This window comes from Paracoccus beibuensis (assembly GCF_026162625.1).
Classification (GTDB): domain Bacteria; phylum Pseudomonadota; class Alphaproteobacteria; order Rhodobacterales; family Rhodobacteraceae; genus Paracoccus; species Paracoccus beibuensis.
This window is the reverse complement of sequence record NZ_JAOTBD010000023.1, coordinates 1-54,436: the sequence shown is the minus strand read 5'-3', so window position 1 is coordinate 54,436 and position 54,436 is coordinate 1. Positions and strand designations below refer to the sequence as shown.

The 54,436-nt window shown below is 68.6% G+C and carries 56 protein-coding genes (1 of these 56 cut by a window edge); 26 read left to right on the top strand and 30 right to left on the bottom strand.

The genetic code is table 11. From position 1 onward, the window contains the following. The 5 genes in view from mbfA to OC159_RS13765 are tightly spaced (at most 15 nt apart) and all read right to left on the bottom strand, a layout consistent with a single transcriptional unit that may run on beyond the window. Positions 1-86: the 5' end (the start) of an iron exporter MbfA gene (gene mbfA, locus OC159_RS13785; protein ID WP_265501765.1), read on the bottom strand. 889 nt of this gene lie to the left of the window's left edge; 86 of the gene's 975 nt are visible here — the first part of the coding sequence; the start codon lies at positions 84-86; its stop codon lies off the left edge, out of view. A gap of 15 nt (positions 87-101) precedes the next feature. Beyond that, on the bottom strand, positions 102-377 hold the full coding sequence (locus OC159_RS13780) for a sulfurtransferase TusA family protein (protein ID WP_265501759.1): 276 nt from the start codon (positions 375-377) through the stop codon (positions 102-104). Further along, positions 374-886, bottom strand: coding sequence for a DUF2478 domain-containing protein (locus OC159_RS13775; protein ID WP_265501758.1), 513 nt, complete (start codon positions 884-886; stop codon positions 374-376). The genes OC159_RS13780 and OC159_RS13775 overlap by 4 nt, the downstream gene beginning before the upstream one ends. Positions 887-895: 9 nt before the next feature. Then, complete coding sequence (locus OC159_RS13770) at positions 896-1,522, bottom strand: response regulator (protein WP_265501757.1); 627 nt, start codon at positions 1,520-1,522, stop codon at positions 896-898. Then, entirely contained in the window at positions 1,519-2,850 is a 1,332-nt protein-coding gene (locus OC159_RS13765) for a histidine kinase (RefSeq protein ID WP_265501756.1), read from the bottom strand. Before OC159_RS13765 ends, OC159_RS13770 begins: the two co-directional genes overlap by 4 nt. Positions 2,851-2,983: 133 nt before the next feature. Between OC159_RS13765 and OC159_RS13760 the strand changes: the two genes are divergently transcribed. The 4 genes from OC159_RS13760 to OC159_RS13745 are packed head-to-tail and all read left to right on the top strand — an operon-like array spanning position 2,984 to position 5,085. Further along, positions 2,984-3,436, top strand: coding sequence for a GAF domain-containing protein (locus OC159_RS13760; protein WP_265501755.1), 453 nt, complete (start codon positions 2,984-2,986; stop codon positions 3,434-3,436). After that, entirely contained in the window at positions 3,426-3,815 is a 390-nt protein-coding gene (locus OC159_RS13755; RefSeq protein WP_265501754.1) for a GFA family protein, read from the top strand. Before OC159_RS13760 ends, OC159_RS13755 begins: the two co-directional genes overlap by 11 nt. Continuing rightward, complete coding sequence (locus OC159_RS13750) at positions 3,812-4,438, top strand: LysE family translocator (protein ID WP_265501753.1); 627 nt, start codon at positions 3,812-3,814, stop codon at positions 4,436-4,438. The genes OC159_RS13755 and OC159_RS13750 overlap by 4 nt, the downstream gene beginning before the upstream one ends. Beyond that, positions 4,435-5,085 (top strand): pseudouridine synthase, encoded by a 651-nt coding sequence (locus OC159_RS13745; RefSeq protein ID WP_265501752.1) that lies wholly within the window; start codon positions 4,435-4,437, stop codon positions 5,083-5,085. The genes OC159_RS13750 and OC159_RS13745 overlap by 4 nt, the downstream gene beginning before the upstream one ends. On the opposite strand, the gene OC159_RS13740 is transcribed toward OC159_RS13745, so the two are convergent. Further along, complete coding sequence (locus tag OC159_RS13740) at positions 5,082-5,786, bottom strand: TVP38/TMEM64 family protein (RefSeq protein ID WP_265501751.1); 705 nt, start codon at positions 5,784-5,786, stop codon at positions 5,082-5,084. The genes OC159_RS13745 and OC159_RS13740 overlap by 4 nt on opposite strands. A 6-nt stretch (positions 5,787-5,792) precedes the next feature. Further along, a complete protein-coding gene (locus OC159_RS13735; protein WP_265501750.1) occupies positions 5,793-6,560 on the bottom strand; it encodes an MBL fold metallo-hydrolase in 768 nt (255 codons plus the stop codon). A gap of 124 nt (positions 6,561-6,684) precedes the next feature. Between OC159_RS13735 and OC159_RS13730 the strand changes: the two genes are divergently transcribed. From OC159_RS13730 to OC159_RS13720, 3 genes are all read left to right on the top strand, one after another. Beyond that, positions 6,685-7,740, top strand: coding sequence for a saccharopine dehydrogenase (locus tag OC159_RS13730; RefSeq protein ID WP_265501749.1), 1,056 nt, complete (start codon positions 6,685-6,687; stop codon positions 7,738-7,740). Position 7,741: 1 nt separating this feature from the next. Beyond that, a complete protein-coding gene (locus tag OC159_RS13725; protein ID WP_265501748.1) occupies positions 7,742-8,878 on the top strand; it encodes a saccharopine dehydrogenase family protein in 1,137 nt (378 codons plus the stop codon). Between the two features lie 111 nt (positions 8,879-8,989). Then, positions 8,990-10,198, top strand: a complete 1,209-nt coding sequence (locus OC159_RS13720) for a PQQ-dependent sugar dehydrogenase (protein WP_265501747.1) — start codon at positions 8,990-8,992, stop codon at positions 10,196-10,198. A 207-nt stretch (positions 10,199-10,405) separates the two neighbouring features. Here OC159_RS13720 and mutL read toward each other — a convergent pair whose 3' ends face one another. The 7 genes from mutL to OC159_RS13685 form a co-directional block, all read right to left on the bottom strand. Then, positions 10,406-12,226 carry a DNA mismatch repair endonuclease MutL gene (mutL, locus tag OC159_RS13715; protein WP_265501746.1) on the bottom strand — a complete coding sequence of 607 codons (1,821 nt, stop codon included), beginning with the start codon at positions 12,224-12,226 and terminating at the stop codon, positions 10,406-10,408. A gap of 120 nt (positions 12,227-12,346) precedes the next feature. Further along, the gene (locus tag OC159_RS13710; protein WP_265501745.1) at positions 12,347-13,672 is read right to left on the bottom strand and encodes a M16 family metallopeptidase; all 1,326 of its coding nucleotides are present in this window, start codon (positions 13,670-13,672) and stop codon (positions 12,347-12,349) included. Continuing rightward, positions 13,669-15,090 carry a M16 family metallopeptidase gene (locus tag OC159_RS13705; RefSeq protein WP_265501744.1) on the bottom strand — a complete coding sequence of 474 codons (1,422 nt, stop codon included), beginning with the start codon at positions 15,088-15,090 and terminating at the stop codon, positions 13,669-13,671. Before OC159_RS13705 ends, OC159_RS13710 begins: the two co-directional genes overlap by 4 nt. 117 nt (positions 15,091-15,207) lie before the next feature. After that, positions 15,208-15,729, bottom strand: a complete 522-nt coding sequence (locus tag OC159_RS13700; RefSeq protein ID WP_265501743.1) for a DUF3035 domain-containing protein — start codon at positions 15,727-15,729, stop codon at positions 15,208-15,210. 32 nt (positions 15,730-15,761) lie between these two features. Further along, on the bottom strand, positions 15,762-16,367 hold the full coding sequence (gene lspA, locus OC159_RS13695; protein ID WP_265501764.1) for a signal peptidase II: 606 nt from the start codon (positions 16,365-16,367) through the stop codon (positions 15,762-15,764). An 80-nt stretch (positions 16,368-16,447) separates the two neighbouring features. Then, on the bottom strand, positions 16,448-18,049 hold the full coding sequence (gene purH, locus OC159_RS13690; RefSeq protein WP_265501742.1) for a bifunctional phosphoribosylaminoimidazolecarboxamide formyltransferase/IMP cyclohydrolase: 1,602 nt from the start codon (positions 18,047-18,049) through the stop codon (positions 16,448-16,450). A gap of 192 nt (positions 18,050-18,241) precedes the next feature. Then, on the bottom strand, positions 18,242-19,519 hold the full coding sequence (locus OC159_RS13685) for an RsmB/NOP family class I SAM-dependent RNA methyltransferase (protein WP_265501741.1): 1,278 nt from the start codon (positions 19,517-19,519) through the stop codon (positions 18,242-18,244). A 70-nt stretch (positions 19,520-19,589) separates the two neighbouring features. On the opposite strand from OC159_RS13685, the gene OC159_RS13680 reads away from it, so the two are divergent. From OC159_RS13680 to OC159_RS13660, 5 genes are all read left to right on the top strand, one after another. Then, positions 19,590-19,766 carry a DUF1674 domain-containing protein gene (locus OC159_RS13680; protein WP_265501740.1) on the top strand — a complete coding sequence of 59 codons (177 nt, stop codon included), beginning with the start codon at positions 19,590-19,592 and terminating at the stop codon, positions 19,764-19,766. Positions 19,767-19,783: 17 nt separating this feature from the next. After that, positions 19,784-21,115 (top strand): amidase, encoded by a 1,332-nt coding sequence (locus OC159_RS13675; RefSeq protein WP_265501739.1) that lies wholly within the window; start codon positions 19,784-19,786, stop codon positions 21,113-21,115. A gap of 88 nt (positions 21,116-21,203) precedes the next feature. Further along, entirely contained in the window at positions 21,204-22,406 is a 1,203-nt protein-coding gene (locus OC159_RS13670; protein WP_265501738.1) for an aminotransferase class I/II-fold pyridoxal phosphate-dependent enzyme, read from the top strand. 4 nt (positions 22,407-22,410) lie between these two features. Next, positions 22,411-24,981: a DNA translocase FtsK gene (locus tag OC159_RS13665; protein WP_265501737.1), complete on the top strand. Its 2,571-nt coding sequence runs from the start codon at positions 22,411-22,413 to the stop codon at positions 24,979-24,981. A 42-nt stretch (positions 24,982-25,023) separates the two neighbouring features. Further along, on the top strand, positions 25,024-25,752 hold the full coding sequence (locus OC159_RS13660) for a DUF2268 domain-containing putative Zn-dependent protease (RefSeq protein ID WP_265501736.1): 729 nt from the start codon (positions 25,024-25,026) through the stop codon (positions 25,750-25,752). 14 nt (positions 25,753-25,766) lie between these two features. Here the strand turns inward: OC159_RS13660 and OC159_RS13655 are convergent, their stop codons facing one another. The 5 genes from OC159_RS13655 to OC159_RS13635 all read right to left on the bottom strand — a co-directional run bounded on the left by OC159_RS13655 (position 25,767) and on the right by OC159_RS13635 (position 29,072). After that, positions 25,767-26,432, bottom strand: a complete 666-nt coding sequence (locus OC159_RS13655; protein WP_265501735.1) for a rhomboid family intramembrane serine protease — start codon at positions 26,430-26,432, stop codon at positions 25,767-25,769. Further along, complete coding sequence (locus tag OC159_RS13650; protein ID WP_265501734.1) at positions 26,425-26,619, bottom strand: Trm112 family protein; 195 nt, start codon at positions 26,617-26,619, stop codon at positions 26,425-26,427. Before OC159_RS13650 ends, OC159_RS13655 begins: the two co-directional genes overlap by 8 nt. Continuing rightward, positions 26,616-27,242, bottom strand: coding sequence for an LON peptidase substrate-binding domain-containing protein (locus OC159_RS13645; protein ID WP_265501733.1), 627 nt, complete (start codon positions 27,240-27,242; stop codon positions 26,616-26,618). The genes OC159_RS13650 and OC159_RS13645 overlap by 4 nt, the downstream gene beginning before the upstream one ends. 3 nt (positions 27,243-27,245) lie before the next feature. Continuing rightward, entirely contained in the window at positions 27,246-28,151 is a 906-nt protein-coding gene (trxA, locus tag OC159_RS13640) for a thioredoxin (protein ID WP_407674132.1), read from the bottom strand. A 135-nt stretch (positions 28,152-28,286) separates the two neighbouring features. Next, on the bottom strand, positions 28,287-29,072 hold the full coding sequence (locus OC159_RS13635) for an exodeoxyribonuclease III (RefSeq protein WP_265501731.1): 786 nt from the start codon (positions 29,070-29,072) through the stop codon (positions 28,287-28,289). A 112-nt stretch (positions 29,073-29,184) separates the two neighbouring features. Here OC159_RS13635 and OC159_RS13630 point away from each other — a divergent pair, with 112 nt between their 5' ends. Both OC159_RS13630 and OC159_RS13625 read left to right on the top strand, forming a co-directional pair. Beyond that, positions 29,185-30,501: an MFS transporter gene (locus OC159_RS13630; RefSeq protein WP_265501730.1), complete on the top strand. Its 1,317-nt coding sequence runs from the start codon at positions 29,185-29,187 to the stop codon at positions 30,499-30,501. 60 nt (positions 30,502-30,561) lie between these two features. Further along, positions 30,562-31,536 carry a glutathione S-transferase family protein gene (locus OC159_RS13625; RefSeq protein WP_265501729.1) on the top strand — a complete coding sequence of 325 codons (975 nt, stop codon included), beginning with the start codon at positions 30,562-30,564 and terminating at the stop codon, positions 31,534-31,536. 595 nt (positions 31,537-32,131) lie between these two features. On the opposite strand, the gene OC159_RS13620 is transcribed toward OC159_RS13625, so the two are convergent. Further along, positions 32,132-32,818, bottom strand: a complete 687-nt coding sequence (locus OC159_RS13620) for a response regulator transcription factor (protein ID WP_265501728.1) — start codon at positions 32,816-32,818, stop codon at positions 32,132-32,134. A 134-nt stretch (positions 32,819-32,952) separates the two neighbouring features. On the opposite strand from OC159_RS13620, the gene ribA reads away from it, so the two are divergent. Beyond that, entirely contained in the window at positions 32,953-34,011 is a 1,059-nt protein-coding gene (ribA, locus tag OC159_RS13615; RefSeq protein ID WP_265501727.1) for a GTP cyclohydrolase II, read from the top strand. Beyond that, entirely contained in the window at positions 34,008-34,535 is a 528-nt protein-coding gene (locus OC159_RS13610; protein WP_265501726.1) for a L,D-transpeptidase family protein, read from the top strand. The genes ribA and OC159_RS13610 overlap by 4 nt, the downstream gene beginning before the upstream one ends. Here OC159_RS13610 and OC159_RS13605 read toward each other — a convergent pair. After that, on the bottom strand, positions 34,517-35,179 hold the full coding sequence (locus tag OC159_RS13605) for a YggS family pyridoxal phosphate-dependent enzyme (RefSeq protein WP_265501725.1): 663 nt from the start codon (positions 35,177-35,179) through the stop codon (positions 34,517-34,519). The two genes, OC159_RS13610 and OC159_RS13605, sit on opposite strands and share 19 nt — an antisense overlap. A 69-nt stretch (positions 35,180-35,248) precedes the next feature. Beyond that, positions 35,249-36,250, bottom strand: a complete 1,002-nt coding sequence (locus OC159_RS13600; protein ID WP_265501724.1) for a porin — start codon at positions 36,248-36,250, stop codon at positions 35,249-35,251. A gap of 288 nt (positions 36,251-36,538) precedes the next feature. Here OC159_RS13600 and OC159_RS13595 point away from each other — a divergent pair, with 288 nt between their 5' ends. The 5 genes from OC159_RS13595 (at position 36,539) to OC159_RS13575 (ending at position 42,350) form a co-directional block, all read left to right on the top strand. After that, a complete protein-coding gene (locus OC159_RS13595) occupies positions 36,539-37,003 on the top strand; it encodes a DUF3576 domain-containing protein (protein ID WP_265501723.1) in 465 nt (154 codons plus the stop codon). A gap of 102 nt (positions 37,004-37,105) precedes the next feature. Next, positions 37,106-39,643: a leucine--tRNA ligase gene (leuS, locus tag OC159_RS13590; protein ID WP_265501722.1), complete on the top strand. Its 2,538-nt coding sequence runs from the start codon at positions 37,106-37,108 to the stop codon at positions 39,641-39,643. Next, a complete protein-coding gene (gene lptE, locus OC159_RS13585; RefSeq protein ID WP_265501721.1) occupies positions 39,630-40,115 on the top strand; it encodes an LPS assembly lipoprotein LptE in 486 nt (161 codons plus the stop codon). The genes leuS and lptE overlap by 14 nt, the downstream gene beginning before the upstream one ends. Positions 40,116-40,122: 7 nt before the next feature. Further along, positions 40,123-41,151 carry a DNA polymerase III subunit delta gene (gene holA, locus OC159_RS13580; RefSeq protein ID WP_265501720.1) on the top strand — a complete coding sequence of 343 codons (1,029 nt, stop codon included), beginning with the start codon at positions 40,123-40,125 and terminating at the stop codon, positions 41,149-41,151. Beyond that, positions 41,148-42,350, top strand: coding sequence for a BaiN/RdsA family NAD(P)/FAD-dependent oxidoreductase (locus OC159_RS13575; protein ID WP_265501719.1), 1,203 nt, complete (start codon positions 41,148-41,150; stop codon positions 42,348-42,350). Before holA ends, OC159_RS13575 begins: the two co-directional genes overlap by 4 nt. Here the strand turns inward: OC159_RS13575 and OC159_RS13570 are convergent. From OC159_RS13570 to OC159_RS13560, 3 genes are all read right to left on the bottom strand, one after another. Further along, entirely contained in the window at positions 42,347-42,934 is a 588-nt protein-coding gene (locus OC159_RS13570) for a glutathione S-transferase family protein (protein ID WP_265501718.1), read from the bottom strand. The two genes, OC159_RS13575 and OC159_RS13570, sit on opposite strands and share 4 nt — an antisense overlap. Positions 42,935-42,989: 55 nt before the next feature. Beyond that, positions 42,990-43,571 carry a transglycosylase SLT domain-containing protein gene (locus tag OC159_RS13565; protein ID WP_265501717.1) on the bottom strand — a complete coding sequence of 194 codons (582 nt, stop codon included), beginning with the start codon at positions 43,569-43,571 and terminating at the stop codon, positions 42,990-42,992. Between the two features lie 99 nt (positions 43,572-43,670). Then, the gene (locus tag OC159_RS13560; protein WP_265501715.1) at positions 43,671-44,045 is read right to left on the bottom strand and encodes a winged helix-turn-helix domain-containing protein; all 375 of its coding nucleotides are present in this window, start codon (positions 44,043-44,045) and stop codon (positions 43,671-43,673) included. A gap of 139 nt (positions 44,046-44,184) precedes the next feature. Here OC159_RS13560 and OC159_RS13555 point away from each other — a divergent pair, with 139 nt between their 5' ends. Further along, positions 44,185-45,366: an acetyl-CoA C-acyltransferase family protein gene (locus OC159_RS13555; RefSeq protein ID WP_265501714.1), complete on the top strand. Its 1,182-nt coding sequence runs from the start codon at positions 44,185-44,187 to the stop codon at positions 45,364-45,366. Between the two features lie 318 nt (positions 45,367-45,684). Here the strand turns inward: OC159_RS13555 and OC159_RS13550 are convergent, their stop codons facing one another. The 5 genes from OC159_RS13550 to OC159_RS13530 form a co-directional block, all read right to left on the bottom strand. Beyond that, positions 45,685-46,287 (bottom strand): queuosine precursor transporter, encoded by a 603-nt coding sequence (locus tag OC159_RS13550; protein ID WP_265501713.1) that lies wholly within the window; start codon positions 46,285-46,287, stop codon positions 45,685-45,687. Positions 46,288-46,372: 85 nt separating this feature from the next. Continuing rightward, complete coding sequence (locus tag OC159_RS13545) at positions 46,373-47,290, bottom strand: esterase-like activity of phytase family protein (protein WP_265501712.1); 918 nt, start codon at positions 47,288-47,290, stop codon at positions 46,373-46,375. After that, positions 47,263-48,126: a penicillin-insensitive murein endopeptidase gene (gene mepA / locus OC159_RS13540; protein WP_265501711.1), complete on the bottom strand. Its 864-nt coding sequence runs from the start codon at positions 48,124-48,126 to the stop codon at positions 47,263-47,265. Before mepA ends, OC159_RS13545 begins: the two co-directional genes overlap by 28 nt. After that, complete coding sequence (locus OC159_RS13535) at positions 48,123-49,505, bottom strand: MFS transporter (protein WP_265501710.1); 1,383 nt, start codon at positions 49,503-49,505, stop codon at positions 48,123-48,125. Before OC159_RS13535 ends, mepA begins: the two co-directional genes overlap by 4 nt. Positions 49,506-49,554: 49 nt before the next feature. Beyond that, the gene (locus OC159_RS13530) at positions 49,555-50,115 is read right to left on the bottom strand and encodes an acyl-CoA thioesterase (RefSeq protein ID WP_265501709.1); all 561 of its coding nucleotides are present in this window, start codon (positions 50,113-50,115) and stop codon (positions 49,555-49,557) included. Between the two features lie 159 nt (positions 50,116-50,274). Here OC159_RS13530 and OC159_RS13525 point away from each other — a divergent pair, with 159 nt between their 5' ends. The 4 genes from OC159_RS13525 (at position 50,275) to OC159_RS13510 (ending at position 54,246) form a co-directional block, all read left to right on the top strand. Further along, positions 50,275-50,568, top strand: a complete 294-nt coding sequence (locus tag OC159_RS13525; RefSeq protein ID WP_265501708.1) for a YggT family protein — start codon at positions 50,275-50,277, stop codon at positions 50,566-50,568. After that, the gene (gene recQ / locus OC159_RS13520) at positions 50,562-52,604 is read left to right on the top strand and encodes a DNA helicase RecQ (RefSeq protein ID WP_265501763.1); all 2,043 of its coding nucleotides are present in this window, start codon (positions 50,562-50,564) and stop codon (positions 52,602-52,604) included. Before OC159_RS13525 ends, recQ begins: the two co-directional genes overlap by 7 nt. A gap of 110 nt (positions 52,605-52,714) precedes the next feature. Continuing rightward, positions 52,715-53,626 (top strand): protein-methionine-sulfoxide reductase catalytic subunit MsrP, encoded by a 912-nt coding sequence (gene msrP, locus OC159_RS13515; protein WP_265501707.1) that lies wholly within the window; start codon positions 52,715-52,717, stop codon positions 53,624-53,626. Then, positions 53,626-54,246 carry a protein-methionine-sulfoxide reductase heme-binding subunit MsrQ gene (locus OC159_RS13510; protein ID WP_265501706.1) on the top strand — a complete coding sequence of 207 codons (621 nt, stop codon included), beginning with the start codon at positions 53,626-53,628 and terminating at the stop codon, positions 54,244-54,246. Before msrP ends, OC159_RS13510 begins: the two co-directional genes overlap by 1 nt. The last annotated feature ends 190 nt before the right edge of the window (positions 54,247-54,436 follow it).

Here is a 54,436-nt window from a genome sequence, read left to right as displayed (position 1 = left end):
TCATCCTCCTCGGATGCGATGGCCAGGGCCACGATCTCGCGCTCGGACAGCTCCGACAGGCGCTTGCGGGCAGACAGGAACGGCATGGTCATCTTCTGTGCTCAAATATCCCCGGGGGTGAGGCCGCCTTCGGCCAGGGGGACGGACGGCCCCCGCTTCACCGTGAATTCAATCGCACCATCGTCCAGATCGCGCCGGTCCATCATGACATGGCCCGACTGCCGGCAGAAATGCGGCACATCGACCGCGGCCATCCTGTCGGTCGCGACCATCCGAAGCACCGCCCCTTCCGGCAGCGCCAGAAGGGCCTTGCGCAGGCGCAGCACGGGCAGGGGGCAGAGCAGCCCCCGCGCGTCGATCGTGTCCGGATCGCTCAAGACGCCCCCGCGAATCGGTCCAGGCACCACCGGGTCAGATCACCGGGCTGCAGCCGCTCGTCCATGCCTGCCGCGAAGTCCTGAAACGCCGCCTGCTGCTGGCGCGGCACGTAGAGGATGACCGGAAGCCCGCCGGCGACCGCCTTGCCGATCAGGTCGCGAAAGCCGCGTCCCATCGCCTCCTGCCGCCCGAATTTGGGGATCACCACGATCTGCGCATCGGCCAGGTGCGGCGCAGTCCGGGCCACCGCCTCCTCCAGCGCGGAGGTATCCAGCCGGCACCCCTCGGCCCCCGGCCCCAGCGACTGCGAGATCCGGATCGGCGCGCCCGGATCGCCCAGCACGATCATGTCCATGTCGCAGGCGACGTCAGGCCCGAGGTCGTGGTTCACCTGCACGGCCCCGGCCACGGCCAGCCCCCGCGCCTGCAGGTCGCGGGCCAGGTCCGCCAGCAGGCGGTCGGCCGCACCCGGTGGCGCATCCGCGGCCGTCGTGAACCATCCCAGCATCCCGCCCCCTTACACGCCGCTGTCCAGCGCGAACTTCATCAACCCGTTGATCCCGTCGACGCCCAGCTTCTTCTTCAGCGCCGAGGACGTGTTCGCGGCCGTCTTGTAGCTGACCCCAAGCCGATCCGCGATGGCCTGCAGCCCGTGGCCCCGGCCGATCAGCGCCAGCACCTGGCGTTCTCGGTCGGACAGGGCACCCAAGGGGTCGCCGCTGGCGCCGGCGCGCAGCGTGGCCAGGGCCATGGCCTGCTTGGGCGCCAGGTAGAACTCTCCCGCCTCCAGCATGCGGACGGCGTTGCGGAAATCGGCGGGCGGCGCGTTCTTCGACAGGAAGCCCTGCGCCCCGGCCTGCAGCGCACGGGCGGCAAAGCCCGTCTGGTCGTTCATCGAGAAGACGAGGATCCGTGCCCCCGGCGCCGCCTCGCGCAGCGGCGCGACCAGGTCGAGGCCCCCCGCGCCCGGCAGGCTGATGTCCAGCACGATCAGGTCGGGCGCGGGACCGGCTGCGAGCTGGTCCAGCGCCTCTTCGCCCGACATGGCCTGGCCTACGGGATCATAGCCCAGGTCGCGCAGCAGGCGACTGGCGCCCAGGTGGGTGATCGGGTGGTCGTCGATGACCAGGGCATGTTTCGTCACGTCGTCGTCCTGTTTCTCTGCGCCGCCTGCCGGGGCAGCCGGGCCGTAAGCCGCGTCCCCTCGGCATCCGACTCCAGCCGCAGGTCGCCCCCCAGCAGGGTGATGCGCTCTCTCATCCCGGTCAGCCCGGTGCCTTCGCGCCGACCATCGGCGATGCCCGCGCCGTCATCGGCCAGGATCATGCGCCAATGCGCCGGATCGGTCCAGAGCCGGATGGTCACGCGCCCCGCCCGCGCATGCCGCAGCGCGTTGGTCGTGCCCTCCTGCAGGATGCGGAACAGGGTCAGCGCGGTCGGCTCGTCGGGCTCGGGCAGGCCCGCGGCGATGTCCAGGTCGATGCGGGTTTCGGGAAAGCGGCGGTTCAGATCCTCGACATAGTCGGCCAGCACCGTCGCCAGCGGCAGTTGCCCCACCGCCATCGGCCGCAGGTCGTTCAGCAGCGCCCGGTTCACGCTGGCGATCTGGTCGGCGATGGTGCCGATCTGGTCGGCTGCCTGCCGGGTGGCGGCATCGGGCGCCGTTTCGCGCAGGGCATCGGCCTCGACCCGCAGGCCGAAGAGGCAGGGGCCCATCTCGTCATGCAGGTCGCGGGCGATGGCCTTTCGTTCCGCATCGGCGCGCGCGACGATCTGGTGCTGCAGCCGGCGCCGGTCGGCATGGGCCTGCTCCAGCGCCTCGGCCAGGTTGTCGGCATGGCGCGCCAGCGGCGCAAGCTCGGGCTGCGGCAGGTGTCCGATACGCGATTCAAGGTCGCCGCGCGTCAGGTCCGACAGACGCGTGGCTATCCTCTCCAGCGGTCGCAGGCCCCGCGACAGCGCCTGCGCGATCAGCATCGCCTGCAGCGCGGCCAGCGCCAGGGTCAGCGCCATAAGGTCGCGCATGTCGCGCCAGGCGCGGGCGATCTCCTCGGCCGGGTCGCCGGTGATCAGCACATAGCCGCGGGGTCGGCCCGCGACGACGACCGGCAGGCGTGTTTCCTGCGGATATGGCGCCACGAGGGCCGCGAACCAGCGCGGGGCCTGCAGAAGCGGGTCAGCAGGCCCCGGCGGCTGGCGCAGCGTGCCGTCCAGCGCATCCATCACGCCGATGCGGGCGTGGCGCGGTTCCGTCAGGCGTTCGGGCAGCAGGGCCATCACGCGGTCCGGCGGCACCGCGTCCTGCATCGTGCCGATGGTGGCCAGCACCAGGTTGCGGGCGGTCTGCGCGCCGGTCCGTGTTTCGGTCGCGATGTCGCGGCGCAGCCGGTCGAGGCTGCCTGCCGCCAGAATGCCCGCAAGGACCAGTTGCGTGGCAAGGATGACCAGAAGGATGCGGCTCTGCAGCGTCATGGCGGGCAGATTGGGGGCAAGTGCGGGCGGGGGCAATGAGAATGCCGCCGACCTGCGGTCCTGGCGGGTATATTCGACGAGAGAAGATGCGGCGGGCTTTCCTGCGCCTCCGCGCGGGCGTATTGATGAGGACATGAGCGATTATGACGATCTGGCGGCCCGCATCAGGGCCCTGTGCGAAGGCGAGACCGACCAGGTCGCGCTGATGGCGACCGTTGCCTGCGAGCTGCATCATTCGGACAACCGGTTCGACTGGACCGGCTTCTATCGCGTCGTTGCGACCGAGCTTCTGAAGATCGGACCCTACCAGGGCGGGCATGGCTGCCTGGTGATCCCGTTTTCCCGCGGCGTCTGCGGCGCTGCGGCGCGGACGGGGCAGGTTCAGATCGTTCCCGATGTCGAGGCGTTTCCCGGCCATATCGCCTGCTCCAGCAGCACGCGGTCAGAGATTGTCCTGCCGGTCTTCGGGGCGGGCGAGCGGCTGATCGGGGTCCTGGACATCGACAGCGACCGGCCCGATGCCTTCGACGAAGGCGATGCCACGGCGCTTGCCGCCATTCTCGAGGAGGTTTTCGGTGCAACATGATCTGACGGGTCACTGCCTGTGCGGGGCGGTGCGGTTTCGCGCGCAACACTCGGCCGACGTCCTGCGGGCCTGCCATTGCGGGCAATGCCGGCGCTGGTCGGGCCATGTCTGGGCCGCGGTCGGCGTGAAGGGGCTGGAGGTCGAGGGGCCGGTACGCTGGTTCGCCTCGTCCGAAAAGGCCGAGCGGGGCTTTTGCACCGAATGCGGCAGCGCGCTGTTCTGGAAGCAGACGGGCGGGTCCGAGGTCGACGTGGCGCCGGGCGCGCTGGACCAGCCGACGGGGATGCGCCTGCAGGGGCACATCTTCGTGGCCGACAAGGGCGACTATTACGACATCGCCGATGGCCTGCCGCAGTTCCCGCAAGAGGCGCCCGAATGATCTGGGAAACGCTGGCGAACATCCCCCTGGCGCAGATGATGGCCTTCATCGCCGGGGGGCTGGTGCTGAACTTCGCGCCGGGGCAGGACGTCTTCTTTGCCAGCGCCTGCGGCATCCAGGGCGGCCCACGCGCCGGGGCCTGGGCCGGTGTCGGGGTGGGCCTGGGCGTGCTGATGCATGTGACGCTGGCCACCATCGGGCTGGGCGCGGTCGTCGCCGCCCACCCCGAGGCGCTGCGTGCCATCAAATACGCCGGCGCGGCCTACCTGCTGTGGCTGGCGTGGAAAAGCTGGCGGTCGGGGGACATCGATCCGTCGGCGCGCGGCAGCGTCCGGGTCTGGAACATCGTCCGCCGGGGGTTTCTGTCGAACGCGCTGAACCCCAAGCCGGTGCTGTTCATGCTGGCTTTCCTGCCGCAGTTCACCAACATTGCCTGGGGTCCCATCTGGCAGCAGATCCTGGGCCTGGGCCTGATCTTCGCCTTCACCGGGACGCTGGTGACCATCGGTTACGGCGTCGTCGGCGGGATCGCCGGCAACGTGATCGGCAAGCGCCTGGCACTGGTCAACAAGATCGCCGCCGTTATGTTCGCGGGGCTTGCGGTGCGCCTCGTCGCGAAATGAGCGGGTTCGTCTACGCGCCGCCGCCCGATGCGCCCGTCGTCATCCATGCCGATGACGACGTGCTGGTCGTCCACAAGCAGGCGGGCCTGCTGTCCGTGCCGGGGCGCGGCGAGGATCGGGCCGACTGCCTGATCGCGCGATTGCGGGCCACCTTTCCGTCCGTGCTGCTGGTGCATCGGCTGGACCTGGACACATCGGGGGTGATGGTCTTCGCCCTGACGCCCCATGCGCAGCGCCACCTGTCCAAGCAGTTCGAGGATCGGCAGACCCGCAAGGTCTATGTCGCCCGCCTGGCCGGGCGGCTGGAGCCAAAGACCGGCCGCGTCGACCTGCCGCTGATCGTGGACTGGCCGAACCGTCCGCGCCAGAAGGTCGACCATGTCGAGGGCCGGCATGCGCAAACCGACTGGCGGGTGATGCGCGCGAACGATCAGGAGACGCGGGTCCGGTTGATGCCGGTCACCGGCCGCAGCCATCAGCTGCGCGTCCACATGGCCGAAACCGGGCATCCTATCCTGGGCGATCCGCTTTATGCCACGGGCGCGGCGGCGGAACATCCGCGGCTGATGCTTCATGCCGAAAGCCTAAGGTTCCGTCACCCGGAAAGCGGCGTGGTGCAGGGATTTTCCGCGCCCGTGCCGTTCTAGGTCTGCGCCAGCCGGCCCCGGAGCCGTCGCGACAGCCAGCGCGCCACCCACGGGAAGACCGCCAGCAGCGCCACCAGCGCGATCACCCGGGGCCCCGCGATGTCCGAGATATAGTCGATCTCGGCCAGCTGGGTGCCGGCGGCTGTCAGGATCAGCTTGTTGGGCAGCACGCCCAGCAGCGACACCAGCGCGAAGGTGCGCGCGGTCATGATGCTGACGCCCGAGGCCAGGTTCAGCACGAAGAACGGCAGCGCCGGCGTCATCCGCAGGCTGAGAAGCGCGAGTGCCCCGTTGGCCTCGGCCATGCGGTCCAGCTGGTCGATACGGCCATCCAGCAGGCGACGGACCGGCCGGGCCAGCAGGTGGCGCGCGGCCATGAAGGTCAGCATGGCCGCCGCGATCGTACCCGCAAGGGACAGGGCAAGCCCCAGCCAGAAGCCGAAGAATGCCCCGCCGGCCAAGGTCAGGGCCACCACCACCGGGACGGGCAGCGCGCCCGCCAGCGCGAAGCCGCCCAGATAGATCAAGGCGGCCAGGCGCGGGTTCCGGTCGCGCCAGCCCTGCCCATGCTCCAGCAGGCCCTGCAGCCGGGTCAGGTCGTTCTGCAAAGCCGGCAGGGACGGCCAGAGCCACAGGGCCAGCCCGGCCGCGGCAAGCGCGGCAACGGCCAGGCCCACGATCCGCAGGGACCGACGCTGCATGGCGTGTCAGGCTTCGCCGTCCGGGTACCAGTTGGCGATGACCACCTCGGCGCCCGATCCGCCCTCGGCCACCAGCCGCTTGAACTCCTCGAGGTCGCTGCCGCGGTGGTGATAGGGATAGACGATCTCGGGGGCGAAGGCGGCCACTGCCTCGGCCGCCTGCTGGACGGTCATCGTATAGGGCAGGTTCATCGGCAGGAAGGCCACGAAGATGTCCTGCAGCTGGCGCAGTTCCGGCGTGTCCTCGGTATCGCCGGCGATCAGGAAGCGCTTGCCGCCGATGGTCAGGATATAGCCGTTGTCGCGGCCTTGGGGGTGATACTGCTGGCGATCCTCGGTCGTGTTATAGGCGGGGATGGCCTTGATGGGCATGTCGAGCGCCTGGCCATCGTCGCCATTGGCCATGACTGTCGTGCGGCTGCCCATGGCTTCGGGCAGCATGTCGGCCACGGCCTGGTTGGCGATGACCGGCACCTCGGGCAGGGCGTCCAGCGTCGGCTGGTCATAGTGGTCGCCATGTTCGTGGGTGATCAGGATCAGGTCGGGGGCGGGCAGGTCGGCATAGGCCTCGGCCCCGCCGACGGGGTCGACATAGATCACGCCGCCGGGCGTTTCCCAGACCATCGAGGCGTGGTCGACGGGGTGGATCACCACCTCGCCGCCATCCACCTCGTGGCGAAAGGGGGCCGATTGGGCAAGGGCCAGTGTGGGGATCAGGGCGCTGCCGGCCAGTGCGGCGGCCAGCTTCAATCCAGAGCGTCGGGTCAGGCGCATTGTCTATTCCTTCGACGGGGGTCCATGGAAAACATCGCGTCGCGCGCACCGGTTCCCGTCCTTGCGGCCAGTGCGCGGCTGACCTAGTTTGCGGGCAGATCGGTCGCGGAACAAGGGGTTGGCGATGACACATCTGTGGGTCAGGGCGGAAAGCCGGCCGAACGAGGATCGCGTGGGCATCACTCCCGCCGGCGTCGCCAGCCTGATCGGGCGCGGAATGACTGTCACGGTGGAAGACAGCCCGCGCCGCGTCATTCCGATCCAGGATTATGCCCGTGCAGGCGCCCAGATCGCGCCAGAGGGCAGTTGGCCTGAAGCGCCGGAAGACGCCATGGTCTTCGGCCTGAAGGAACTGCCCGAGGACGGCACGCCCCTGCGCCACCGCCACATCATGTTCGGCCATGCCTTCAAGGGTCAGCCGGCCGGGCGTGCCCTGCTGAAGCGATTCAGGGAGGGCGGCGGGACGCTCTATGACCTGGAATACCTGACGGATGAGGACGGGCGGCGGCTGGCAGCCTTTGGGTATTGGGCGGGCTATGCCGGTGCGGCCGTGTCGCTGATGGCATGGGTCGCGCAGGCGCATGGCGGCCTCTGTGGGCCGGTCCATGTCCATGCCAGCCGCGAACACCTGCTGCAGGACCTGCGCGCGCGAATGGACGCGACGGGGCGCCCGCGCCCCCGGGCCATCGTGATCGGCGCCAAGGGGCGCGTGGGGCGCGGCGCGTCCGACCTGCTGACCGATCTGGGCGTGCCGGTCACCGCCTGGGACATGGCCGAAACCGCGCATGGCGGCCCCTTCCCCGAGGTATTGATGCACGACGTATTCATCAACGCGATCCTGGCGCAGCCGGGCGCACCGGTCTTTGTTCCGGCTGATGCGACGGGCGCGGCCCGCACGCTGACCGTGATCGGCGACGTGGCCTGCGACCCGACCAGCGAGTTTTCCCCGATCAAGGTCTATGACCGCACGACCAGCTGGGACGCGCCGGTGCTGCGCGTGGCCGACGTGCCGCCGCTGGACGTGATGGCGATCGACAACCTGCCCTCGATGCTGCCACGCGAAAGTTCGGAAGATTACGCGGCCCAGCTTCTGCCGGTGCTGGAGAGCCTTGATGCGCCGCATGTCGGCCCCTGGGGCCGTGCCGAGCAGCTTTTCCGCGAACACGTGAAAGAGGTCTGAGATGAGAATCCACTGGGTCGGCACGGGCCTCAGCGCAATTCCGGGGCTGCGCCGGCTGATCGGGACCGGCGCCGCCGTCTATGTCTGGAATCGGACGGTCGAAAAGGCGCAAGAGCAGGTGGGCGACCTGACGCAGGAGATCCGCGAATATTCGCCCGAGGCGCTGGAAGCGATGGTCCGGCAGGGCGATGTCGTGGTGTCGATGCTGCCCGCCGACCAGCACGTGGCGCTGGCGCGGATGGCCATTGCCAAGGGCGCGCATTTCGTCAGCTCCAGCTATGTCTCGCCCGAGATGGCGGCGCTGGACAGTGAGGCCAAGGCGGCCCGTGTGGCGCTGGTGAACGAGGTGGGCCTGGACCCCGGCATCGACCACCTCATGGCCCATGACCTGGTCGAGGATTATCGCGCCGCGGCCCAGCCCGGCGACAGGATCAGCTTCACGTCCTATTGCGGCGGCGTTCCGGCGCATCCGAATCCGTTCCGCTACAAGTTCAGCTGGTCGCCGCTTGGCGTGCTGCGGGCGCTGCGCTCGCCGTCGAAATCGCTGCGAAACGGCGCGGTGCGCGACGTGGTGCGGCCTTGGCACGCGATCGAGCCATATGACGCACCCTTGCCCACGCCCGAACGGTTCGAGGTCTATCCCAACCGCGACAGCCTGCCCTTCGTCCGGCAGTACCGGTTCGATCCGGCCTGGGACGTGCAGGACTTCGTGCGCGGCACCCTCCGCCTGCAGGGCTGGCAAGAGGCGTGGACCCCAGTCTTCACCGAGATCGAGACGCTGAACGGTCCCGCAGGAGAGGCGCGGCTGCGCGAGATGGCCGAGGGCTTCTGGCGCGACAATGCCTATGACCCGGGCGAACCTGACCGCGTCATCCTGTTCGTGGCGCTGAAGGCCGAACGTGACGGCCGCGTGGGCTGGCACAAGGAATGGGTGCTGGACGCGCAGGGTAACGACAGGGGCAGCGCCATGGCGCAGCTGGTATCGATCCCCGTCGCCTTGGCGGTCGAGGCGGTCCGCGAAGGTCGGCTGACGACCGGCGTGCAGGCCGCGCCGCACGATCCGGCCCTCGTCGGCGATTGGCTGGAACAGGTGTTGACCATCGCCCAGCACATGGCAAAGGTCGATCACCTGGAGTGACAGGGTGTTCCCGCGCCTGACCGGAACGTGAGCAATCGTGATCGGTGGCGCGGGAACGGTCGGGGGGTCTGGACATTGATCGGGTACCTGCGACCAAAGCCGGAGAACCCGATGACCCGCCCCACGACGACAAGCCTGACCGCTCTTGCCGCCACCGCCGTTCTGGCCGGGGCTGGCTGCGCGCAGCAGTTCAACGAAGCCGCGCCGAGCGGCGCCGCCTATGACCAGTCCCCCGCCTTCGAAAACCAGACCCGCGCGCCGGAGCTGCAGAGCGGCGTCGAGCTGACGCAGACCGTCGTGGCCGAGGGGCTGGAGCATCCCTGGGGCCTCGATCAACTGCCCGACGGCAGCTGGCTGGTGACCGAACGCCCCGGGCGCATGCGCATCGTGACCGCCGAAGGCCAGGTGGGCGAACCCATCGCCGGTCTGCCAGAGGTGGACAACCGCGGCCAGGGCGGGTTGCACGACGTCTCGGTTGCCGATGACTTTGCCGAAACCCGCCGCGTCTGGTGGACCTATGCGGAACCGCGCGGCGACGGCAAGAATGCCACCGCCGTGGCCACCGGGACGCTGTCCGAAGACGGCACCACGATGCAGAACGTCGAGCGGATCTTTCAGCAGCAGCCGGCCTGGGCCTCGACCAAGCACTTCGGCGCGCGGATCGTCCATGACGGAGAGGGGCATATCTTCGTCGGCCTGGGCGAACGTTCGGACCCCGAGCCGCGGCAATACGCGCAGGACCCGCAATCGACCCTTGGCAAGATCGTCCGCATCGACGCCACCACGGGCGAACCGGCCGGCGCGGGCGTCGAGGGCGCGCTGCCCGAGATCTGGTCGATGGGCCATCGCAACATACAGGCCGCCGAGATGGGTCCGAACGGGCAACTTTGGGTGGCCGAGCATGGTCCCAAGGGCGGCGACGAGCTGAACCTGATCGAGCCGGGCGTGAACTATGGCTGGCCCGAGGTCAGCTATGGCACCGACTACGACGGGTCCCAGCAGGGGGTCGAGGAGATGGAGGGGATGCAGCAGCCCGTCTACTACTGGGACCCCTCGCCCGCGATCAGCGGCATGACCTTCTATGACGGCGAGATGTTCCCCGATTGGCAGGGGCAGGCCCTGATCGGCGCCCTGAAGTCCGAGGAGCTGATCCGGCTGGACATCCAGGACGGCCGCGTGACCGGCGAAGACCGTCACCTTCAGGGTGTCGGCCGCGTCCGCGACGTCGAGGTCGCCCAGGACGGGGCGCTGATGCTGATCACCGACCACGACAACGGCCAGATGATCCGCATCACGCCGGAAGGTGCAGGCGACGCCTGAGGAGACCTTGGCGAGGTCAACCCCGCCCCCGAGGTTGCGGCTGCTGCGAAACGCAGCCGCAGCTCAACAGAAGCTTGGGTTCGGCGGTGGCGCACCACAAGGCCAATCCTGCCATGGAAGCTTGCGACCACGTCAAGGCTGCAAACGCTTCGTGAAAGGCGTGTCCGAAGGCGGGTCTGCCCAAGCTCGACCAGGGGCTGCGGCGGATCAGTCGCGCCGCCCGAACAGCCGCTCGATATCGGCCAAGGGCAGCTTGACCCAGGTCGGGCGCCCATGGTTGCACTGGCCGGACTTCGGCGTCCGCTCCATCTCCCGCAGAAGGGCGTTCATCTCCTCTGCGGTCATGCGCCGCCCCGACCGGACCGAGCCGTGGCAGGCCATGGACGACAGCACCGCATCGATCCGCGCCCGCAGCCGGTCGGACGCGCCCTGGTCCTCAAGGTCATCAAGGATGTCACGGATCAGCGCCCTCGCATCCAGACGTGCCAGCATCGCCGGCACCTCTCGCACCGCGATGGCGCCGCCGCCGAAGGGCTCGATCACAAGGCCGAGCGATGCCAGATCCTCGGCCACCGACAGGACGCGCGCGGCATCGGAATCGGACAGTTCGACGATCTCGGGGATCAGCAGCGCCTGCGCGGCGATGCCGTTCGCCTCGGCCTGTGCCTTCAGCCGTTCATAGACCAGCCGTTCATGCGCCGCATGCTGGTCGACGATGACCAGCCCGTCCGCAGTCTGCGCGATGATGTAGTTCTCGTGGATCTGCGCCCGCGCCGCGCCCAGGGGGGTATCCTCGGTGGCGGCCGGGGACAGGTCCTCCACCGACTCGAAGCGGGCCGAGGGGCCTTCTCCGAAGCCCGGGTGGGGGGCAGGTGCCAGCGTCGTGGGGGCCTGCAGGTCCAGCCCCGCCCGAACCGCCGTTGCCGTGGGCCGAACCGGATGATGCACCGGCTGCGGGCGCATCGCCTGCAGCGTCGCCGCCCCCACGGTCGAGGACGCGCGGTGCCCCGCCCCCGCCATCGCATGACGCAGGGCGCTGACGACCAGCCCCCGCGCCGCCTGAGGATCACGGAATCGGACCTCGGCCTTGGCGGGGTGGACGTTCACGTCCACCAGCTGCGGATCGCAGTTCAGGAACAGCACCGCCGCCGGATGCCGCCCCGAGGCTAGCACGTCCATATAGCCCGCCCGCAGCGCCCCGGTCAGCAGCCTGTCACGCACCGGCCGGCCATTGACGAACAGGTGCTGCGCCACGGCTGCCCCGCGCGAATAGGTCGGCAGCGCCGCGAAGCCGGTCAGCGAAATCCCGTCGCGCTCGGCGTCGATGGGCAGGGCGTTGTCGGTGAACTCGGTGCCCATGATCCGCGACAGGCGCGTGGTCAGGGCACCGAACAGCTCTCCCTGCTCGGCATCGGCGCGGAAGATCTCGCGGCCGTCGGCGGTCAGGCAGAAGCCGACATAGGGCTCGGCCATGGCCAGACGGCGCACCACCTCGGCCACGGCCTGGGTTTCGGCGCGTTCGGTCCGCAGGAACTTCAGCCGGGCCGGCGTCGCGAAGAACAGCTCGCGCAGCTCCACGACGGTGCCGCAGTTCCCGGCCGCGGGGCGCGGGGCGGACAGCCGCCCGCCCGCCACAGCGATGGAGGCGCCATCCGCCCCCTGCCGCCGCGAGGTGATCACCAGCCGCCCCACCGCGCCAAGCGACGGCAGCGCCTCACCACGGAATCCGAAGCTGGTGATGGCCAGCAGATCGCTGCCGTCGATCTTGCTGGTCGCGTGACGCGACAGCGCCAGCGGCAGGTCGTCGGGCAGCATCCCGCAGCCGTCGTCGCTGACCCGGATCAGGCGCTTGCCGCCTTCCTCGATGGCAACGTCGACGCGGGTGGCGCCGGCGTCCAGCGCGTTCTCGACCAGCTCCTTGACGGCCGAGGCCGGACGCTCGACCACCTCGCCCGCCGCGATGCGGTTGGCGGTCGCCTCATCCAGCTGGCGGATGACCGGGCTTATGTTGCGCGAATGATCGTTCATCGCCCTAAATCTAGCAGCCCCGCCCCCGCGCCGCCAGAGGTTCGCGGGCGCTACCGGCCGGAAACGACCGCGCCGCGCACCAACGGGGCGCGGCGCTTTCAGGGGTTTCCCCTCTTGCTCTCAGTTCGTGGTGGCGTCGGCGGTCGTGGGCTCGATCCCCTCCGGCTGCCCGACCAGAACGAAGCGCAGCTGTTCCGGGTCCAGCAGCCGCTCGGCCACGCGGGTCACGTCCTCGACCGTGACCGCCTCGACCTGCGCATTTCGGGTGTCGATATAGTCGATGGGCAGGCCGATCAGCTGCATCCCGGCCAGAATCGACGCGATCCGCCCGTTGCCGTCGAAGCGCAGCGGGTATTCGCCCGTCAGGTAGGTCTTGGCATCCGCCAGTTCCTGCTGGGTGACGCCCTCGGACATCTTGGCCCATTCCTGCCGGATCAGCTCGACCGCCTCGGCCGTGGTCTGGTTCGATCCCGCCATGCCGCCCTGCCAGGTCTGACCATAGAGACCCGTCGCCAGCCCCGTGCCGATACCATAGGTCAGCCCGCGCTTTTCGCGGATCTCCTCCATCAGGCGCGAACTGAAGCCGCCGCCGCCCAGGATGTGATTCGCGACATAGGCCGCGAAATAGTCCGGATCGTCGATGGGCAGGCCGGGTCCCGCAAAGGCCACGACCGTCTGCGGGCTGTTCCAGTCGATCACGGTCGTACCGCCGGAGAGCTGCAGGTCGGCATCTTCTGGCAGGGGGGCAGTGCCAGTTTCCGGCAGCCCGCCCAGGATGCGGTCCAGCAGCAGCCCCAGCTCCTCGGCCGAAATGTCGCCCGCGGCGCCCACGACGACCCGGTCACGCGCCAGCACGCGGTTCTTGGCAGCGACAAGGTCCTGCCGCCCCAGCTTGGCGACGCTTTCACGTGTGCCGTTGACCGAGGTCGCATAGGGGTGGTCGCCCCAGGCCTGGGCCGCCATCTCCTTGGCGGCGATGCTGTTCGGGTCGGTCGCCTCGGAGCGGATGATCGCCTGCACCTGCGCGCGCACGCGTTCGATGGCGTCATCGTCGAAGCGGGGTTGCGTCAGCGCCTCGGCCAGAAGGTCGGCGGCCTCGTCGCGGTTCTCGCTCAGCGACTGGAAACCGACGGACACGGTATCGTCGCCGGCATCGAAGGACAGGCGCGCGCCCAGATCCGCGACCGCCTGCGCGAATTCGGTGGCGTTGCGCTTGGCCGCCCCCTCCTCCAGCAGCCCGGTCATCAGGTTGACGGCCCCGCGCTTGCCTTCGGCATCAAGGCTGGCGCCACCCCGGAACTGGATGTCCAGCGCGACGAAGGGGATACTCTCGTCCTCGACCAGCCAGGCCTCGATTCCGCCGGGCGAGATCACTTCCTGAATTTCGATCGCCTGCGCCGGCAGGGCCAGAAGTGCGAAGACGGCGGCGAATGCGACGCGGATCATGGCTGCACCTCCTGGGCGTTCGCGGGGGTTTCCGGCGCGCCGGCGGCAGGGGCGCCGGCGGCCGTCTCGACTGCCTCGGGCAGCAGCCACCCAGTGACGCTGCCCTGATCGGTCAGCACCATGCGGGCGACCTCCATGATGTCCTCGGCCGTGACGGCCGAAAGGATATCCGGCCAGTCGTTGACGTCCTCGACCGTCAGGCCGGTGGACAGGCCCTGACCATAGTCATAGGCGCGCCCATGCGCCGAATCGCGGGCATAGATCTGCGCGGCGCGGATACGGGTCTTGACCCGCTCGAGGTCGGCAGGGTCGGGCCCTTCCTCCAGAAAGGTCGCCAGCGCCTCGTCCAGCGCCGCCTCGGCCTCCTCGGGCGTGACACCTGCGGAGGGCACCAGCGACAGCGTGAACTCGGTCCGGTCCAGCGACAGCCCGCTATAGGACGCACCGGCCCACAAGGCCGTGCCCGGCAGCACCAGCGCCTGCCCCAGCACCGACGTCTGGGTCGAGCCGCCCAGAAGGTCCGCCAGCACCGTCAGCGCCGCGGCCTGCCGCTGCTGGCCGGGATCGCGTTCCGGGGCCAGCGTGCTGCGGGTCATCCGGGGCTGGGCCACGCGGGGGTCCGTCATCTCGATCCGGCGGGCGGTCTGCTTGACCGGCTCTTGCGGGCGGATGCGGGGCGCGTCCTCGGCCTTGGCCGGGATGTCGCCGTAATACTCCTCGGCCAGGCGCCGCGCCTTCTCGGGGGTGACGTCGCCGGCCAGGATCAGCACCGCGTCGTCCGGCCCGTAATGCGTGTCGTACCAGTCGATGGCATCCTCGCGCGTCAGCGCCGCAATCTCGTCGCGCCAGCCGATGATCGGGCGGCCATAGGGGTGATTATCAAAGACGACCGCGTTCATCTCCTCGGCAAACAGTGCGGCGGGATCGCTGTCGACCCGCTGCGCGCGCTCCTCCAGCACGACTTGGCGCTCGGCCTTCCAGTCGTCGTCCGAGATCGACAGGTTCTCCATCCTGTCGGCCTCCATCTCCATGATCAGCGGCAGCCGGTCGCTGGCGATGCGCTGGAAATAGGCGGTATAGTCCCAGGACGTGAAGGCATTGTCGCTGCCGCCATTGGACGTGACGGTCTTCGACAGCTCACCGGCCTCCAGTTTGTCGGTGCCCTTGAACATCAGGTGTTCCAGGTAATGGGCAATGCCGGACTTGCCCGGCACCTCGTCGGCGGCGCCGATCTGGTACCAGACCATCTGCACGACGACGGGCGCGCGGTGATCCTCGATCACGACGGTCTCCAGGCCGTTCGGGAGGGTGAAGTGGCTGATGCCCTCGGGCATCTCGGCCCGCGCGGACAGGGCCGCCAGGGATGTAGTCAGCGCCAGGGCCGTGGCCAGGGCGGGACGGAATGCGGGGCGACGCATGGGTGCTGCAACCTCCTCTTGCTGCGGCGGAATCTGGACCGCCCAAAGGGCTTGCGCAAGCGCACTAACGACAATGTGCGGCGGGCGTGATGCCGCGCCCGGTCCGTCCCCGGACGCTCAGTCCTCGGCCGGCGCGGGCGAGGTCGAGGTGATCGCGCCGGCGCGCTGCCAGCGCAGCTGTTCATCCCGCGAATCCAGCGCCATGGGGTCATAGGCACGCTGATAGACCGAGGTGCCGAAGATCCGCTCCAGCGGGCGGCGACCGTTGCGGGCGCGCCATTCGGCGTCCGAGGCGGCCAGCGTCTCGCGGATCTGCGCATCGGTGCCGGTGCGGGCCGCGTGGGCGACCAGGGCCTGGTCGCTGGCCGCGATGCCGCGGTCTTCCAGACGCTCGGCGCTGCCGCCAAGAGCGGCCACGGCCTCTCCCTTCGGGTTCGGATCGGTGATGTTCGCGCCGCCGGGCGTGGGCGCCGGCAGGACCGACAGGTCCGGCGGCATGGTCAGCGACCGCGTCGGCAGGATGGCGAATTCGTCCGGCCCGGACCGGCCGACGTTGAAGTTGTTCAGCTGCCGGCCGCCGCTGCAGCCCGCAACGACCAACGCGGCCGCAAATCCCATCACCAGCGCGCTTGTTCGCATGTCCTGCCCCATTTGGTCCTTTGCGCCCTTCCTTAGCCGGATTTTCCCCGTCCGTCACGCGTCTCTTCGGTCTGCTCGAAAAGGTCGGGCTGGGCCGGGCGCGGAGCCTTTGGCGCGGCGGGCTTGGGCGTTGCAGGCGTTTTCGCCGCAGGCCGGGCCGGGGCGGTCTGCGCGGCTGCCGGCTTTTGCGGCATCAGGACCAGCCCGATCGCGCCCGCGAAGATCGAGATATCGGCCACGTTGAAGCTGTAGGGGTTCTGCCAGCCCGGCAGCGACATGTTCAGGAAATCGGCCACCGCGCCGTAAAGCAGCCGGTCCACGACATTCCCCAGCGCGCCGCCGATCAGCAGGCCCGCCGCGATCCGGCCGAACCGGCCCATCACAGACCGCCACACCCAGATCCAGACCCAGATGCAGATCGCCACCGCGATGCCGACCAGCACCCAGCGCATGACGTCCTGGTCCGACGCCATCAACCCGAAGTTCACGCCCTGGTTCCAGGCCATGCGCAGGTTCAGCCAGGGCGGCAGGACATCGATCTCGCGGACCCGGTCCAGCTGCATGACATGGACGACCAGGTATTTCAGCGCCTGGTCCAGCAGGAAGATGCCTGCCGCGACCCAGGCCACCAGCCGCATGTCGCTGCGTGCGGGCGGCGGGGGCGTGCGCGGCTTGCGCACCCGCGGGGCCTTGGCGGCGGGCTTGGCGGGCGCGGCCATCAGTGGCGGAAGTGGCGTTGGCCCGTCAGGACCATCGCCAGCCCAAGGCGGTTCGCGGCCGCGATGACCTCGTCGTCGCGCATCGATCCGCCGGGCTGGATCACCGCGCGGGCGCCGGCCTCGGCCAGGGCCTCGATGCCGTCGGCGAAGGGGAAGAATGCGTCCGAGGCCACCGCCGCGCCGTTGGTCAGCGGTTCGGACAGGCCCAAGGCCTCGGCCATGTCCTCGGACTTGCGCCGGCCGATGCGGGTGCTGTCAACGCGGCTCATCTGACCCGCGCCGATGCCCACCGTCGCCAGGTCCTTGGCATAGACGATGGCGTTCGATTTCACATGCTTGGCGACGGTCCAGGCGAACATCAGGTCGGCCAGTTCCTGGTCCGAGGGCTGACGGTCCGTCACGATCTTCAAGTCGGCGCGGGTCACGTGGCCGTTGTCGCGGCCCTGCACCAGCAGCCCGCCCGCAACCTGCCGAAAGGCCAGCCCACCGGCGCGCGGATCGGGCAGCCCGCCCGTGGTCAGCAGGCGCAGGTTCTTTTTCGCGGCAAAGATGCGGCGCGCGTCCTCGTCCGCGTCGGGCGCGATCACGACCTCGGTGAAGATCTTGACGATCTCCTCGGCCGTCGCCCCGTCCAGCGGCCGGTTCAGCGCGATGATCCCGCCGAAGGCCGAGGTGCGGTCGCAGTCGAAGGCGCGCTTGTAGGCCTCCAACGCGGTCGCGCCCTGGGCCACGCCGCAGGGGTTGGCGTGCTTGATGATCGCGCATGCGGGGCCTTGGGCGGGGTCGAACTCGGCCACCAGCTCGAAGGCGGCGTCCGTGTCGTTGATGTTGTTGTAGGACAGCTCCTTGCCCTGGTGCTGCTGGGCGGTCGCCACGCCGGGGCGGGCATCGCCTGTCACATAGAAGGCTGCCTGCTGGTGCGGGTTTTCGCCATAGCGCAGGCCCTGGGCCAGCGTGCCGGCAAAGGCGCGGCGGCGGGGCACGGCCTCTCCGATGGCGTCGGCCATCCAGGTGCTGACGGCGGCGTCATAGGCGGCGGTGCGGGCATAGGCGGTCTGCGCCAGGCGCTGGCGGAAGGGCAGGGTGGTCCCGCCGTTCGCGTCCAGTTCGGCCAGCACCGCGTCGTAATCCTGCACATCCACGACCACTGTGACGAAACCGTGGTTCTTGGCCGCTGCCCGGATCATCGCGGGGCCGCCGATGTCGATGTTCTCGATGCAGTCGTCGTAATCCGCGCCGCGGGCGACGGTTTCCTCGAACGGATAAAGGTTCACGACCAGCAGGTCGATCGCGCCGATGCCGTGGTTCTCCATCGCGGCAACGTGGTCGGGGTTGTCGCGCAGCGCCAGCAACCCGCCATGCACCGCCGGGTGCAGCGTCTTGACGCGGCCGTCCATCATTTCCGGAAAGCCGGTGACATCGGCCACGTCGGTGACCGCCATGCCCGTGTCGCGCAGGGCCTTTGCGCTGCCGCCGGTGGACAGGATCTCGACGCCGCGCGCGTGCAGGGCGCGGGCGAACTCGATCAGGCCGGTCTTGTCGGAAACGGAAATCAGCGCACGCTTGATGGCGACGGGGGCGGAGGCTGCGTTTGCAGGCATGGGAGGGGCCTCGTGTCTGGTTCCCCGCCCGATTAGCGAAGCCGGTCCCGACAGTCCAGCGCCGGATGCCGATCGGCACCTGCACCGTGGCCTTGTGGGGCAGGCGGGTTGCCTGCTTGCCCCACATACCGGATCTGGTCCCCGGTCGGGCTGCCCTTGCTTGGCCCCTGTGGTGTCGGTAACGGTCGCCGCCTATTGGGTGCCGGGCTTCCGCAGCCGCGCCATGTAAAAGCCGTCCATGCCGCCCTTGTCCGGCCAGAAGTCCGGGCGCAGGCGCAGGCCGCCTTCCTCGGTGATCCAGGCGGGGTCGATGCCGGCCAAGTCGATCCGGGTCAGGTCGGGGCGTTCGACCGTCAGGCCGGGATGGCGGGCCAGCGCCTCGTCGATCTGGACCTCGCCCTCGTCGGGGATCAGCGAACAGGTGGCGAAGACCAGCCGCCCACCGGGGCGCAGCAGCGACAGCGCGTGGTCCAGAAGCGCCGCTTGCAGCTCGATCAACTCGGCGATGCCGTGGCCGTCGCGGATGAAGGGCAGGTCCGGGTGGCGGCGGATCGTGCCGGTGGCCGAACAGGGCGCGTCCAGCAGGATAGCGTCGAACTGCACGTCCGGGCGCCATTGCAGCGCATCGGCGGCGACCAGGCGCGCGGTCAGCCCGCAGCGGGCCAGGTTTTCGGCCACGCGTTTCAGGCGCTGGTCGTTGATGTCGACGGCGATGACCTCGGCCTTGGCGGTGGCCAGCTGCAGCGTCTTGCCACCCGGCGCGGCGCAGAGGTCCGCGATGCGTTCCCCCGCCTTCGGGTCCAGAAGGCGCACGGGCAGGGCGGCGGCCGCATCCTGCACCCACCAGTCGCCAACGTCGTAGCCGGACAGCGCCGTGACCTGCGCCGGGCCGTGGATGCGCCATGATCCGGTGGGCAGCGGGTCGGCACCCGGCACCGCGGCCGCGCCGGGGCGGGGCGTCAGGTCCAACGGCGCGCCCCGCTGGTGGGCGGCCTCGATGGCGGCCATGACGTCGCCGCCATAAGCCTCGACCAGCGGATCGCGCAGCCATTCGGGCAGCGGCTGCGGCGGCAGGTCGGCCCAACCCGCGAAGGCGCTGGCCTTGCGCAGCACCGCGTTCACCATGCCCGCCGCCGCTTGGCCGCGCTTGCCCAAGGTCCGCGTCAGGTCCACCGCCGCGCCGACGACGCCATGGGCGGGGGCGCCCAGTTCCAGCATCTCGACCACCGCGAGGCGCAGGACGTCGGCGATTTGGGGGGCAGGCTTGCGCGCGACCAGCGGCTCGATCACCCGGTCGGCGCGGCCCTGGTGGCGCAGGGTTTCGGCCGCCAGCCGCGCCGCCCGCGCCTGTTCGGCCACCGGCAGCGACCGCAGCGCGCCGGACTGGTCCGACAGGGACCGCCCGTCGCGCACGCCCTGGATCAATCGCAAGGCGCCCCTGCGCGCCACATCGCCGCCCGGCTTTGCCAAATCGCTTTCCTTTGCCTACATGTTCGTCAAGACTGACCGTCACCCATACGCCCATCCGGAGGATCTTTCCATGAGCGATGACACCCCCGACCTGCCTCCCGCAGCGCAACGTGCCCTGGCCGAGGCCGAAGAGCGCCGCCGCGCGCAGGCGGCCCGGATCCTGCCCAAGGAATACGGCGGCCGCGACGGTCCGGAACCGGTGCGCTATGGCGACTACGAAAAGAACGGCCTCGCGGTGGATTTCTGAATGGCCGGGGTAACTGAATGGATTGGCTGAAAGCCTCGGCCACGCAGCAGGGCCGCGCGATCATGGCGGGCCTTCTGGACCCGATCAACCAGACCGAAGCCTATCTGGACGCGGCGAAGACCCATCCCGACTGCGCCCGCATCTATGCCCGCCTGACGCCCGCCCGCGCCCGGTCCGAGGCCGTGGCCGCCCATGACCGCGCCAAGCAGGAACGCCGCCACAGCCTGCTGGACGGCGTCGCGATCAGCTGGAAGGACAATATCGACAGCGGCGGCACCGTGACCGAGGCCGGATCGAAGCTGCTGGAAGGCCGGGTGCCGCGCAAGGACGCCAACATCCTGGCCCGCGCAGCTAGGCGCGGCACGATCTGCCTGGGCAAGACCCACATGACGGAACTGGCATTTTCGGGCCTGGGGCTGAACCCGGTGACGGCCACGCCGCCGAATGCGCTGGACCCGGACCTTGCTCCCGGGGGTTCGTCCTCGGGGGCGGCGGTTTCGGTGGCGCTGGGGCTGGCGGCGGCGGCGATCGGGACGGATACGGGCGGGTCGATCCGTGTGCCTGCGGCCTGGAACGGGCTGGTCGGCTTCAAGCCGACGCATGACGCGCTGCCCGAAAAGGGCGTGGTGCCGCTGGCACGCCGCTTCGACATCGCCGGCCCCATCGCCCGCACGGTCGAGGACTGCGCCGAGCTGTTCGCCATCATGGCCGACCAGCGCGCCCCCGACCTGGCCGAGGCGACGGTGCGCGGCATGCGCTTGATGGTGCTGGACGGCCTGCCCTTCGACGGGGCAGAAGCCGGGCCGGTCGCCGCCTTCGAGGATGCCGTGGCGCGGCTTGCCGCTGCGGGTGCGACCGTCACCCATGTCACCACCGATTGGTTGGACCGGGCGATGGCGCTGTCGCCGCAGCTGTTCGCGCCCGAGGCCTATGGCATCTGGCGTGCGCAGATCGAGGATGCGCCCGAACTGATGTGGAAACCCATCCTGGACCGCTTCCGCGGCGGCGCCGAGGTGAGCGGCCCCGGCTATGTCGCCGCATGGGAGCAGCTGTCCCGCATCCGCCGCAAATGGATCAAGGACGTGGTTGGCGGCTATGACGCGGTGCTGGTCCCGACCGTGCCGATCATGCCGCCCACGACCCAGCGGCTGATGAGCGACGAGGCAGAGTTCGTTCGGGCCAACCTGCTGACGCTTCGGAACACGCGAATCGCGAACCTTCTGGGCCTGCCATCGGTCACGCTGCCGACGGGGCATCCATGCTGCGGGATCTCGCTCATGGGACATGCGGGTCTGGACCGCCACCTGCTGCGCGTCGCCGCCGGGGCCGAGGCCGCGCTGCACGCCTGAAGCCCCGTCTTGGCTGGACGCACGGGCGCGATGCCGCTAATGTTTCGGCCAATGAACGGGGCGAAGACCCCGAAGAAGCGAGGCACAGATGGCATTCCCCGAGCGGTTCTCGAACCTGCCGGAATACGCGTTTCCGCGTTTGCGGGCGCTGCTGGCGGACATCACCCCAGGGTTGTCCGCGGGCGAATCCCCAATGGTCCTGACCATTGGGGAACCTCGCCACCCGATGCCGGACTTCGTCGCGGGCGTCATGGCCGACAGCATCGGCGAGCTGGCGAAGTATCCCGTGAACGAAGGCACGCCAGAGCTGCTGGCCGCGATCGGCGGCTGGCTTGGTCGGCGCCACGACCTGGATGTCGCGCCAGATCGGCTGATGATCCTGAACGGCACGCGCGAGGGGCTGTTCAACGCCGCGCTGGCGCTATGTCCGGAAACCAAGAACGGCCAGCGGCCCGCCGTGCTGATCCCGAACCCGTTCTACCAGGTCTATGCCGTGGCCGCCGCCGCCGTGCATGCAGACCCCGTCTTCGTGCCCGCCACGCCTGATACCGGCAATCTGCCCGATTATGCGGCACTTGACCCGGCGCTGCTGGACCGGGTGGCGCTGGCCTATCTGTGTTCGCCCGCCAACCCGCAGGGCGCGGTGGCCGGTCGCGACTATCTGGAACGGCTGCTGGCCCTGGCCGAGCGTCATGATTTCCTGATCCTGGCCGACGAATGCTATTCCGAGATCTGGCGCGATGCGCCGCCGCCCGGCGCGCTGAAAGTCGCAACGGACATGGGGCTGCCCGACCGGGTGGTGATGTTCAACTCGCTATCGAAGCGGTCGAACCTGCCGGGGCTGCGGTCGGGCTTTGCTGCCGGAGGGCTGGCGCAGATCCGTCAGATGCGGCGCCTGCGCAGCTATGCGGGGGCGCCGCTGCCGCTGCCCGTCCAGCGCGTCAGCGAACGGGCCTGGGCCGAGGAGGCGCATGTGGATGCCAGCCGCGAGATGTATCAGCAGAAATACCGCATTGCCGACCGGGTGCTGGGTAACGTTCCCGGCTATCGCCCCGTCGAGGGCGGGTTCTTCCTGTGGCTGCCCGTCCCTGACGGAGAGGCCGCCGCCCGCAAGCTGTGGGCCGAGGCCGGCATCCAGGTGCTGCCGGGCGCATATCTGTCGCGGGATGTGGGCGGGACGAACCCCGGGCGCGGCTTCATCCGCGTGGCGCTGGTCGCCGATGCGGCCCAGACCGATACGGCGCTGACACGACTGCGCGCGGTTCTTTACGACGACATTGCGGAGGGGTGAGATCATGGCAAGCTGGCAGGCGAAACAACGCGATCCGCTGTTCGATCAGTCCACCCGCGCCGCGCTGGAACGCCGGGGCAAGGAACTGGCGGGCGCGGGTCTGATCATCCTGGGCATCGTCATCGCGATGATGCTGGGCAGCTGGACCGCCGACGATCCCAGCTTCCGCTCGGCAACCGACGCGCCGGCGCAGAACATGCTGGGCAGTTTCGGCGCATATGTCGCTTCGGCGCTGATCATGATCGCGGGGTACGGGTCTTGGATGCTGGTCGCCGCGGCCTGGGTGTGGGGTCTGCGGCTGATGCTGCACAAGGGCGAGGACCGGCTGATGCGCGGCATCTTCACGCCCTTGGCCGTGGCGCTGGTGTCGGTCTATGCCAGCACGCTGGTTCCAGGGCCGGAATGGCAGCAGACCTATGGCCTGGGCGGGCATTTCGGCGACATGGTCATGGGCGCGCTGCTGAACATCCTGCCGATGAAGGCGCAGCTGGGCATTCGGGTGGCGGCGCTGCTGATGGCGCTGGCCGTCGTCGCGGCGGGCGCCTTCGTCTTCGGATTCGACCGGGCGGAGCTGACGGGCCTGTGGCGGCGCTTCATCGCCGGACTTGGCGCGGCGCGCCACATGGCGGTCGGCGCGGCGGCGACAGGCGTGGCGGTCTCGCAGCGCCTGCGTCAGCCGCGCGGGTCCGACGAGGACGCGCCGCGTGCCGCCCCCGTCGTGACAGCACCGCGCCGCCGGACCGCCCCGCCCCCCGCCTTCGAGCTGGAGGAGGAACTGCCCGAGCCGGAGCTGATCGAGCGCGATGCCGACTGGGACGGCGAAGGCCCGTCCGACGCCGAGGTTCGCGGCCGGATCAGCGATGCGATCCGCACCAGCACCGCCAAGACCTCGGTCCTGAAGGCAGTGACCTCGCGCCTGGCGCGCGATGGCGTGCCGCCTGCGTCCGAGGTCGAGGACGATGAGGCCGTGACCCAGCCCTCCGCCACCCGCATCATCCCGGCGGCCCCCAAGCCCGAGCCTGCCCGCACCGCCGCCCCGACGCTTCGCGCCGAAGATCCGGACGGTGCCTACGAACGTCCGCCGCTGGACCTGTTGTCGGCGCCGACGGATGGCGACCAGCAGCCGGTCTCGCAAGAGGTGCTGATGGAGAACGCCCGCACGCTGGAGGCGGTGCTGGACGACTATGGCGTCAAGGGGCAGATCACCGAGGTGCGCCCTGGACCCGTCGTCACGCTTTACGAGCTGGAGCCCGCGCCGGGGCTGAAGGCCAGCCGCGTCATCGGCCTGGCAGACGACATCGCGCGGTCCATGTCGGCGCTGTCGGCGCGCGTGAGCACCGTGCCGGGCCGGTCGGTCATCGGGATCGAACTGCCCAATGCGCGGCGCGAGAAGGTCCTGCTGCGCGAGATCTTTGCCAGCCGCGCCTTTGGCGACGGCACGCAGCCGCTGCCCCTGGCGCTTGGCAAGGACATCGGCGGCGATCCGGTCGTGGCGAACCTGGCCAAGATGCCCCACCTGCTGATCGCCGGGACCACCGGTTCGGGCAAGTCGGTGGCGATCAACACGATGATCCTGTCGCTGCTGTACAAGCTGACTCCTGACGAATGCCGGCTGATCATGATCGACCCCAAGATGCTGGAACTGTCGGTCTATGACGGTATTCCGCACCTGCTGTCCCCGGTCGTCACCGACCCCAAGAAGGCTGTCGTCGCGCTGAAATGGGTTGTCGGAGAAATGGAGGACCGCTATCGCAAGATGTCCAAGATGGGCGTCCGGAACATCGAGGGCTATAACGGCCGCGTCATCGAAGCCCTCAAGAAGGGCGAGATGTTCAAGCGCACCGTGCAGACCGGCTTTGACGAGGATACCGGCGACGCGATCTGGGAGACCGAGGAGTTCCAGCCCGAAACGTTCCCCTATATCGTCGTCGTCGTCGACGAGATGGCCGACCTGATGATGGTCGCGGGCAAGGAAATCGAAGCCTGCATCCAGCGCCTGGCGCAGATGGCGCGGGCCAGCGGCATCCACCTGATCATGGCGACGCAGCGCCCCTCGGTCGACGTCATCACCGGCACGATCAAGGCGAACTTTCCCACGCGGGTCAGCTTCCAGGTGACGTCCAAGATCGACAGCCGCACGATCCTGGGCGAACAGGGGGCCGAGCAGCTGCTGGGGCAAGGCGACATGCTCTACATGGGCAACGGCGCGCGCATCACCCGCATCCACGGCCCCTTCGTCAGCGACGAGGAGGTCGAGGAGATCGTGAACCACCTGAAGTCCTTCGGGCCGCCCAGCTACAAGTCCGGCGTGGTCGAGGGACCCGAGGACGAGGTGGCATCGGATATCGATGCGGTGCTGGGTCTTGGCGGTGGCGAGGGCGGGGACGACGCGCTCTATGACCAGGCGGTGATGATCGTGGCCAAGGATCGCAAATGTTCGACCAGCTACATCCAGCGCAAGCTCGCCATCGGCTATAACAAGGCCGCGCGCCTGGTCGAGCAGATGGAGGATCAAGGGGTCGTCAGCGCCGCCAACCATGTCGGCAAGCGGGAAGTGCTGGTGCCCGAGGTCTGAGGAACTCTGGCGCGGCGGGACGGCGGCAGGTATATCCGTGACATGACCATCTGGCACCTGCATCTGCTGAACGCGCGCAACGCCCTGACCGGCAACATGTCCGCCATTCGCGCCACCCTGCGCGAGAGCGTGGCGATGGTCGACGATCATGTCGACCTGCCGCGCTTCGATCTTGTGCTGCGCGCGGGCGATGCGGTCATTCCCGACTGGGGCATCGGCGGCCAGTCCCCTGCGCCCGGCGTGATCGAGATCACCCTGATGCCCGAGCGTTTCTCGGTCGAGCATCTGCAGCGGACGCTGGTCCACGAGTTGCACCACCTGCTGCGGTGGGAAGGGCCCGGATACGGGCTGTCGCTGGGCGAGGCGCTGGTCAGCGAGGGGCTGGCGGGCCATTTCGTGCTGCAGATCCTGGGCGGTGCGCCGGACCCTTGGGATGCGGTCCGGCCAGGGCCCGGGACGTTGAAGCAGGCAGGACATCTGTGGGCGCGGCGGGACTTCGACTTTCCCGAGTGGTTCCTGGGGCGCGGCAAGGTCCGCAAGTGGACGGGCTATGGGATCGGGCACCGGCTGGTCGCCGAGCACCTGGCGCAGGCGCCCGAAGCGGATGCGGCCTCGCTGGCGTGGACACCTGCGGATATCTTCCGCCCTGCGTTGCGGCGACTGACTGCCGTTGAGGGTGAGGCCGAGGACGACGTGGCGGACGCGGACGAAGGTCCGGTTGCGTCCCGCGACGCCGGGGGGCCGGCCCCCCGGACCCCCCTGGACAGCTGACGACAGAAGCGTTCTCAGCGAGGGGTCGACAGCGCGAAGGCCACGCCCAGCAGCAGACCGCTCAGGGCGCCGCCCAGATGCGCCTCCCATGCGATCGAGGGCATCAGCAGGGTCAGGCCGATGTTGAGCGCGAGGAGCAGGCCGACGGCGCGGACCAGCGGCGCGGTCGGGCGCTGACGGCGGCGCAATGTGACGGCGGCATGTCCCACAAGCGCGCCGGCCACGCCGAAGACCGCACCCGAGGCACCGATCATGGGGCCCGCATCGGGCTGCATCAGCGCGAATGTCAGCGCGCCGCCGATCTGGCTGGCCAGGTAGATCAGCGCCATCCGCCCCGAGCCGACCATGCCGCTAAGTTCCCGCCCGACGGCGGCAAGGGAGATCATGTTCATGCCCAGGTGCAGCGGCCCCGCGTGCAGCAGGCCGTAGGTCAGGAACATGACCAGCCACTGCCCCGGGTAGATGCCCGCCCCGTCCCAGAAGAGGAGCGACCAGAAGGCGACCAGCATGAAGGTCGCCTGCCGCACGGCCGGATAGCCGAAAAGACCTGCAACGAACAGCAGGACCTCGATCAGGCAGCAGGCCCCGATCAAGACCCGCAGCCAGACCGGCAGGCGGGCGGGGGCGAGGGCGCGCGCCGATACGCGCGGGACCGCGGCGGGGCGCGGGGCGTCAGTCATCGGCCCTGATCTGGCGGGCTTCGTCGATCAGCATGATGGGGATACCGGAGCGGATCGGGAAGGCAAGACCGGCGGCGCGAGAGACAAGCTCTTGCCGGTCGGCGTCGTAACGCAGCGGCGCGTGGGTGACGGGGCAGACCAGCGCCGCGAGCATGTGGCGGTCGAAGGCGGGGACGGTGTCGGTCATTGCAGTCGTTCCTCGTTCTCGCCGCCGTGGAGGGCGAATTCGATCAGGCCGATCAGCAGTTCGCGGCGATCGGCCAGCGTGGGCGATTCCAGCAGCGCCTGCTTGTCGCCGGGGCCGAAGGGCAGCATCATCGACAGCGAGTTGATCAGAAGCTCGTCCTCGGCCTGCGAGGCGGCGTCCCAATCCGTCGACAGCTCCTGCGTTTCCATGTAGCGCGCCAGAAGGTCGAACAGCGCCTTGCGGTCGAGGTTCGGGTCCTGTTCGGTCCCGGCGGTGTCGCGCGGAAAGGACGACCAGTCGACGCGGCCCTGGAGGTAGGGGGCAAAGCCTTCCTGCGGCTCCAGCAGCCGGAACCGCGACACCGCGCCGAGCGAGATCATCATCCGCCCGTCATCGGTTTCCGAAAACGCGACGACGCGGCCCGCGCAGCCGATGGATGACAGGCCCTCGCCCTCGGGCTGAATCATGCCGATCAGGCGGTGGTCGGTCTTCAGCGTGTCTTCCAGCATCTGCAGATAGCGCGGCTCGAAGATGTGCAGCGGCAGGCGGGCGCGGGGCATCAGCACCGCCCCCGGCAGCGGGAACAGGGCGATGCGGTCCGGCAGGTCGAATCTGCGGGGCATGGATCAGGCGAAAATCAACGACGACAGGCGGCGGCGGCCCTTCTGGGCGATGGGGTCGTTCGGCTTGAGGCTGTCGAAGATGGTGATCAGCTGGGCCTTGGCCGCACCCTCGTTCCAGTCGCGGTCGCGGCGGAAGCTGTCCAGAAGGACGTCGATGGCTTCCTCGACCCGGCCGGCGGCATGAAGGGCCTGGGCGTATTCGAGCCGCGCCTGCTGGTCGGACGGGTCGGCATCGACCCGTGCCTGCAGGTCGTCCAGCGGTCCGGCGCTGCTGGCCTGCTGCGCCAGCTGCAACTGGGCGCGCGCGGCCTCGACCGGGGCCGAGGTCGCGACGGGACCCGGCACCTGCTGCAGGGTTGACGCAGCCGCGGCGTGATCGCCGGCCGCCAGGTGGGCGCGGATCAGGCCGCCCCAGGCGTCGGGGCTGTCAGGCATCTCGCCGATGATGGCGGTGAAGGTCTCGATCGCGTCGGCGGCCTCGCCGTCCTCGATCATCTGCTCGGCCGCGGCCAGGGCGTCGGCCAGGCCGCCGTCATCGCCGGACATCGCGGCCAGCTTGTCCACGAACTGCTTGATCTGGCTGGCCGGCAGTGCGCCCTGGAAGGCATCGACCGGCTGGCCCTTGAAGAAGGCATAGACGGTGGGGATCGACTGCACGCGCAGCTGCGAGGCGATGGTCTGGTTCTGGTCCACGTCCACCTTGGCCATGCGGACACGCCCCTTGTGGCGCGCGACCTCGGCTTCCAGCGCAGGGCCGAGGGTCTTGCAGGGGCCGCACCAGGGGGCCCAGAAGTCGACGATGACGGGCACTTCCATCGAGGCCTCGACGACCTCGACCATGAAGGTGGCCTCGGTCACGTCCTTGATGAAGTCATCGGTCTTGGGCGCGGCGGCCCCATCGAAAAGCATGGTCATGTCGTCCCCGGATCGTTCGGTTCTTGGCGCTTGGGGTCAATATGGGGCGTCGGGCGGGCGAACAAAAGGGCGGATTGCATCGCCGGCACCCGCCTGCCACCCCGCGGCCGGCATCACCGGCGCCCCGTGTCACAGATCGAAGCTGGCCAGCACCGGGACATGGTCACTGGGGCCCTCCCACCCGCGGCAGGGACGCAGGATGCGGCTGTTGTGCGCGGCATTGGCGATGTCCGGGCTGGCCCAGATGTGATCCAGCCGACGGCCCTTGTCGGCGGCGTCCCAGTCCTTGGCGCGATAGCTCCACCAGCTGTAGAGCAGCCCCGATGGGATGTCCTGGCGCGTCACGTCGACCCAGCCGCCGGCATCCTGCGCGGCCAGCAGGTGCTCGACTTCGATGGGCGTGTGGCTGACGATCTTCAGAAGCTGCTTGTGCGACCACACGTCGTCCTCGCGCGGGGCGATGTTCAGGTCGCCGACCAGGATCGACTTCTGCGGCTTGTCGGCGTGGAAGACGTCGCGCATCTCGGACACGAAATCCAGCTTCTGGCCGAACTTCTCGTTCACCGTGCGATCGGGAACGTCGCCGCCCGCAGGCACGTACATGTTGTGGATCACGACGCCGTTTTCCAGCCGCGCGGATACGTGCCGGGCATGACCCAGCCGCGCATAGTCGCGGTCGCCCGCATCCTCCAGCGGCAGGCGCGACAGGATGGCGACGCCGTTATAGCCCTTCTGGCCCCGCGCAACGATGTGGTGATAGCCCAGGTCGCGGAACTTCGTCAGCGGGATCTTGTCCACCGGCGACTTGCATTCCTGCAGGCACAGCACGTCCGGGCCCTCGTCCTGCAGCAGGCGGGCGACCAGCCCCTCGCGCAGGCGGACCGAGTTGATGTTCCAGGTGGCGATGGTGAACATGCGGCTCTCCTTTGGGGGCGGACCCTAACGGCGGGGGCCGTGCCTGTCGAGCCACGGGGTTGCCATACGGCCCGCGCGCGTTATGCAAGGGAAAAGACGGCAGGGGGACCCGATGAGGCTGACCATCGACGAGGCGCTGACGCGTGGGGGGACCGGACGGTTCCAGTGGCGCCTGCTGGGCATCTTCGGGCTGGTCTGGGCGGCCGACGCGATGCAGGTGATCGCGGTCGGCTTTGCCGCGCCTTCGGTCGCGGCCACATTCGGGGTCGAGCGTGTGACGGCGCTGCAGATCGGCACGGCGTTCTTCCTTGGCATGTTCGTGGGTGCGTTCCTGTTCGGCCGGCTGGCCGACCGGATCGGGCGCAAGTGGGTGCTGGTGGGGACCGTCGCGATGGACGCGGTCTTCGGGCTGGCCTCGGTCGTGGCGGGGGACTTCACCTGGCTTCTGGCGCTGCGCTTCCTGACAGGGCTGGCGGTCGGCGGCACGCTGCCAGTGGACTACGCGATGATGGCCGAGTTCCTGCCGCCGAAGAACCGCGGACGCTGGCTGGTCTGGCTGGAGGGGTTCTGGGCCGTCGGCACGGTCATCGTGGCGCTGACGGCCTGGGCCGCGGCATCCCTGGGAGCCGAGGCGCCGTGGCGCTGGATCTTCCTGGTGGCGGCGCTGCCGGCGCTGATCGGTTTCGGCCTGCGGCTGTGGATCCCCGAATCGCCCATGTACCTTGTCCGCACCGGCCGTCAGGCCGAGGCGCGCGTCGTCATCGACCGCATCCTGCGTATCAATGGCGCCGAGCCGCTGCCCCCGCAGGCGCATCTGAAGCCTGCGCCGGTACCGGCAGGGGCCGCCCGCACCATCCTCGCGCCGACGCTGCGGCGCGCGACGATGGGCGTGCTGGCCGTCTGGTTCCTGGTGTCGCTGTCCTATTACGGCGTCTTTGTCTGGGTGCCGGGCCAGCTGGCGACCGAGGGCTTCGGCTTCGTGCGCGGATACGGTTTTCTGGTGATTCTGGCGCTGGCGCAGGTGCCCGGATACGCGCTGGCGGCCTGGGGGGTCGAGGCGATCGGCCGGCGCGCAACCCTGGCGGGGTTCCTGGTCCTGTCGGCTGCGGGCTGCGGGCTGTTTGCCTGGGCCAGCGGCGCGGTCGCCGTCGCGACAGCCCTGATCGTCATGAGCTTTGCGCTGCTGGGCACCTGGGGTGCGCTCTATGCCTTCACGCCCGAGATCTATCCGACCCACCTGCGCGGGACCGGAATGGGCACGGCCAGCGCCGTGGCTCGCCTTGGCGGCATCCTGGCGCCAAGCCTGTTGGCGGTGGTCTTTGCTCGGGGCTTCGGGCTGGCCATCGGCAGCTTCGCGGTCCTGCTGCTGCTGGCCGCTGCTGCGCTGCTGCTGGTCGGCACCGAAACCCGTGACAGGGCCATCGGCTAGATTCGGAACAAGCGAGGGCCCCGTCCGTTCCATGCCTCAGCATCATCGAAAGGACATGACATGGGTCAGTTGGTCGAGGGCGTCTGGAAGGACGAATGGTACGACACCGACAGCACGGGCGGAGAGTTCAAGCGCGACACGTCGAAGTTCCGCAACTGGGTGACCGCCGATGGCAGCGCAGGCCCGACGGGCGAGGGCGGCTTCACCGCCGAAAGCGGGCGCTATCACCTCTATGTCAGCCATGCCTGCCCCTGGGCGCATCGCACGATGATCTTCCGGGCGCTGAAGGACCTTCGGGACCATATCGACGTGTCGGTCGTCCACCCCGAGATGCTGAAGGACGGGTGGGAGTTCAGGACCGACTTCCCCGGCGCGACCGGCGACCGCCAGTTCGGGCTGGACTACCTGCGTCAGGTCTATCTGAAAGCCAAGCCGGATGCGTCCGGCCGGGTGACGGTGCCGGTGCTTTGGGACCGGCAGACGGGGCAGATCGTATCGAACGAAAGCGCCGACATCATCCGCATGTTCAACGGCGCGTTCGACGGGATCACCGGGAACACCGACGACTATTGGCCCGCCGATCTGCGCGACCGGATCGAGGAGGTGAACGCCCGCATCTATGACACCGTCAACAATGGCGTCTACAAGGCAGGCTTCGCCACGTCGCAGGAAGCTTATGACAAGGCGGTCGTGCCCTTGTTCGACAGCCTCGACTGGATCGAGGGGGCGCTGGCGCAGCACCGGTATCTGACCGGCGACCGCATCACCGAGGCGGACTGGCGGCTCTTTACCACGGTGGTGCGCTTTGATCCGGTTTACCACACGCACTTCAAGTGCAACCGCCGGCGCATCGTCGACTATCCGAACCTTTGGGGTTGGGCGCGCGAACTGTACCAGTGGCCCGGCGTGGCGGACACAGTGCATCCTGACCACTTCATGCGGCACTATTACTTCAGCCACGACATGATCAACCCGCACCGGATCATTCCCATCGGCCCGGACGAGGACTGGTCCGCAGCGCACGGGCGCGGGTGATTCCGGCTCGATCCGGCGCCGGACACGTCGTGCGTCGTGCCGGTTCGACGTGTCCGCCGGTCATTCGCGCTCCGTCGTCCGGGGCAGGATAGACATCAGGGACCGTGTTGAATGGGCACAGTTTCAGCGGGACTTGCGCTGCCCCGGATGCCGGCTGTGGCGTTCGCGACATCGCCGGTAACAGCGGGAGTTCGGCCACGGCACAGAATGCAATCGCTTGGGGAGCGGTCGAACTGCCCAAATCCGACCCGAAACCACTTGAACGCGCGTCGTGGCATCGATGAGATTGGTTTCGCAAGCAAGGATACATGACATTCCGCGACCGCCTCGCGCCTGGCGACCTTTTCAGAACCGTTCCTCCATGCTGCCCAGAGCGCCTTCGCCGGCCGACATCGTGAAGCGTCGCGCCGCCTCTTTATCCCAGTCCGCAACCCGGCCATCCACGACCTGAAAAAAGCCCCGGCGCGGAAACGCCGGGGCATCAGAGAGGGAGGGGGAGTGTGGCCGCATCCACCGACCACTGGGCTTCGGGTGTTCCAACTCTGGGAACACGCGGTGGTTCCCGCGCCGTGTCGGATGCGCCGAAACCTGCCGATCAGGCGACCAGCCGATATCCGCCGGACTCGGTCACCAGCAGCCGTGCGTTAGACGGATCGGGTTCGATCTTCTGGCGCAGGCGATAGATGTGGGTCTCGAGCGTGTGCGTCGTGACGCCGGCATTGTATCCCCAGACCTCGTGCAAGAGCACGTCGCGCGGCACGACCCCGTCCTGGGCGCGGTAGAGGAACTTGAGGATGTTGGTTTCCTTCTCGGTCAGGCGGACCTTGCGGTCCTTCTGGTCGATCAGCATCTTCATGGCCGGCTTGAAGGTGTACGGCCCAAGCTGGAAGATCGCGTCCTCACTTTGTTCATGGGTGCGCAACTGGGCGCGCAGACGGGCCAGCAGGACGGGAAACTTGAAGGGCTTCGTCACATAATCGTTCGCGCCGGCGTCGAGGCCCAGGATCGTGTCGGCATCGGTGTCGTGGCCGGTCAGCATCACGATGGGGCACTTGACGTTCAGCTTGCGCAGCTTCTTGCACAGTTCTCGGCCGTCGGTGTCGGGCAGGCCGACGTCCAGCACCACCAGGTCGAAGATCGCGTTCTTCGTGGCCTCGACCGCCTCGGCGCCGCTGCCGGCCTCGGTCACGTCGAAGTCGTCCGTTGCGACCAGCTGCTCGGCCAGGGCTTCGCGCAGGTCTTCCTCGTCGTCGACCAGCAGGATCTTTTTCAGTCCGGGCATGTTGCCTCCTTCGGTTCGCTTGGGCAATCAGTGGGGACGGTTGCGCGAACCGTCCAGCGACATGTCGGATTTCTCACATGGAGTTGTCGGTTCGGCGCACTATGTTTCAGAATGTTTCAGATCCGCGTGGCACCATGAGCCTGATCCCGACCCTTGCCGAAACCATCGCCCGCGCGCGGGTGGACCTGCGCATGGGCCTGCCCGTGGCCTTGGGAGACCACCTGGCTGTCGCGGTCGAGACCCTGTCGCCGGACCGGCTGGCCGATCTGCGCGCGCTTGGTCCCGCCGCGCTGGCGCTGACCGGTCGGCGCGCCGAGACGCTGAAGGCGCGCACCTATGATGGCGATCTGGCGCGTGTCGTGCTGCCTGCGGATGCCGACCTTGCGTGGCTGCGGGCGCTGGCCGATCCGTCAGCGGACCTGATGACGCCGATGAAGGGGCCGCTGGTGACCCTTCGTGGCGGCGACGCGACCGCCCATCGCGCGGCCATCGCCCTGGCCAAGTCGGCCGAGCTGCTGCCCGCCATGCTGCTGGTTTCCGCGCCTGCACCCGACGGCCTGACGCGGCTGGCGCCCGGCCCCGCCCTGGCGCAGCTGGCGAGCGAGGCCGCGATGGCGCCGGTCGCCGCCGCCCGCCTGCCGCTGATGGCAGCCGAGCGGTCGCGCCTGCACATCTTTCGCCCCGACAACGGCGGCGAGGAACATTACGCCATCGAGATCGGCGATCCGCCGCGCGATCAGCCGGTGCTGGCGCGGCTGCACTCGGCCTGCTTCACCGGTGACGTCTTGGGCAGTCTGAAATGCGACTGCGGACCGCAGCTGAACGCGGCGCTGGAGGCGATGGGGAAGGAGGGTGCCGGCGTCCTGCTCTACCTGAACCAGGAAGGGCGGGGCATCGGCCTGGCCAACAAGATGCGCGCCTATGACCTGCAGAATCAAGGCTTCGACACCGTCGAGGCGAACCACCGGCTTGGATTCGAGGATGACGAGCGCGACTTCCGCATCGGCGCCGCGCTGCTGCGCAGGCTGGGCTTCGCGTCCGTCCGCCTGATGACCAACAACCCGCGCAAAGTCGCCATGATGGAGGGCCACGGCATCGTCGTGGCTGAACGCGTGCCGCTGATCGTCGCGCGCAACCCGCACAACACCGGCTACCTCGACATCAAGGCGCGCAAGTCGGGGCACCTGCTGTGACCGCGGACGACATGGTCCTGACGCCGCATGGGCTGCGGTTCCTTGGGCGGGTGTTCCCCTGCAGCATCGGCAAGACGGGCGTGACGGCGGCCAAGCGCGAAGGCGACGGCGCCACCCCTGCGGGCGTGCACCGCATCACCGGCCTTTGGTATCGGGCCGACCGGCTTCCGCGTCCGGCGTCCTGGGCGCGGTCGATCGGTCCCGGCGATCTCTGGTGCGACGATTCCGCCCATCCGGCCTACAACCACCACGCCCGCGCGCCGCTGCCCGCCAGCCACGAGCGGATGCGGCGACCCGATCCGCTCTATGACCTGGTCCTGACGACGGATTGGAACTGGCCGGATGCCGCGCCCGGTGCCGGATCGGCGATCTTCCTGCACCAGTGGCGCCGTCCCCGGTTTGGCACCGAGGGCTGCATCGCCTTCGCCCGTCGAGATCTGATCTGGATCGCGCGGCGCGCCCGGCCGGGAACGCGGCTGATCGTGCCGGGGCCTTCTTTGCCGGGTTACTCCGTCCCGGCGTAGTCCCGCGCCCCGAAGATGGCCGAGCCGACGCGCACGTGGGTCGCCCCCTCGGCGATGGCGGCTTCGAAGTCGGCGCTCATCCCCATCGACAGGTTCTGCAACCCGTTGTCGTTCGCCAGCTGTCGCAGCAGGCGGAAATGCGGCACCGGGTCCAGACCTTCGGGGGGGATGCACATCAGCCCCTGCGGCGCCAGCGCAAGTTCATGGCAGGATGCCAGGAAACCCGGAAGCTCATCCGCCAGGATGCCTGCCTTCTGCGGCTCATCGCCGGTGTTCACCTGGACGAACAGCTGCGGCGTGCGCCCCTGTTCGTCGACCTGCTGCGCCAGCTTGCGCGCCAGCGTCATGCGGTCCAGCGTGTGGATCGTGTCGAACAGCTGCACCGCCGGTTTCGCCTTGTTCGACTGCAGCGGCCCGATCATGTGAACCGAGACGCCGGGGAAGTGGCGGCGCCAGGCGGGCCACTTGTCCTGCGCCTCCTGGACGTAGTTTTCGCCGAAGACGGTGTGGCCTGCAGTCAGCACCGCCTCGACCCGTGCGGCGGGTTGAACCTTGCTGACGGCGATCAGCGTGACGCTGCCGGGTGCACGCCCCGCCGCCTGCTCTGCCGCGCTGATGCGGCGCTTGATGTCTTCCAGTCCCATGCGGCCACCTGACAAAAAGAAAAGAGCGGGCGCAAGGCCCGCTCTCCAGTCTGCTTCCGATCGGATGGATCAGAAGTTGAAGCGAACGCCCATGTCGGCGGTCACGTTTTCGTCGTAGTCGCGCTGCAGCGACGCACCCAGACGGGCACCGCCCAGGTCGTAGTTCACGCCGACGCCGAACGCGTTGTCGGTTTCGTTCGAATCGCGATTGTTGTTGGCGACATAGGCTTCGATGTTGGTCAGACCATCAGCCAGGGTGTAGTCACCGTACAGGGCGAAGGTCTGGCCGTCGGCGCCGTACTCGCTGTCGTCCTCGTCGTTGGTGTCGACGTAGTTCAGACCGATGCGGGCGTTCTCCATGACGGCATAGCGGGCGCCGACGAAGAAGATGTCGTTGTCGTCGAAGCCAGCACCGTTCTGGGTGTAGCCAGCCGACAGTTCCAGACGCTCGTTCCAGGTGTAGTCGGCCGCGAGGCTGTATTCTTTCTCGTTGCCACCTTCGAGGAACTCGACGTCGTCCGTCTGGTCGGGGTCGATGATCGAGCCCATGACCGACACACCGGCGATTTCGTACTTGGCGAAGACGCCCAGGCGGCTCACGCCGTCGTTGCCGATGTTGCCATCTTCACCAACGATGCGATTGCCGTATTCGTCAGCGTCATAAGCGAAGAAGTTGCCGGTGACGGCGCTGAAGCCGACCGAACGGTCGTACGAACCCAATTCGGTCGCGTAGATCAGGCCCGAGCTGTCCAGAGCGGTTTCGGTGTTACCGATTTCAACGGTCAGGCCGCTGGCGGTGACATAGAGCTTGCCGGCGTTCAGTTCGCCTGCGTCGTCCTGGTTCTGGTCCCACTGGATGCGGAAGCGGGCACCGAAGTCGACGCCGGCGTCGGTCGAGGTCGCCGCGTCGATGTTCATGCGCAGGCGCGAAATCACCTGCGTCTCGTTCACGTCCGCGTCGTTTTCGTAATAGATCACGCCGGTACGGCCATAACCCGAGATCGTCACGTCGGCAGCAGCCCAGCCGGCGGTCAGGACCAGCGCGGTGGAGGCGATAAGAGCCTTTTTCATGGTGGTTTTCCCTCTTGTCTCTCTGATGCCCAAGCCGGCGATCCCGCCCTGGGTATGCCGATTTGTTTCACCCTTTCGAACTCGTGATGCAACGGAATCACGTGTGGACTGATTTCTTTGCCCGTTTCCGTGATGCACTTGGGCCACACTTGCGCTGCCGCCGCTGCGACGGCGGCCCGGCGGGCGTCGGGCAAAGTCGCCGCAGGGCCGCCGCCGGCGCCCAATGCGCTTGTTTCGGCACCGCTGTTCGCGCTAATGCTGGCGCTGACGAAAACCACGGGGGATGGCATGATCTTTGCACGCGCTGCGCGCCTGACGATCGTCGCGACGCTTTGCGCCGGGCTGGCGGCCTGCGGTCGGGGCGATACCGGGGCGAACTATTCCCAGACGCGGCCGGACGAGAGCACCACGCGCATCCAGGACGTCCTCATGCGGTCGGAAAACCCGAACCGGACCGTGGGCGTGAACAAGTACCTGTGGAACGCCAGCCTGGACGTGCTGAACTTCCTGCCGGTGCAGACGGTCGATCCCTTCACCGGCGTCATCCAGACCGGCTATGGCACGCCCCCCGGCGGCGGCCGGTCCTATCGTGCCACCATCCAGATCAGCGATCCGGCGCTGGATGCGCGCAGCCTGCGGCTGTCGCTGCAGGGTCCCGGCGGCGCGGCGGTCGAGCCCGGAACGGTGCGCGCGGTCGAGGATGCGATCCTGACGCGCGCCCGGCAGATGCGCATCCGGGACGGGCGGTTCTGATCACGCCATCGAGGGCCCGTTGCGGTCGAGCGGGCCGGGCACTGGACCCTACCCTGCGGGACGTATAAACCCTGCGGGCAACTGACATGCCCGAGGTTCCCCATGCCCTATGATCCCGCGACAAGCGAAGCCGGCTGGCAGAAGGCCTGGGCCGATGCCGGCAGCTTCGCCGCCGTGCGCGACAGCCGTCCAAAGTACTATGTGCTGGAGATGTTCCCGTATCCCTCGGGGCGCATCCACATGGGCCATGTGCGCAACTATACGATGGGCGACGTGGTGGCGCGGTTCAAGCGTGCGCAGGGGTTCAGCGTGCTGCACCCGATGGGCTGGGACGCATTCGGCATGCCTGCCGAAAATGCCGCGATGGAGCAGGGGGGCCATCCCCGCGAATGGACCTATGCCAACATCACCACCATGCGCGACCAGCTGAAGCCCTTGGGCCTGTCCATTGACTGGTCGCGCGAGTTCGCGACCTGCGACGACGCCTATGTCGCCCAGCAGCAGGCGTTGTTCCTGGACATGCTGGAGGCGGGCCTCATCACCCGCAAGTCGGCGCAGGTGAACTGGGACCCGGTCGACATGACCGTTCTGGCAAACGAACAGGTGATCGACGGCAAGGGCTGGCGGTCGGGTGCCACGGTCGAGCGGCGCGAGCTGACGCAGTGGTTCTTCAAGATCAGCGACTACAGCGACGAGCTGCTGTCGGCGCTGGACGGGCTGGAGGGCTGGCCGGAAAAGGTGCGCCTGATGCAGGCCAACTGGATCGGCAAGTCGCGCGGGCTGCAGTTCCGCTTTGCCACCGTCGATGCCCCCGCAGGCCATGAGGCGATCGAGGTCTATACCACCCGCCCCGACACGCTGATGGGCGCGTCCTTCGTGGCGCTGTCGCCGGACCATCCGCTGGTCAAGGAACTGGCCGCCTCGCACCCCGAGATCGAGGCCTTCCGCGAGGAGTGCCGCAGGATCGGCACCACCGAGGAGGCCATCGAGACCGCGCCCAAGCTGGGCTTCGACACCGGCCTGACCGTGCGCCACCCGCTGGACGCGGACTGGCAGCTGCCGATCTGGATCGCGAACTTCGTGCTGATGGACTATGGCACGGGCGCGATCTTCGGCAGCCCGGCGCATGATGAACGTGACCATGAATTCGCCACGAAATACAGCCTGCCGATCCGTGCGACCTTCGGGCAGCAGGGCATGGACCTGGTCGAGGCCGACGCACTGGTCTCCAAGGCGCCTTTCGTGCCCGCCAAGTCCGAAACCGTCACCTATGTCCGCGGCTTCAGCGGCGCGGCCGACCAGACCGGAGAGGCCGCCGTCGACGCGGCCATCGCCCATGCCGAGGCGCAGGGCTATGGCAAGGGCGTGACCAAGTTCCGCCTGCGCGACTGGGGCATCTCGCGCCAGCGCTATTGGGGATGTCCGATCCCCGTCGTTCACTGCGACAGCTGCGGCACGGTCCCCGAGGCCAAGCAGAACCTGCCGGTGCTGCTGCCGCAGGACGTGACCTTTGACGTGCCGGGCAACCCGCTGGACCGTCATCCCACTTGGCGGCAGGCTGTCTGTCCGAAATGCGGCGGCGCGGCGCGGCGGGAAACGGACACGATGGACACCTTCGTGGACAGCTCGTGGTATTATGCCCGCTTCACCTCTCCGGGGGCGGACGCGCCGACGGTGCGGGCGGATGCGGACTACTGGATGAACGTCGACCAGTATATCGGCGGCATCGAACACGCGATCCTGCACCTGCTGTATTCGCGCTTTTTTGCGCGGGCGATGGTGAAGACAGGGCATCTGCCGGAAAAGGCGAAGGAGCCGTTCGACGCGCTGTTCACGCAAGGCATGGTCACGCACGAGATCTACATGACCCGCGACGACCGGGGGCGCCCGGTCTATCACCTGCCCGAGGATGTGACCGACGGCAGGCTGGCCGATGGGACGGCGGTCGAGATCATCCCCTCGGCCAAGATGTCGAAGTCGAAGAAGAACGTCGTCGACCCGGTCAACATCGTCGAGAGCTTCGGCGCCGACACCGCGCGCTGGTTCATGCTGTCGGACAGCCCGCCCGAGCGCGACGTGGAATGGACCGCCGCCGGGGCCGAGGCCGCGTACAAGTTCCTGGCGCGCGTCTTCCGCCTGGCCGAGGATGCGTCCGAGGGCGGCGACGATCCCGACCTGACCCGCGCCGCGCATCGCGCCATCGCCGATGTCACGCGTTCGATCGAGGGCTTTGCCTTCAACAAGGCGGTCGCCAAGCTCTATGAGCTGGCGAACGCGGTCGGCAGGTCGCAGGCCGGGGGCGAGGCGCGCCGCGTCGTCCTGCGCATCATGGCGCAGCTGATGGCACCGATGGTGCCGCACCTGGCCGAGGAGATCTGGGCAGCCGCTGGCGGTCGGGGAATGGTCGTCGACGCGGGCTGGCCCGAGGCGGACGCGGCCTTGCTGCAAGACGACAGCGTCATCCTGCCGATCCAGATCAACGGCAAGCGCCGGGCCGAGATCCAGGTTCCGAAGGACATGCCCAAGGACCAGATCGAGGCGATCGTCATGGCCGACGAAACCGTTCAGCGGTTCCTGGACGGCGCCGCACCCAGAAAGCTGATCGTCGTGCCCGGGCGGATCGTCAATGTGGTCGCCTGATCGCCGCACGGCCCTGCTGGGGCTGCTGGCCCTGGGGGGCTGCGGCCTGACCCCTGTCTATGGGCCGGGGGGCGGGGGCACGCGCCTCTGGGGCAAGGTGCGTCCGCGCGACCCGGACACGCCCATCGACTTCATCTTCAACCGCCGATTGGCCGAACGGCTGGGAGGAGAGGACGCGGCGATCTATGACCTGGACTACCAGATCAGCATCGGGGTGGTGTCGCAGGCGATCACCACGGACGAGGTCACGACCCGCTACTCGCTGAACGGCACCGCCGATTTCGCCCTAACTGGTCCCGGCGACGTGGTGGTGACGCGGGGGCGGGTCAGCAGCTTCACCTCGTATTCGACGACGGGCACGACCGTGTCGACCCTGGCGGCCGAAGGGGATGCGCGGGAACGGCTGGCGACGATGCTGGCCGACCAGGTGGTCACGCGGCTGCTGGCGGTCGCATCCTCGCGGCCGGAATGAGGCGCGGATGCTGCTGAAAGGCGGCGAGATCGCGCGCTATCTGGCCAAGCCGGACCCGTCGCGGCCGGCGCTGCTGATCCATGGGCAGGATGCCATGCGCGTCGCCCTGAAGCGGGCCGAGGCGGTGCGCGCGCTGGTCGGCGAGAAGGCCGACGAGGAGATGCGCCTGACCCGCATGCCCGGCGCGGGCCTGAAGAAGGACCCCGCCCAGCTGATCGACGCGGTGCGCGAGATCGGCTTCTTTCCCGGCCCCCGCGTGGTGCTGGTCGAGGAGACCCCCGACACCGCCGCCGACGCGATCCGCGAGGCGCTGACCGGCTGGCGGCAGGGCGACGCGGTGATCGTGGTGACGGCCGGGTCGCTGTCCAAGTCCTCGGCGTTGCGCAAGCTTTTCGAGACGCATGGGCAGGCGGTCACCGCCCCGATCTATGACGATCCTCCAGGCGAGGACGAGATCGCTCGCTGGCTGTCCGATGCCGGCCTGCACCAGGTCCCGCCCGAGGCGATGCGGGAACTGGTGCTGCTGGCGCGGGCGCTGGACCCTGGCGATCTGCGCCAGACGGTCGAGAAGATCGGTCTCTACAAATACGACGATCCGACGCCGCTGACGGTGGCCGATATCGCGCTTTTGGCCCCCGCCACCATCGAGGCCGACCTGGACGAGCTGATCCATGTCGTGGCCGAACGACGCGAGGGTGATTTCGGCGCGTTGATGCGGCGCATCGAACAGCAGGGGCTGGCGCCGGTGACACTGTGCATCGCGGCGCTGCGGCATTTCCGGACGCTGCACCTGGCGGCGGCAGACCCGGCCGGTCCGGGCGTGGCGCTGGCGCGGGCGCGGCCGCCGGTCTTCGGACCCCGGCGTGACCGGATGACCCGGCAGGCGCAGGCCTGGGGCATGGGACCGCTGGAAGAGGCGGTATCCCTTCTGCTGGAAACCGACATGACGCTGCGCTCCACCAGCCGGGCACCGCAGATGCCGCTGGTCGAACGTGCGTTGCTGCGTCTGGCCATGAAGCCGAGGGGGCGGCGGTGACCGAGGCGGCCGATGCGCTGGTCATCGGCGCCGGGCCGGCAGGGCTGATGGCGGCCGAGGCGCTGATGGCTTCGGGTCGGCGCGTCGTGATTGCCGAAGCGATGCCGACGCCGGCGCGCAAGTTCCTGATGGCGGGCAAATCCGGGCTGAACCTGACGCGCGACGAGCCGCTTGCGGATTTCGCGGCCCGGATTGGCGACGGGACCGGCGATGGCGCGACGTCGGACCCGCGGAACTACCTGCAAACCGATGCGGGCGCCTTTGGGCCGGCCGAGGTTCGGGCCTGGGCCGAGGGCCTGGGAATCGCGCTGTTCGCGGGATCGACAGGGCGGGTGTTCCCGGTGGGGATGAAGGCGTCGCCTCTGTTGCGGGCTTGGCTGGCGCGGTTGCGCGCGGGCAGCGTAGATCTGCGGACCCGCTGGCGGTGGAACGGGCTTGGGGACGGGTTCCAGTTCCAGGCGCCCGAGGGACCGCGGACCGTCGACCCGAAGGTGACGGTGCTGGCGCTTGGTGGGGCCAGTTGGCCAAGGCTGGGTTCGGATGCTGCCTGGGTGCCGATGCTGACGGGTGCCGGCGTGGAGATCACGCCATTCCGGCCCGCGAACATGGGGTTCCGCGTGACCTGGTCCGACCCGATGGCGCGGTTCTTCGGGGAGGCCGTCAAGGGTGTGGCGATCAAGGCCGGCACCGAGGTCAGCCGAGGTGAATGGGTGATCTCTCGGGCCGGGATCGAGGGGGGCGGCATCTATGCCGTCGCCGCGGCGATTCGCGACGGGGCCGAGGCGGTGGTCGACCTTGCGCCCGATCTGAAGGAGGCCGCGCTGGCGGCTCGCTTTGCGCAGCCCCGGGGCAAGCTGTCGCTTGGCAACTGGCTGCGCCGGGTCCTGGGCGATCCGGTCAAGGTCGCGCTGCTGCTGGAATGGGGCGGACGGTCCGGCGACGCCGCCGAATGGGCGGCGCGCGCCAAGGCCCTGCCGTTGCGACACGAAGGTCCGATGGGCCTCGACCGGGCGATCTCGTCGGCGGGCGGGATTACGGCGGCGGCGCTGACCGATGTGCTGGAGCTGCGGGCGTTGCCGGGCGTCTTCGCCGCCGGAGAGATGCTGGACTGGGAGGCGCCGACGGGCGGCTATCTGCTGACCACCTGTCTTGCAACAGGCCTGCGGGCAGGGCAGGCGGCCGCGCGCAGGCTGCCCTAGCCGGCCGCCGCGCGGCGATAGGCCGGGCGCTGGCGCATCCGGTCCAGGTATTCCGACAGGCGCGCCTCGACGATCGGGAAGCGCGCAATCAGCGCCCAGTCCAGGCAATGCGCCAGGATGATGTCGGGGACGGTCATCTTCTCGCCCATCAGGAAAGGTCCCTCGGCCATGCGGTGGACGAGCGTTTTCTGGCTCGCCTCGAATTCCCACCTGAGCGTGTTCTTGATGGCGCTGAGGCGCAGCTTCTCGGGAAGGATGAAGCTGTGGCGGGCGGCCAGCCACAGAGCGGCGTCGAATTCGTCCAGCAGAAACTGCGTCAGGCTGTCCTGCCGCGCGCGGTCCATGGTGCCCGCCGGATGCGTCAGCCCGCCATGGCGGTCGGCCAGATAGGTCAGGATCGCCGTCGAATCCGTGATGGGCGTGCCGTCGTCGATCAGCACCGGGACCTTTCCGGCCGGATTGAACTGCGCCACGCCTTCGCTGCGCGGATTGGCGGGAATGTGCTCGAACTTCTGTCCCAGCTCCTCCAGCATCCACAGGACGCGGAAGGCGCGGGACTTGGCGGTGCCTATGACGCGGTACATGATGTCCTCCTGACGGTGTTCAGAAGGCCCGAGGGGTGGGGCGCCGTCAAGCGCCTCAGCCGCGGCGGCAGGAGATCAACTGCTGGCGATACATCTCGGACCGCTGGCCGACCTGGGCCGCGACGCGCATCAGCCAGGCCTTCTGTCGGTGGCTGCCGCGGGCAAAGCCGCCGCGCCCCTCGTGATAGGCCAGGTATTGCGACGTCGCGTCATGTTTGGACAGGCCCAGGCTTTCCTGGCTGCCATGCATGTACCAGCCCATGAAGTCCGAGGCGTCGCGAATGTTGTCGCGCCGTGCGCCGCGGTTGCGGGTGGCGCGCTGGTATTCCTCCCACGTGCCGTCGAGGGCCTGGGAATAGCCGAAGGCGCTGCTTTGCCGGCCGATGGGGATGACGCCAAGCGCGAACTGGTGGGGCGTCCGCGCGTCGCCGATGAACTTCGATTCCTGGTACATCGTCGCCATCTGGACATGCACCGGCACGCCCCATTTGCGTTCGGTCCGCTTCATGGCGCGCACGTAGGCGGGTCGTTCGGCCGCGATGGCGCATGCGTTGTTCAGCTGGCGCGGCGCGCTGTAGTTGCCGCCGCCGCACGAGGCGACCAGCCCGACAATCGCCAGCTTGAGAAGCCTGTTCATCTTGCCCTCGTTCTGCTCGGTCTTCTGTTTTGGGCCATCTTACGGAAAATCACGCGGCGGTGAAATCACAAACCCGGAAGACTGGCAGCGATCCGCCCCTCAGGCGCTTCCTTCGGGGCGCAGAAGGGCGTTCAGGGCCTGCAGATCCTCGGCCCCGGCCTCGCGCAGCAGCGCCTCGAGTGCGCGGTAATGGCGCAGCACCGCCTGCCCGGTCTGCGTCACCCGCGCGCCGCCGCCGCCTGCACCGCCACGGGCGCTGTCGATGACGGGTTCCGCAAAGGCCACGTTCATCTCCTCGACCAGGGTCCAGGCGCGCTTGTAGCTCATCCCCATTTCACGCGCGGCGGCCGAGATCGAGCCGAGCCGGTCGATCCGCGCCAGCAGTTCCGCCTTGCCCGGGCCCAGGATCAGCGGCGAGTCGTATTCCAGCCGCAGCTTGATGCGCAGCCGGGGGCTTGTTGCGGTCTGGGTCATGGCGGCGCCTCGTCGTTATTCCCGCGAAACATAGCGCCTTTGGCCGGCGTCCGCAATTTGCCGCGACGGCATCGCCCCAGGCGGGTTGCGGGACCGGACCCTTGGCCTATTCTTCGCCCGAGGCAAGAGGAGGCCACCCATGTCCGCATCAGATATCGTCATCCTGTCAGGCGCCCGCACCGCCATCGGCACATTCGGGGGCAGCCTGGCCGCGATCCCGCCGATCGACCTGGCCAGCACCGTCACCCGCGCGGCGCTGGAGCGCGCGGGCCTTGCCCCGGACCGGGTGGGTCAGGTCGTTTTCGGCCACGTGATCAACACCGAGCCGCGCGACATGTACCTCAGCCGCGTGGCCATGCTGCAGGCTGGCATCCCGCACACCACGCCCGCGATGAACGTGAACCGCCTCTGCGGGTCGGGCGCGCAGGCCATCGTGTCGGCCGCGCAGGCGCTGATGCTGGGCGATGCCGACTTCGCCGTGGCGGGCGGCGCCGAGAGCATGAGCCGGTCGCCCTATGCCGTGCCCTCGGCCCGGTTCGGCGCCAAGATGGGCGACCAGGTGATGCTGGACATGATGACGGGCGCGCTGACCTGCCCGATGGGCACCGGCCACATGGGCGTCACCGCGGAAAACGTCGCCGCCGAACACGACATCAGCCGCGAGGATCAGGACGCCTTCGTGATGGAATCGCAGCGTCGGGCGGCGGCGGCCATCGCGGCGGGACATTTCCGGGACCAGATCGTCCCCGTCGAGGTGAAAGCCCGCAAGGGCACCGTCGCCTTCGACACCGACGAGCATCCCAAGGAGACCAGCCTGGAGAAGCTGGCGGGGCTGAAGGCAGTCTTCCAGAAGGGCGGCAGCGTGACGGCGGGCAATGCCAGCGGCATCAACGACGGCGCGGCGGCGCTGGTGCTGGCGCGGTCCGACGCGGCCGAGAAGGCGGGGCTGACGCCCCGGGCCAGGATCATCGGCTACGCCGTGGCGGGCGTGCGCCCCGAGGTCATGGGCATTGGCCCCATCCCGGCGGTGCAGTTGCTGATGGAGCGGACGGGGTTGAACGCGGGTGACTTCGACGTGATCGAATCGAACGAGGCCTTTGCGGCGCAGGCGCTGGCGGTCAACAGGGGACTGGGGTTGGACCCGGCGCGCGTGAACCCGAACGGCGGGGCGATCGCGCTTGGCCATCCAGTCGGCGCGACCGGTGCCATCCTGATGGTCAAGGCGATCCATGAACTGGAGCGGTCTGGCGGGCGCACCGCGCTGATCACCATGTGCATCGGCGGCGGACAGGGCATCGCCATCGCCATCCGCCGGGACTGAGCATCTTCCCACGTCCTTGTTGCCGAGCTGACGCGGCGCCGCGAGGCGGTGCCGCGTTTGAACGGCGCGGACGACGGCGACCGCAAAAGGAACGGGCCGCCCAGATGGGGCGGCCCGCGAGATCCAAGGAGATGGTCCGGTTAGGGGCGGATCAGATCCGGTCCCAACCAGGGTTTACGACCTTCGGGATTGCCCTCAGGCCACGGCCCCCCTGACTGTTCCGACACCTCTCTCCACTATCACTCTCGACACTGGACCACCTCCTTTCAAAAGATTGCCGTTATGAGGTCAGGCTGACACAGATCGGGGATGTGTCAATCAGCATTCGGCACGACCTCTCAACAAATTGCGGACAATCATCCGAAATGGCACAAGCGCCAGTAGGGCCAAACTCAGTTTGACCAGCCAATCGGCAAGTGCCAGCGAAACCCACAGGGCGCCGACCGGTCCTTGACCAAGCAGCGGAACGGCCTCGTTCGCCCAACCCGTGTTGGCGTCGGCGGGCAGAACGGCAGAAAAGGCGATGCCGAAGAACAGCGCCGTGTCCAAAGCCGACCCGACCAAGGTCGAGGCCAGGGGCGCGCGCCACCAGCGGCCGTCCCGCAACGCATCGAAGACCACGACATCCGCCATCTGGGCAACCAGGAAGGCGGTCCCTGATGCCACGGCGATTCGCAGGGTCGTGGCCTGAAGCCCCGCCGCAACCAGCGAACAGGCGACCCCCGCGACGAAGCCTGCCAGCACCACGCGCCGCGCTGCCTGCGCGCCATAGACGCGGTTCATCACGTCCGTGACGAGGAAGGCGATCGGATAGGTGAACGCGCCCCAGGTCAGCCAGTCGCCGACAGTGAACTGAACAAGGACGTTGGATGCCGCCACGATGGCGGCCATGGCAATGATGCCAGGCAGGAAGCGGGTCATGGATGTTTCCGTTTTGCAAGGTGGCGGAAGAACTCGGCCCCTTCGGTGGGGCAGCGCGGGCCTTACGCCCGGCGGGCCGGCCTTGTCAATTCCGCAGGGCCTGCGCATGGGTGTCGCGCAGGCGGTACTCCACGATCTCGGTCCGCTGCAGGAAAAGGAAGTTGTCGTCCGAGATCAGCGTGACCCGGATGCCCGTCCCGTCGTCCCAGACCGAGATGCCTTCTAGGTTGTCGTATTGCAGAAGCCGCGTTTCCAGCAGGACCTGGTCGTCCTGGACGCCGTCGGCGGTCAGCCGCATCCGCCGCACCCGCGAGGCGAATCCGAGAACGCCGCGGAAGTCGCGCTCCAGCAGATAGAACCAGCCATCCGGCCCGAAGTCGGCGCCGACCGCCAGCCAGCGCGGGTCGCGGCGGATCGTGGCCAGCTTGCTCCAGCTGCCGTCGAAGGCCAGCGCCGTGAACGGGGTGGTTTCATTGGCCGATCGCTCGGGCACCGCGACCAGCGTGCCGTCGTCGCGGATGGCCAGCGCCTCGAGCCCGGCGTTCTGGCCCATTCCGGGCACCTGCGGCGGGCGGGGCAGGCGGGGCGCCGGGGCGTCGGGATCCTCATAAGTGGCGACCCGGTCCAGCCCCTCGAAGCTGACATGGATGCGGCCGTCGGGGCCGATGGCCAGCCCTTCGCTGTCGCCGGTATAGCCGGGGGGCAGCGGATTGCCGGCGCTGTCCTTCAGATGCGCGCGCCCGGCCACTGTCATGCCGCGGACGATCCCAAGCTCGTCGCGCTGGATGCTGCCCCAGTAGAGGTGCGACCGGTCGGTCAGCGCATGGAACGAGGTGCCGTCGGAGCTGATCTCGATTCCCGAGAAGCCGCCGAACGACGCCTCGTCGCGTTCCCAGACATAGGTGCCCACGTGGTCGAGCACCGCGTCGGCATGGGCCGGTGCGGTGCCAAGGGCGACCGAAAGGGCCGCCCCGATCAGCGCGCCGAGGCGACGGTGGAACATTGTGCGGGAAGCTCGCTCATCCGATAGGTGCGCGGGTGGCGATAGTCCGGGTTCGGGGTCGAGGGCTTTGCCCGGCTGGGATCGATGCGGATCGCCACCCATTCGGCGGCATCGGCGCAGCCGTCGCCTGCCGGGATCGGCGTCTGGCGCGGGCACATCGATCCGGACGGGCAGTTCAGCCGGACGTGAAAGTGGTAGTCGTGGTTGTTCAGCGGCCGAATCTTGCGCAGCCAGCTGCGGTCGCCGGTCTCCATCTGGCACATGGCGACCTTGACGACGGGGTCGGTGAAGATCCGTTCCACCCGCTGGTCGCGGGCGGCGGCGCGCAGGATCGACATGTGCTGGGGTGTCCAGCTGCCCGTCAGCGCGGTGCCACGGCCCGTCACGACCGAGACCGAGGAGATGCTCTCGCGCTGTTGGGGCGACAGGCGCAGCGACGAGGGCGGCAGCATCCAGATGTCGGCGTCCAGCCCGATCTGGTGGCTGGCATGGCCCGAAGTCACGGGCCCGCCGCGCGGTTGGCCGATGTCGCCGATATAGAGCCCCCGCCACCCCGCCTGCTGCGCGGCGCGCGACAGGCCGACCAGGAAGTCGATCATGACCGGGTGGCCCCAGTTGCGGTTCCTGGACAGGCGCATCGCCTGCCAGCTGGGCCCCGTTTCGGGCATTTCCACAAGGCCCTGCGCGCAGCCCTGCGAGTAGTTGCCGATGGACACGGCCGGACCTTGCGAGGGCGAGCGGAAGCTGCCGAACACGTCCTTGGCCAGCGGATCGGCGGCGGCGGGCAGCGCCAGGCCCAGCATCAGGGCGGCGGCGGTCAGGGTCTTCTTGATCACGTCGGGGTCTCTCCTTCCGGGTCGACCCACCCTAGCAGAACCAGCGCCACAAGAAAGATCACGATCAGCGGAAGCAGCCCGATGCGCTGGCTGCCGCTGACATCGGTGGCCAGCGCGATCAGGAACGGCGTCAGGAAGGCGGTGGCCTTGCCCGACAGGGCATAAAGGCCAAACCCCTCGGTCGCGCGTTCCTCGGTCGTGTGGCGGACCATCATGGTGCGGCTGGCGGCCTGCAGCGCGCCGCCCGCGCCGCCGATGACCGTGCCACAGCCGAAGAAGATCAGGTCGGGCAGGCGGAGGCCGGCCAGCAGCGGCTCGGCCGGTGCGGCGATGCCGAAGACGGCGTCGCGGTCCATGCCGATCAGCAGCACGCAGACCGCCGTCAGCGCCAGAACGCAGGCGGTGATGACGGCGCGCGGCCCCAAGGCGCGATCGGCGCGTCCGCCCAGCCAGCTGATGATCGCGGCGGATATCGCGGTGACGACGCCGAAGACGCCCGCCAGAAAGACCGGCCAGCCCAATACTGTCCCGGCATAGACGCCCCCGAACCCGTAGAGCGCGTTAAGCGCGTCGCGCGAAAACATCGACGAGACCAGCCAGAACGCGAGGCTGCGCCGGTGGCGCAGGCTGCGGACCAGGGCCCACAGCTCTTGCAGGGACCGGCGCACCCGGATCGGGCGCCGGGGGCCGCGGGGCTCCTTCACCCAGAGAAAGAACGGAACCATGAAGACGACATACCAGATGGCCGAGAAGGGGCCGACAAATCGCGTCCCTTCTCGGAGCGTCGGGTCCAGGCCCAGCACGGGCGGGATGCCGAACAGCGTGCGCCCCCCCGGCGTTTCCGCGAACAGCGCCAGCATCACCGCCAGAGAGGCCACGCCGCCGAGGTAACCGAACGCATAGCCCGACCCCGAGATGCGCCCGATCTCGGCCCGTGGCGCCAGTCCCGGCAGCATGGCGTTGGTGAAGATCGTCGCGAACTCGATCCCGATCAGGGCGATGCCGAAGAGAACCACCGCCTGGACCAGCGCAGGCTGCGTCGGCATCAGCCACCACAGTCCCGCCGCGCTGGCGACATAGAGGACCGAGAAGAACCACACCCAGGAAAGCCGCCGCCCCGAACTGTCGGCGATCGCGCCCAGGATCGGCGCGAAGACCGCGATCACCGCGCCGCTGGCCGCCAGTCCGTATCCCCACAGCGCCTGCGCGTTCGCCCCCGCCAGCGTGCTGCTGTCGCCCAGGGCGATGAAGTGGCGCTTGGCGACCTCGGCGAAGTAGATCGAGAAGATGAAGGTCAGCAGCAGCGTGTGGAACGGCTGGCTGGCCCAGTCAAAGAACCACCAGCCCCAGATCCGCTTGCGGTTGGTTGCGTGCTTCATGCTGTCCCCGGCGCAATTTGTCGTTTTGCGACATAAGCGCAGCGGCGGATCAGGCTGGCAAGTGAAGTTTCGCGTCGTCCGGCAGGGCCGGGGGCCAGGGGCGCGTCGCCTCGGCCTCGACCCACGCCGCGACCCAGTCGGGCAGGGGCGGGCTGTCGGGGCCGTGGCCCAGTGCCGCCATCACCTGCGACGGCGGAACGATGCCCGTGGCCGAGGTCACGGCCGACCGGATCAGCACCTGGTTGCAGCAATCTCCGCCGCGCCACATCGACTGGTCCATGTAGACGAAGCGGTGATCCCACCCCACCGTACGCGACACCATCGTGAAGCGCTGGAACGCCCGGATGCGCCGCCGGTAGCGGGTGGAGCTGCCCGCCACCGTGATCCCCCAGCCGTTCGTGCGCAGCACCGGGATCAGCCCGGTGCGCTGCGCCAGCGGGATGCGCCCCAGGTCGAACAGCGTCAGCGTGCGGCCGTTGTTCAGCTCGACCCAGGGGTCGAGGTCCCAAGGCCAGCAGACATGCGTGGACACATGCGCCCCCGTCGGCGCCAGGGGTGGAGCGTTGCGGAACTTGACCATCTCTTTGGCGAAGCGGATCAGCGGATACATGGCGGCCCTTTCCTTGCGCCGCTTGCGTGGCCCGCGATCACGGGGCCGTCAAGGCGGACGCGGCGGCATGGGGTCGCAGAACCGGACCGCGTACCTTGCATGCGGGCGTCCGCATCGCCATACAGTGCAGGCGCGAACAAACTGCCCCAAGGAGTGACGATGGGAACGCTGTACGAAGCCCTGCAACTGATCCTGCAGGTCCTGTGGTTCATCATGATCGTCCACATCATCATGTCCTGGCTGATCAACTTCCAGGTGCTGAACCTGCGCCAGCCGCTGGTCGCGCAGATCTGGGACGGGCTGAACCGGCTGCTGGAACCGATCTATGCCCCGATCCGCGGCATCCTTCCGAACACGGGCGGGCTGGACCTGGCCCCGCTGGTCGTCTTCATCGCGATCATCATCGCACAGCGCGCGCTGGCCAACAACGCGGGCTTCTTCTACGGATTCTGATGCCCAGGGACCTGCTGAGCGAGGTCTGGGGTTTCGACGGTTTCCGCCCCGGCCAGCAAGAGATCGTCGAGACGGTGGCCCAAGGCCGCGACGTGCTGGCGATCATGCCGACGGGCGGGGGCAAGTCGCTGTGCTACCAGTTGCCGGCGCTGATGCGGGACGGGGTGACGGTGGTCATCTCTCCGCTGATCGCGCTGATGCGCGACCAGGTGCGGGCGCTGCGCGAGGCGGGGGTCGAAGCCGGCGCCCTGACCAGCGGCAATACCGAGGCCGAGACCGAGGCGGTGTTCCAGGCGCTGTCGGCCGGGTCGCTCAAGATCCTCTACATGGCGCCGGAACGGCTGGCGTCGGGCGGGACGGTGAACCTGCTGCGCCGGGCGAACGTCACCGCCATCGCGGTCGATGAGGCGCATTGCGTCAGCCAGTGGGGCCACGACTTCCGCCCCGATTACCTGCGCATCGGTGACCTGAAGCGCACGCTGGACGTGCCGCTGGCGGCCTTCACGGCCACGGCCGATGTCGAGACGCGGGCCGAGATCGTCACGCGCCTGTTCGACGGGGTCGAGCCGGTGACGTTCCTGCGCGGGTTCGACCGCCCGAACATCCGTCTGGCCTTCCAGCCGAAGAACAGCCCGCGTACGCAGGTGCTGACCTATGTTGCCGCGCGGCGCGGGCAGTCCGGCATCGTCTATTGCGGCGCACGGGCGCGGACCGAGAGCCTGGCGCAGGCCCTGCGCGAGGCGGGGCATCCGGCCATCGCCTATCACGCCGGGCTGGAGCCCGACCAGCGACGCGAGGCCGAGGCCCGCTTCCAGCGCGAGGACGGGCTGATCGTCGTGGCGACGGTGGCCTTCGGCATGGGTATCGACAAGCCGGACATCCGCTGGGTGCTGCACGCGGACCTGCCGAAGTCGATCGAGGGCTATTACCAGGAGATCGGGCGCGCGGGGCGCGACGGCGATCCGGCTGACACGCTGACGCTCTATGGTCCCGACGACATCCGCCTGCGCCGCACCCAGATCGACGAAGGGCTGGCCGAGCCTGCCCGCAAGGCAGGGGATCACGCGCGGCTGAACGCGCTGCTGGGTCTGGCCGAGGCGACCGGCTGCCGCCGCCGCCGCCTGCTGGCCTATTTCGGCGAGGAACTGGCGGAAGATTGCGGCAACTGCGACCTGTGCCAGGTGCCGCCCAGGCTGTTCGACGGCACGCTGGCCGTTAGGAAGGCGCTGTCGGCGATGGTGCGGACCGGCGAATGGTTCGGCAGCGGCCACCTGATCGACATCCTGACCGGCACCACGACCGACAAGGTGCGCGAACGTGGCCACGACCAGTTGCCGACCTTCGGCGTCGGCCGCGATTTCGGCCGCGGCCAGTGGCAGGCGATCTTCCGGCAGATGATGGGGCTGGACCTCTGCCGTCCCGACCCGGAACGCCACGGCGCGCTGCACCTGACCGAGGCGGCCCATCCGGTCCTGCGCGGCGAGGAAAACGTCACACTGCGCCAGGATACGACCCAGAACGCAAAGGCCGCGAACGTCCTGCGCACGCAGGTGTCCGAGGAGGACGAGCCGCTGCTTTCGGCGCTGAAGGCCAAGCGGCGTGCCCTGGCCGAGGCCGCGCGCGTGCCGGCCTATGTCATCTTCCCCGACCGCACCCTGATCGAGATGGCCGAGAAGCGGCCGCAGGATCTGGACCAGATGGCGCGGATCGGCGGGGTGGGCGCCAAGAAGCTGGAAAGCTTCGGGCGCGAATTCCTGACCGTCATCGCGGGCGACCAGCCGCAGATGCACCCCGCGCGCCGTGCGCTGGCGGGCCGACCCGAGGGCGAGCTGTTCGACCGGCTGGTCGAGGTGCAGGCCACGCTGCAGCGAGGCGAGGACGGCACCGGCAAGCCCTTGTCCTGTTCGACCGCGCAGATCCGGCGCATTGCCGAAAGCCGTCCGCACAGCCGCGACACGCTGGCCCGCTTCCTGGATGCGCCACGGCTCGACCGCTTCGCGGATGCCTTTTTGGCCGAGATCGAGGGCGCCGGCTGACCGGACCAAGCGACGTCAACCGAACGTGATGCACCAATCCGCCCATCCCATGCGTGGATCGTGGCATGATGTTTTGGCGCCTGCACGAGCCCGCCCGATAGGAGGACAAGATGAAGTTGAACTGGTCTGATGTCACGCCGCACCGGATGTATCTGGATCGCCGCAAGTTCATCGGCGTCTCGGCCGCCGCGCTGGCCTTGCCGGCTCTGGCTTCGCGCGCGCAGGCGCTGACCGGCAGGCCATCTCCGCTGTCCACGGACCAGCCGCCGAACACGTTCGAGGAAATCACGAACTACAACAATTTCTATGAATTCGGCACCGGCAAGGAGGATCCCGCCCGCTATGCGGACCAGCTGACCGTGGACCCGTGGTCGGTCGAGATCGGCGGCCTTGTCGATCGTCCCGGCAGCTATGGCGTCGAGGACCTGGCGCCCGACAATGCGCTGGAGGAACGGATCTATCGCCTGCGCTGCGTCGAGGCCTGGTCGATGGTGATCCCCTGGATCGGCGTTCCGCTGGCATCGGTGCTGCAGAAGGTCGGCGTGCAGCCGTCGGCGAAATATGTCGAGTTCGAGACCCTGCTGCGCCCCGAGGAGATGCCGGGCCAGCAGCGCGCCATCCTGGACTGGCCCTATCGCGAGGGGTTGCGGTTGGACGAGGCAATGCACCCGCTGACGATCCTGGCGACGGGACTCTACGACCAGCCGATGCCCAAGCAGAACGGCGCGCCGATCCGGCTGGTGGTGCCGTGGAAGTATGGCTTCAAGTCGATCAAGTCGATCGTGCGGATCAACCTGGTGGCCGACCAGCCGCTGAACACCTGGAAGCAACTGCAATCCAGCGAATACGGCTTTTACGCCAACGTGAACCCGCAGGTGGATCACCCGCGCTGGAGCCAGGCGACGCATCGCGTCATCGGGGCCGGCCTGTTCGGCGGCCGCGAGGAGACGCAGATGTTCAACGGCTATGGCGACCAGGTGGCCAGCCTTTATGCCGGCATGGACCTGGCGGTGAACTACTGATGATCCGCAAGATCAACGAGACGCTGCGCCGGGTTCCCGTCCCGCTGGTCTGGCTGGCCGGCGCCATCCCCTTTGCGCTGCTGGTCTTCGACGTCGTGACCGGAGCCATCGGCGTCGACCCCGTCGCCAAGATCGAGCATCGGCTGGGGCAGACCGCGCTCTATTTCCTGGTGGCCTCGCTGGCGGTGACGCCGTTGCTGCGCCTGACGGGAATCTCTCTGATGCGGTTCCGGAGGGCGCTGGGGGTGATCTGCTTTGCCTATGCCGTGCCCCATGTGCTGACCTGGGTGGCGCTCGATATGGGGTTCCTGTGGGCGCAGATGGGCAAGGATATCGTCAAGCGGCCCTATCTTGTCGTCGGCATGATGGCCTTCGTGCTGCTGCTTCCGCTGGCGATCAGTTCGAACAACCTGTCGATCCGGCGCATGGGTGGGCAGGCGTGGCGGCGGCTGCACAAGCTGGTTTACCTGGCGGCCCCGCTGGTGGCGCTGCATTGGATCTGGGCAGCCAAGGTGGCCGAGCGCGCACCTGCATTCTGGATGGCCGTGATTCTTGTTCTGCTGGCGTCCAGGGTAGTAATTCCGCGGCCCATGCCTTGGACCAAGCCGCGGCGCGCTTAAGAAAGACATTTAATGTCAGGTAGTTATGAATAATCTTCCCGCCTGACATAATTTTTTCGCAAAACCAGCTTGCGTCTCTCGTTCGCGGCTCGTAAACACCGCTTCACCGAAGGCGGGGACGCCTGAGGGGCCGGGACTTTGGGGCTGACGCTCTGGACGCCTGGGACACAATTAGGGGATGGGTGACCTG

What these genes read in the sequence shown, in the direction of transcription:
- OC159_RS13775 (WP_265501758.1), bottom strand. Translation starts at nt 886, where the DNA reads ATGCTGGGATGGTTCACGACGGCCGCGGATGCGCCACCGGGTGCGGCC.
- OC159_RS13765 (WP_265501756.1), bottom strand. Translation starts at nt 2,850, where the DNA reads ATGACGCTGCAGAGCCGCATCCTTCTGGTCATCCTTGCCACGCAACTG.
- OC159_RS13760 (WP_265501755.1), top strand. Translation starts at nt 2,984, where the DNA reads ATGAGCGATTATGACGATCTGGCGGCCCGCATCAGGGCCCTGTGCGAA.
- OC159_RS13750 (WP_265501753.1), top strand. Translation starts at nt 3,812, where the DNA reads ATGATCTGGGAAACGCTGGCGAACATCCCCCTGGCGCAGATGATGGCC.
- OC159_RS13745 (WP_265501752.1), top strand. Translation starts at nt 4,435, where the DNA reads ATGAGCGGGTTCGTCTACGCGCCGCCGCCCGATGCGCCCGTCGTCATC.
- OC159_RS13740 (WP_265501751.1), bottom strand. Translation starts at nt 5,786, where the DNA reads ATGCAGCGTCGGTCCCTGCGGATCGTGGGCCTGGCCGTTGCCGCGCTT.
- OC159_RS13735 (WP_265501750.1), bottom strand. Translation starts at nt 6,560, where the DNA reads ATGCGCCTGACCCGACGCTCTGGATTGAAGCTGGCCGCCGCACTGGCC.
- OC159_RS13730 (WP_265501749.1), top strand. Translation starts at nt 6,685, where the DNA reads ATGACACATCTGTGGGTCAGGGCGGAAAGCCGGCCGAACGAGGATCGC.
- OC159_RS13725 (WP_265501748.1), top strand. Translation starts at nt 7,742, where the DNA reads ATGAGAATCCACTGGGTCGGCACGGGCCTCAGCGCAATTCCGGGGCTG.
- OC159_RS13720 (WP_265501747.1), top strand. Translation starts at nt 8,990, where the DNA reads ATGACCCGCCCCACGACGACAAGCCTGACCGCTCTTGCCGCCACCGCC.
- mutL (WP_265501746.1), bottom strand. Translation starts at nt 12,226, where the DNA reads ATGAACGATCATTCGCGCAACATAAGCCCGGTCATCCGCCAGCTGGAT.
- OC159_RS13710 (WP_265501745.1), bottom strand. Translation starts at nt 13,672, where the DNA reads ATGATCCGCGTCGCATTCGCCGCCGTCTTCGCACTTCTGGCCCTGCCG.
- OC159_RS13705 (WP_265501744.1), bottom strand. Translation starts at nt 15,090, where the DNA reads ATGCGTCGCCCCGCATTCCGTCCCGCCCTGGCCACGGCCCTGGCGCTG.
- OC159_RS13700 (WP_265501743.1), bottom strand. Translation starts at nt 15,729, where the DNA reads ATGCGAACAAGCGCGCTGGTGATGGGATTTGCGGCCGCGTTGGTCGTT.
- lspA (WP_265501764.1), bottom strand. Translation starts at nt 16,367, where the DNA reads ATGCGGCTGGTGGCCTGGGTCGCGGCAGGCATCTTCCTGCTGGACCAG.
- purH (WP_265501742.1), bottom strand. Translation starts at nt 18,049, where the DNA reads ATGCCTGCAAACGCAGCCTCCGCCCCCGTCGCCATCAAGCGTGCGCTG.
- OC159_RS13680 (WP_265501740.1), top strand. Translation starts at nt 19,590, where the DNA reads ATGAGCGATGACACCCCCGACCTGCCTCCCGCAGCGCAACGTGCCCTG.
- OC159_RS13675 (WP_265501739.1), top strand. Translation starts at nt 19,784, where the DNA reads ATGGATTGGCTGAAAGCCTCGGCCACGCAGCAGGGCCGCGCGATCATG.
- OC159_RS13670 (WP_265501738.1), top strand. Translation starts at nt 21,204, where the DNA reads ATGGCATTCCCCGAGCGGTTCTCGAACCTGCCGGAATACGCGTTTCCG.
- OC159_RS13665 (WP_265501737.1), top strand. Translation starts at nt 22,411, where the DNA reads ATGGCAAGCTGGCAGGCGAAACAACGCGATCCGCTGTTCGATCAGTCC.
- OC159_RS13660 (WP_265501736.1), top strand. Translation starts at nt 25,024, where the DNA reads ATGACCATCTGGCACCTGCATCTGCTGAACGCGCGCAACGCCCTGACC.
- OC159_RS13655 (WP_265501735.1), bottom strand. Translation starts at nt 26,432, where the DNA reads ATGACTGACGCCCCGCGCCCCGCCGCGGTCCCGCGCGTATCGGCGCGC.
- OC159_RS13650 (WP_265501734.1), bottom strand. Translation starts at nt 26,619, where the DNA reads ATGACCGACACCGTCCCCGCCTTCGACCGCCACATGCTCGCGGCGCTG.
- OC159_RS13645 (WP_265501733.1), bottom strand. Translation starts at nt 27,242, where the DNA reads ATGCCCCGCAGATTCGACCTGCCGGACCGCATCGCCCTGTTCCCGCTG.
- trxA (WP_407674132.1), bottom strand. Translation starts at nt 28,151, where the DNA reads ATGCTTTTCGATGGGGCCGCCGCGCCCAAGACCGATGACTTCATCAAG.
- OC159_RS13635 (WP_265501731.1), bottom strand. Translation starts at nt 29,072, where the DNA reads ATGTTCACCATCGCCACCTGGAACATCAACTCGGTCCGCCTGCGCGAG.
- OC159_RS13630 (WP_265501730.1), top strand. Translation starts at nt 29,185, where the DNA reads ATGAGGCTGACCATCGACGAGGCGCTGACGCGTGGGGGGACCGGACGG.
- OC159_RS13625 (WP_265501729.1), top strand. Translation starts at nt 30,562, where the DNA reads ATGGGTCAGTTGGTCGAGGGCGTCTGGAAGGACGAATGGTACGACACC.
- OC159_RS13620 (WP_265501728.1), bottom strand. Translation starts at nt 32,818, where the DNA reads ATGCCCGGACTGAAAAAGATCCTGCTGGTCGACGACGAGGAAGACCTG.
- ribA (WP_265501727.1), top strand. Translation starts at nt 32,953, where the DNA reads ATGAGCCTGATCCCGACCCTTGCCGAAACCATCGCCCGCGCGCGGGTG.
- OC159_RS13605 (WP_265501725.1), bottom strand. Translation starts at nt 35,179, where the DNA reads ATGGGACTGGAAGACATCAAGCGCCGCATCAGCGCGGCAGAGCAGGCG.
- OC159_RS13600 (WP_265501724.1), bottom strand. Translation starts at nt 36,250, where the DNA reads ATGAAAAAGGCTCTTATCGCCTCCACCGCGCTGGTCCTGACCGCCGGC.
- OC159_RS13595 (WP_265501723.1), top strand. Translation starts at nt 36,539, where the DNA reads ATGATCTTTGCACGCGCTGCGCGCCTGACGATCGTCGCGACGCTTTGC.
- leuS (WP_265501722.1), top strand. Translation starts at nt 37,106, where the DNA reads ATGCCCTATGATCCCGCGACAAGCGAAGCCGGCTGGCAGAAGGCCTGG.
- lptE (WP_265501721.1), top strand. Translation starts at nt 39,630, where the DNA reads ATGTGGTCGCCTGATCGCCGCACGGCCCTGCTGGGGCTGCTGGCCCTG.
- holA (WP_265501720.1), top strand. Translation starts at nt 40,123, where the DNA reads ATGCTGCTGAAAGGCGGCGAGATCGCGCGCTATCTGGCCAAGCCGGAC.
- OC159_RS13570 (WP_265501718.1), bottom strand. Translation starts at nt 42,934, where the DNA reads ATGTACCGCGTCATAGGCACCGCCAAGTCCCGCGCCTTCCGCGTCCTG.
- OC159_RS13565 (WP_265501717.1), bottom strand. Translation starts at nt 43,571, where the DNA reads ATGAACAGGCTTCTCAAGCTGGCGATTGTCGGGCTGGTCGCCTCGTGC.
- OC159_RS13560 (WP_265501715.1), bottom strand. Translation starts at nt 44,045, where the DNA reads ATGACCCAGACCGCAACAAGCCCCCGGCTGCGCATCAAGCTGCGGCTG.
- OC159_RS13555 (WP_265501714.1), top strand. Translation starts at nt 44,185, where the DNA reads ATGTCCGCATCAGATATCGTCATCCTGTCAGGCGCCCGCACCGCCATC.
- OC159_RS13550 (WP_265501713.1), bottom strand. Translation starts at nt 46,287, where the DNA reads ATGACCCGCTTCCTGCCTGGCATCATTGCCATGGCCGCCATCGTGGCG.
- OC159_RS13545 (WP_265501712.1), bottom strand. Translation starts at nt 47,290, where the DNA reads ATGTTCCACCGTCGCCTCGGCGCGCTGATCGGGGCGGCCCTTTCGGTC.
- OC159_RS13535 (WP_265501710.1), bottom strand. Translation starts at nt 49,505, where the DNA reads ATGAAGCACGCAACCAACCGCAAGCGGATCTGGGGCTGGTGGTTCTTT.
- OC159_RS13530 (WP_265501709.1), bottom strand. Translation starts at nt 50,115, where the DNA reads ATGTATCCGCTGATCCGCTTCGCCAAAGAGATGGTCAAGTTCCGCAAC.
- OC159_RS13525 (WP_265501708.1), top strand. Translation starts at nt 50,275, where the DNA reads ATGGGAACGCTGTACGAAGCCCTGCAACTGATCCTGCAGGTCCTGTGG.
- msrP (WP_265501707.1), top strand. Translation starts at nt 52,715, where the DNA reads ATGAAGTTGAACTGGTCTGATGTCACGCCGCACCGGATGTATCTGGAT.
- OC159_RS13510 (WP_265501706.1), top strand. Translation starts at nt 53,626, where the DNA reads ATGATCCGCAAGATCAACGAGACGCTGCGCCGGGTTCCCGTCCCGCTG.